Source organism: Comamonas jiangduensis (genome assembly GCF_030162955.1).
Lineage (GTDB): Bacteria > Pseudomonadota > Gammaproteobacteria > Burkholderiales > Burkholderiaceae_C > Comamonas > Comamonas jiangduensis.
The window spans coordinates 56,581-113,283 of record NZ_JARXOV010000011.1 but is presented as its reverse complement, the minus strand read 5'-3'; the positions used below and the strand labels follow the sequence as shown (position 1 = coordinate 113,283).

Below are 56,703 nucleotides of genomic sequence, written 5' to 3'. Positions count from 1 at the left end.
TTGAAACTCTTGGCTGCGGGGGGCGCAGGCCCCGTGGTCGCCGCTTGGGCCGCCCGTGATGCAAAAGCCTCGATGGTGCAAGCACCAGGAAAATTTGCGGCTTTGCCAGGGCATAAAACCAAAGTGGCAGGGGCTACGCTCAATGCCGAACTCACACCCTATACCCACGCAGCGGGTTACAACAATTTTTATGAATTTGGTTTGGACAAGAGTGATCCTGCACGCTATGCCAGTGCTATGACACTGCGGCCATGGCAAGTACAGGTAGAGGGTTTGGTACATAAGCCAGGAGTATGGGATCTGGATGATTTACTCAAGCTCAGCCTTATGGAAGAGCGCATTTACCGCCTGCGCTGTGTCGAGGCCTGGAGTATGGTGATTCCCTGGGTGGGATATTCGCTTTCGAAACTGATTGAGCGGGTGCAGCCCATGGGTAGTGCCAAATATGTAGAGTTTGTGACCCAAGCTGATCCTCAAACAATGCGGGGCCTGCGCAGTGGCGTTCTCGACTGGCCATACACCGAAGGGCTGCGTCTGGATGAAGCCATGCACCCACTGACGCTGTTGGCTTTTGGCATGTATGGTGAAGTGCTGCCTCACCAAAACGGCGCCCCAGTGCGGTTGGTGGTGCCATGGAAATATGGTTTTAAAAGTGCCAAAAGCTTGGTCAAAATCCGCTTTGTCGAGCACATGCCCGCTACCGCCTGGAACAAAGCAGCACGCCATGAATATGGCTTCTACTCGAATGTGAATCCTGATGTACCCCACCGCCGCTGGAGCCAAGCGCAAGAACGCGTGATTGGCCAAGGTGGCTTATTTGCACCTAAACGTCGAACTGAACTGTTCAACGGCTATGCAGAGCAGGTTGCACAGTTGTACACCGGCATGGACTTGCGCCGTAACTTCTAATGCTGCGCAACACGTTGAACCAAGCGCTGCTGCATACCAGCGCCAAGCCCCTCTTATGGCTATTGTGCTTGACCCCCTTGGCCAGTTTGGTGGGGCAACTGCTGCTGAATGCACTGGGCCCAAACCCAGCTGAAGCATTAATCCGCAGTACGGGTGACTGGGCATTGCGGGCGCTATGCGTAGCACTGGCAGTTACTCCCCTGCGCCTATTTTCTGGCCTTACTGGATTAGCCCGCATGCGTCGCTTGCTAGGCTTGTTTGCCTTTTTTTATGCGCTGTTACATGCGGTCAGCTACGCTGGGCTGGATATGGAGTGGAAATGGGCAAGCATCTGGGGCGACGTATTGCAGCGTCCCTTTGTTTTGGCGGGCTTGCTAGCGATGGTGGTGTTGCTGCTGCTAGCCCTGACATCACCCAAAGCAATGCTTAAAGCCATAGGCGCCGCACGCTGGCAGCGACTACACCGTACCGTGTATGTGGCAGCTTGGTTGGCAGTGCTTCACTTTTATTGGATGCGCTTAGGTAAAAATAATCTAACAGAGGTTTTTTATTATGGATTTATTTTATTTTTATTGCTACTCACCAGAATATATTTCTCCTGGAGCAAAAATTCTTTAGAGAAATTTTTCAAGCCAAATAAATATTATTAATTTAATCAATCCCATAAATAAATATGCAGACAAGGATTAATCACAGCGATATATAAAAACAGAATGATTAAAAATAAAATATCTGCCTATTTTAGATTTATATTGATGAATTAATTAGAACAGTCAGTGCCTCTATTGCGGCCAAGCACTCTATGCCTTCCAAGAAAACGGCCTCTATCAATTCATCATCACAGCTTAAGACAGTGCTTCTATCCGGGGCCAGTTCACCTCTGGCAAACTTTCAAACGCGGGTTTCGCGAAAAAGTAACCTTGGAAGTAGTACACCCCCATTGCTTGCAAAGTTAGAAACTCAGATTCAGTTTCAACGCCCTCTGCAATGACCTCAATCGACAGTGCCTTGCAGACGCCAAGGATGCCTTGCACGATCGCTTGACGCACAGGATTGCTCCCGATATCTCGCACCAGTTCCATGTCCAGCTTAATAATGTCAGGCTGAAACTCCGCCAGCAAATTGAGTCCAGAATATCCAGCGCCAAAATCATCAATCGCAGTTTTGAAACCCCTGCGGCGGTATTCCTGCATGATGCGTTTCAAGTGGTCTTTGTCCACCACACGTTCATTCTCTGTAATCTCGAAAATGAGTTGATGGGTGGGAAACTGGTGTTCGTTTGCTGCTTCCAAGGTTTTACGGATGCATGCCGCAGGCTCATACACCGCATTGGGCAGGAAGTTGATGCTCACGTGGCTCTTGATACCCAAACGTGCCGCCAAACTCACCGCCTGGACACGGCAGGCTTGATCAAACTGATAGCGGTTATCTTCCGTCACTTGGCTAAGAATTTGCAGAGCACCACTGCCATCTAGCCCTCGCACCAATGCCTCATAGGCAAAAATGGTGTTGGTACGCACATCCACAATCGGCTGGAAGGCCATGCTGAATGCCAATTCGAGTGGCGCACGATCATGGCATTTTTTGCAAGGCGGAATGGATGAGTCTTGAATGGGTGGAATCATATAAAAATGCCGTGTCGGGCAATATCAGCTTGGCCGAGTGTAACAATTGGTTCTAGCCAGACATTAATACGGGCCCACCTTTTTGCAAAGCACGTTGGTACGCTGGCCTAGCCTGCATACGTTGGCAGTAGGCTTGCAAATAGGGCGTGGCTTGCTCTCCTCCGCGCGCCAACAAAGCTTCTACAGCGAAGCTCATCTGGAAATCTGCCATCGTCAGGTGTTCGCCAGCAAACCATTGGTGCTGTTCAAGGTGCTTTTCTATGAACACCTGCGCAGTCTGCACGTTCGGCAACACCAACTTTTTCTGTACCTGAGAGCATAGTGCCCGAGCAATAGGCCTGACAAAAAAAGGCATTGGCTGGCGTGGAATGCTGTCAAACACCAGCTTCATGACCAACCAATTCATGAGTGAGCCTTCGGCATAGTGCATCCAAAAGCGGCACTGCCGAAAAGCCTGTGTGCTGTGCGATGGCTGTAAATGGGAGAGGTCTGAAGGGGCCTGTGCGCCATAAGTTTCGACCAGATACTCAATGATGGCGCCAGACTCTGCGATCACTAACTCGCCATCGGTAATTACAGGCGACTTACCCAGGGGATGAATTTCTTTCAACGCAGGCGGTGCCAACTTGGTTTGCGGATCACGCCGATACATTTTCAAGGTATAGGGCACTCCCAACTCTTCCAGTAGCCACAGTATGCGCTGTGAACGCGACATCTCTAAATGGTGCACTGTCAACGCCATAGCATCAGTCTTTCATGGTTTGCTGGAAGCTGTTGCAGACCCAGCGCGACGCAGCCAGGCCATGCAACGTCCGAGCAAAGGTAGCTTTTCGTACAGTTCTTCGGCTGTGTCCCAATAATCACGGTGTTCCAGCACCAGGCCTTGCGCATTCAACTGCAACAAGGTCCCTCCTCGGATGCACTGCGGCACGCCTTTGCGCCAACGACGCATGCGAAAGTGGAATTCCCAAGCCAAGAAGGCTTGCTGGCCTTGCACCAATTGCTCCGTCACGACAAAGCGAGGAGCATCCACGGTCGTGAACATGTGCGCAAAGACCTTCCGAATACTTTCCAGCCCACGCACATCATTGAAAGGGTCTTTGAAATGCGCGTGCGGGGCATAACAAGTGTGCAAGCTGTTGAGCCGCTCTGGGGTGAGCTGCTCATACAGCTGCACCAGCCGTTGCACACCAGCCTCGACCTCAGGAGAAATCACAGAGTGGTGCTGCATACGTCTCACAACCCTGTCATGCGGTGCACCAGCGCAAAGTACCAGCGATAGGGCAGCACCCGCAACAACTGCAACCAGGCTGTAAAGCGGCGTGGAAAATGAATTTGGAAGGCCCCACGCTGCCAGCCCTGGAGCATGGCTTGTGCTGCCTGCGCTGGTGTCAGCAGCGCAGGCATGTGGAAGTCATTCTGTGCAGTCAGCGGCGTGGCCACAAAACCCGGGTTGACCACACTCACTGCCACCCCCTTGGGGCGCAAATCCAGAAACAGTGTCTCCGCCAGATTGATCAAAGCGGCCTTGGTTGGCCCATAGGCCAAGCTCTGCGGCAGTCCACGCAAGCCAGCTACGCTGGCCACCAAACTGAGGTGGGGTGCGCGGCCATCGCGCGCTGCGCTCAGCATGGCGGGCACCACCGCAGCCACCACATGCAAAGCCCCGGTCTGGTTCACTTGCTGGTGGCGCAACAACTCATCCAAATCCATTGCATCGGCACGCATAGGCTTGTAGTAGCCTGCGCAATAGCACACCAAATCCAAGCTACCTTGTGCATTCAGTTGCTGCGCTGCGTGTTCCACGGCCTCGCGATCTGTCACATCCAGGGGCAGCGCCTGGCTACCTGGGTGCTGCGCCACAAACTCCATCAAAGGCGCCTGCTGCCTTGCAGAAATAATCACTTGCGCTCCCCGCGCATGCAGCGCTTCTGCCAGCGAGCGGCCAATGCCTGTGGAAGCGCCAATCAGCCAGACGCGCTGGCCTTGCCAATTGGTAATGCGAGGGTTGAGCGACATAGGCCTTCTCTTTAAACCTTGGTGAATGAAAGCAATACTTCGCCCAAGCGAATGCCAAACTTACTCATGGTGGCGCGATTGAGCATGACGTGGTCATCCATCAAAAACATCCAATCATCAAATTGCACTTCGTACACACTGCCGTCCACAGGCAAGCGCAAGGTGTAATTCCAGCGGAAGGCGTTGCCAGAGGTTTGCCCCTGCGCCTCACCCACCACATCATCGGCCCGCCCGGTGTAGCGGCCGTCAGCATGCTTGGTCAAACGCCATACGCGGCGTTCGGTGCTGCCATCCGCATAGCTAAAGTGCTCATCCAGCACGCCCTGGTTGCCTTCCCAGTGGCAGTCCATGACCACCGTAAAACGTCGGGCTACGGCACCATCACGCTTTTGAAAAATGCCGTGTGCCAACACACGGCCATTGAAATAGCGATCCAGCTCCAGGAGCGGTTTTTGCTGCACATAGTCACTCACCTGCGGGCCTGCACACCCTGCTAGCATTGCCACACTTGCCAGGCCTGCTATCAATAAAGTACGACGTTGGTTCATGATGGATACCTCCTGTCCGATGCCGGTAAAGACTCCCGGCGGATTAGCAACACATACAGCAACAGCGCAGCCAGTAATTTGAGCGCACAAGGCACCAGGGCATAGGCCCACGCCAGATGCTGCAACGCTTGTTCATCTTGACTGCCTGGTGCATAGCCAAGCCACTGCAGCAGCGGCAATACTGCACCCGCAGCCAGTGCCAGGTTGAGCTTGGTGGCCAGGCTCCACCAGCCCAAGTAAGCCCCATCGCGGCTACCCTGCGCACCTTGCCACTCAATCAACCGCGCTAACAAGGCGCCAGGCAAGGCCAGGTCCGCACCTAAAGCCACACCTGTCAGTGCACAAATTAGGGCAAAGGCTGGAATCTGCCCTGTACCCAAACCTGCAGTCCAGGCAAAGCAGACCACGGCCAGCAACATGCCCAACAACCAACTCCGGGCCAGCCCTAGATGGCGCACCACGCGCAGCCACAACGGCATAGAGGCCGCAGCGCATATGAAATACAGCACCAGAAAAACCGCCGTAGCTTCTTCACTGGCACGCAGCCGGTCTTGCGCAAAAAACAGCATGAGAGCGGCAGGGATAGCACTGGCAATACCGTTGCTCATGAACACGGCCAACAACCGTCTAAACGCAGATTGCGCCAAGGGTTGCCACACCGAGATCGCCGCTTGCGGCGAGCCATGCAAAGGAACAGGCTGTGGCGCACGCCACCACAGTGCCCACCCCAAGAACAAGGCCACGCCAAATACGGCCAGCATGGCCTTCGGCCCCCAAACAACCGACAAACCCGAAGCCGCAATGACGCCTGCCAGCCCCAGGCCCTCACGCCAAGCCACAATCCGACTGCGTAGCAAGTCATCGCCTCCCAGACGTACCCCCCAGGCTTGGTGAGTAATTACCAACAGACTGTGCGCCATACAGGTCAGCAGCAAGCCACTGACCAGCCACACCGCCAATCCGGCTTCCTCCGTCACTGCCGGAAAAAACAAACCCGTCATGCCCAGCCATTGAAACAGCGCCGCAGCGCCGCCCACCAGCCACACTGCGCGGGCCGTTCGGGCAAACAATGCGTCGCTGGCACGCCCCAGCCAAGGTTCGACCACGGCATCCACCAGTCGCACTGCCATCAGCAAAGCCCCCACGGTGGCGAGCGACAAGCCAAAACTGCGCGCATAGTGATTGGGGAGTACCACGTACAAAGGCAGTGCAGCAAAGGCCAGTGGGAAGCCCAGTAAGCCATAGGTCAAGCCAGAGCGCCAGGGCAGCGCATCTGACACGGATGCATCAGGGGTGCTCATGGCACCGCCCTACCAAGACCTGCCAGTAAGGCACTGCGCAAACCAGGCTCTGAAGTTTGTGGCGACAGCCAGATACCAAAAAAGTAGCGTGCCAGCTCAGGGTCATTGATCGTGCCCAGAGGTTGCCCCCCACGCCACAGCTGCATCCCTTGGCCAGGCAGGTACAAGCCCGTGAGCTTGTCGCCCGGCTGCACGTCAGGCAACCACTGCGCCAACTCTTGCGTCCAGCGGTGCGCTAATTCTTCACCCAACCTGCGCTGGCGTTGCATTTCTTGGACAGAGCGTTGCGCAATCGCTTTTCCAGTGAAAGCCCGGTGGTAAATCAGCTCCAGCGCCAAAGGGTGTTGGCCAAATGCTTGCGCATCGAATTCTGGGCCTACCCATAAGAGCGCATCGTAAATCCGCAAGCCCAAAAAGCGCATTTGCCCTTGTCCTGCCAGACGTGGCTGCAGCACCGCCTGCTGTACCGCAGCCGATGGGGTGGTCTCTGGCGTGGCGAGGGCCACTCCAGTGGGGGCAGCCCCCCAGACTGCACACGCCACACTCCATTGCAACAGCACACACTTCAATGAATAAATTCGGTGTTTAAGCATATGCAACCTGCCTTAAAAGCTATGGTTTTAGATGCAGCGTGACAGAGCCATCACGTCTGAACTGTCTGTAACTTGGTGATTCGCGCCGCAGCGGCGTTGCGCAGCGTTGCAGGGGCAAGTGCTGGTGCAGTGCCCTGCAAACGATGCGCTGGCAAGTGGCGTGATTCATAAGCACTGTCCCCCCCCGTTAAGCGAAATACGCGTACCGCGGCCCCCAACTGTGCGGCTTGGTGTCGCAAAGCTTGGGCTGCAGCAGCACTTTGCTCCACCATGGCAGCGTTTTGCTGCGTGGCTTGGTCCAGGTGCGCCACAGCGCCCCCCACTTGTGCAATACCTTGCGTCTGCTCGGCCGTGGCGCGACTGATTTCAGCAATCAGACCTGCCACCCGCTGTGCTTGGGCAACGATATCGGTCATGGTCGCGCCTGCATCATTGACCAGTTGCGTGCCCTGCTCCACCTTGGCCACGCTGGTTTCAATCAAGGCTTTAATTTGACGCGCGGCATCTGCGCTGCGCTGCGCCAAAGCGCGCACCTCGCCGGCCACGACGGCAAAGCCACGCCCCTCTTCACCGGCACGGGCGGCTTCCACCGCAGCATTCAGTGCCAAAATGTTCGTCTGGAAAGCGATCGAGTCAATGACGCCAATAATGTCTGCAATGCGGTAGCTGCTTGCGCTGATGTCTTCCATGGTGTGCACCACCTGCGTCACCACCTCGCCCCCCTTGTGCGCTGCGTCGCTGGCAGATGCAGCAAGCTGAGCGGCTTGGCGGGCTGTATCGGCATTGTTTTGGACCGATGAGGTCATCTCCTCCATCGAGGCAGAGGCCTGCTGCAAATTGCTCGCTTGCTCTTCGGTGCGCTGCAGCAAACCCGCATTGCCTGCTGCAATCTCATCGGCACCTTGGGTCACCGCATTTGAGGCATCACGCACCTTGTCCACCACCTGAGCCAGGCTGGTCTGCATCGCTCCAAGTGATGCGAGCACACTGTCTGACTGAGCACGCGCCACACCAGCCACAGGCTGCAAATCACCTTGGGCCACCTGGCGCGCCACCTGCGCCAAAGCGTTGGGTTCCGCGCCCAATTGGCGCACGATGCTGCGGGCCACGCCCCAGGCAACAGCGGCGCTCAAAATCAGTGCCAGCGTCAGGGCGGTAAACATCACACGCAAAAAGCCACTGGCTTCTTCCATGGCACTTTGGTTAGTGGCCTGAATGTGCTTTTCTTTGAAATCAATCAAACGGTTGATCGACGCCAGCCATTGCACATATTGCGGTTTGGCCTGGCTCCAGAGGGTGTCCACTGCCGCTGCATTGCCCTCACGCACTTGTTCAATGATGGTGTTGGTCGTGGTGACTGCTTGGCTTTCAGCCTTTTTTATGTCGGCATACAAGGGGTGAACTTCCGGGCTCACGCCGGGCAATTTCAGCAATGCCTCCAGTGACTGGGCCGACTGGGCATAAAAGTCTGCCAGCGCTGCGATGGTGGCAATTTCTTTGGCGCGCTCGGTGGGCGTTGGACTGAACACCAAATCGCGCACTGCGATCGAGCGGTCATGGGCGGACCCTCGAAAGTTGATCGCATTGCGCTGAACTTGGGAGTAGATGTCTGAATTAGCACGCAAAGCGCGCTCAATACGATCCACCTTCACCACAGCCACACCGGTAACCACCACCAGCAAGGCAACGATCAACCCAAAGCCTACATACAGGCGGGCTGCGACAGTCATTCGTGAAAAAAAATAAGGTTTCATAAAAAGGATCTGGGGCACACCATCGGTACAGCGCCAAACACAGCATCGTGTATGGCACTATTTTTTTCGTCATACCGCTCAAGGGAGCGATGTCAGTCTTTCACCAGCGTGTACTGCACTACGTCAATATTGCGCATACTGAAAGCAGCCTCGCAGTACGCCAAATAAAACTCCCAGGTGTGCAAAAAACGGGTATCAAAGCCTTGCATCAACACCTGACCTCGCTGCTGCACAAAGCGCTGATGCCAGCGTCGCAAGGTCTCGGCATAGTCTTGGCCAAATGCAAATTCTTCCTGAACACGCAGGCCTGCACGCGCAGCCTCTTCGCGAATACGCGAAGGACTGGGCAAACACCCCCCGGGAAAAATGTATTGCTGGATAAAGTCCGTGCCCTGGACATAGCGGTCAAACAGTCTGTCGTCGATCACAATGGCCTGAACACAGGCTTTGCCGCCCGGCTTGAGCAAGCGGTGCATATGGCGGAAGTAAGTGGGCCAGTACTCCTGCCCCACCGCCTCAATCATTTCGATGGAGCAAATGGCATCGAAAGAGGCGTCTTGGATATCGCGGTAGTCTTGCAAGCGCAAATCGACATGTTCTTGCACACCCGATTTCTCCATACGTTGCTGGCCATAGGCAAGCTGCTCGGTAGACAGCGTTACCCCCACCACATCGGCTTGAAACTCTTTCGCAGCTATCTCTGCCAGCGCACCCCAGCCGCAACCGATCTCCAGTACACGTTGGTGAGGTTGCACGCCTGCACTGCGCAATGCACGGCGTACTTTGGCGTGTTGGGCCTGCGTAAAGTCACCGTGCAGATTGCCCTCAAACCACGCCGAGGAGTAGTTCATGCTCGGGTCCAACCACAGCTGATAAAAGCTGTTGCCCAAGTCATAGTGCGCATGGATGTTTTTACGGCTGTTGGCCTTGGTATTGCGGCGCAGCACATGACGCAGACGGTACGCCAAACGCCCCCACCAAGAGCCATACACCAACGATTCCAGAGACTCGCGGTTGGCCAGCAGCAGGCGAAACAGATCCGCCAAATGGGGCGTCGTCCAGTCTTCATCGATATAGCTTTCTGCCAAGCCAATATCGCCAGAGCGCATCACGGCGTGAAACACATTCCAATTGCGCAAGCGCATGGCGGCTGAAGGCGAACTGTTCGAGCCATAACGCAGCTGGCGTCCATCAGGGAGTTCCAGCAGCAAACTGCCATGGCGTATACCTTGCAGCAGGCGCAGCCCTGTGCGCACAAAAGCAGGGAGGTCTGTAGGTAAGGCGGCAGTGGCGGATGTAGGTGCTGTGGGATGCATGGTCTTTAACGGAGCGTAGAAGATCGAGAAACCGACTGCAAAGGCGGTTGCGGCTTGCTGTAAAAAGGCACACGCTTGAGCCACAACCGCAGCGCATGCCAATGGATGCGCGCGGTGACCACGAGCGTCATCAACGGGTAGCGCCACAGCGCGTACCGACGTGCAGAAGCGTTCAGCGGCTGCAAGCGCCCCCCTACGCCTGTCAGCAACAGTGGCCCGTGCATATCGTCATAATCCACGCGCACGCTGACAGCGCCCAAGCCGTACTCGCCGGTGCGCTTGAATTCAAACCGGTAACCACCCTCAACGGGACAAAAAGGGGAAACGTGGAAGACCTTATGCGCAGTCACTTCCTGCCCATACTGGGGCCGATCCAGTACATAGGTGTGGCGCTCACCAAAGGTGTTGTTCACCTCGGCAACAATTGCACGCAAACTGCCGTTGCTGCGCTGGCAGTACCAAAAGCTAACCGGCTTGAAGCTATAGCCCCAAACACGTGGGTAGCACTGCAGCCAGATTTCACCATCCGCGTCGAAAATGCCTTGCGCATGTAGCACCTCTTCCAGCCATGCCAACGCACCGCCTTGCGCAGCACTGCGACCGTCTCCGTGGTCACTGTCCCGAAAACCCAGTATGCCCGGTCGATTGAATGCCAAAACACCAGCAGCTAGCGGCTGTCTTTGCAAGGTGCGCATAGGCAGCATCAGAAAAAAACTGGGATATACAAAACGATGCACGCGCGGGCGCAAACGTTTATGTCGGACGTAGCCAAATCCGATCAGCGGTACGTCACATGGTGACGCTGGTTTGACTTGGTTCATGCCGCCTGCCTCTCAAGCACAGAGAGTTGCGCACGCAACAAACCTTCCGCTGCTGCGTACCCAGACTTCAATCCGTCCTCATGGAAACCGTAACCAGTCCAAGCCCCACAGAACCATGTGCGCTGCTGACCTTGGAGTGAGGGAATCAGGGCTTGGGCCCGTATTGCTTCCAGATCAAAAACGGGGTGTGCATAGTCAATCTTTGCCAGCACCTTGGATGCATCAATTTCTCGCGCAGGGTTCAGCGACACCAGCACTGGCTGCGCAAAAGGCAAGGGTTGCAGTCTATTGAGCCAGTAGTGCAAACACACGCGAGATGACTCGCGTGACGCCGATGGTGAGCGCTCATAATTCCAGGCCGCCCAAGCTGCTTTGCGCTTTGGCATCACAGATGCATCCGTGTGTAAAACGGCCACATTCGGCTGGTATTGAATAGCACCTAAAACGCGCTGCTCTTGTGCAGTGGGCTTATCCAGCAACCGCAAAGCTTGGTCGCTATGCACAGCCAGTACAACCGCATCGAAATGCTCGGTTTGGTCAGCGATGTGGATCTCCACGCCATGTGCATGGCGAACAATACGCTCTACCGCAGCGTTCAACCGCACTTCGGGTAACTGGCGAGTGATCTGCTGCACATACTGCCTTGCACCTCCAGGGATCGTCCACCATTTGGGACGCTTGTTTACCTGTATCAAACCATGGTTGTGACAGAACCGAATCATGGTGGCCACTGGAAACTGCAGCATTTGATCTGTGGGGCAACTCCAGATGCAGCCCAGCATCGGCAAAAAATACCAGTCACGAAATTCGTTGTCGAACCTGTGTGTCTTCAAAAAATCAGCCAATGGCTGCGTCAATACAGCTTCTTCGTTGGCCTCAGCAATGCGAGTGCAAAGCTGGTTAAAGCGCAAAACCTCACGCAGCATGCGCCAAAAACGGGGTCTCAAAAGATTGCTGCGCTGCGCAAACACCGTTGCCAAGTTTGCGCCGCTCCATTCGAGTGCACCACCCAGCCAGCCAGCCCTTGGCACCTGAACAGAAAAAGACATATCTGTGCACACCGTCGGAACTTTTAAGCTCGCCAGCAGCGAAATCAGCGCAGGGTAGGTTCGCTCGTTGAAGACCAAAAAACCTGTATCGACACCATGCGTCACAGGCCTGCCCTGCGGATCTGGCAGGGTCACATCTACGGTGTTGGTGTGCCCCCCGAAATAAGGACCGGCTTCCAGCAAGGTCACATGCGCATGCTTGTTCAAACTAAAAGCTGCCGCCAAACCTGAGATACCAGAACCAATCACAGCTACTTTCATAAGTCACCTTGTGTTGTGCGAACGCTTTTTCAACAAAAAATCTGTATAACCTCCATGTAATGTAATAGACAAACACATATTTGTCTTAGACAATTTAAACTATTGTCCAACACTGATGTTGACTATTGCCCCTCGCGATACAGCGCCACTTCTACGCACAATGACATCATCTTTGCCAAACGAAATACATGGTGCTTTGCCTATCACCGCTGTTGAGCGCGAAACGGGCATCTCCAAAGACACACTACGAGCATGGGAAAAGCGCTATGGTTTTCCTCAACCTCTGCGGGATGCGGCCGATGATCGCCTGTACCCCCTCGATCAGGTGCAACGCCTCAAACTTATTCGCCGCTTGTTAGATGCGGGACACAGACCAGGCAAGGTAGCTCATCTCAGCAATGAATCAATTTGCGAACTATTGGACAAAATCCCTGATTTGTCCAAGACAAATAAAAAAGCACCAGCTCCTTCAGAAGAAATCAGAAGGCTGCTAAGTGCTATCGAATCTCACCACACCGCCCTACTTCGCGATGACTTGCAACGCACCCTGATGCGCAAAGGGTTGGGGACATTTGTGACAGAGGTGGTTGCACCGCTGACGACTGCAGTGGGGGAATCGTGGGCACAAGGCAGGTTTGAGGTGTTCGAAGAGCACCTGTACACAGAGGTAGTCACCAATATCTTACGCAGCAGCCTGGGCAATCTAAAACACTCCGAACTGAACAGAAGTCCCAAGGTGTTGCTCACCACGTTCCCTCAAGAGATGCATGGCCTAGGCCTGCTCATGGTGGAGGCGCTGCTCACATTGGAAGGCTGCGAGTGCATCTCTTTGGGGACCCAAACACCGATTACCGACATTGCCCGGGCTGCTCATGCCCACCAAGTGGACGTTGTCGCTCTCAGCTTTAGCAATGTGCACAGCCAAGTCAGCGTTCAGACCAGCCTGCGCGCACTGCGTAGCGAGTTGGATGCTGCCACAGGCATATGGGTTGGTGGGTCGTGTCAAACGCTGTACCAGAAACACTGGGAAGGCATTACCGCGATGCAAGCGCTGCACGGCATACCAGCGCTCGTGACCCAGTGGCGCGAGACACGATGAACACTTGATCTTCTGGCTCCAAACACCAATAGCTTTTCAACAAATTGCAATTCACGATGTCTGAACGGCCTGCTAATTCCCCAACCCGCGCCTTAGTCTGGCTGAGGCGTGACCTCCGCTGGGATGACAATGCGGCCCTGTTTCACGGATTGCGCCGTTTTGATCAGGTGTTCTGCGTGTTTGTCTTCGACACCGACATCCTTGATGCACTCTCCAATCGGTATGACCGGCGTGTTGAGTTCATTCACGCCAGTGTGCTGCAACTTCACGAAGAACTGCAGGCTCTGGGCGATCGCAGCGGGGTGCCCGGTGCAGGCCTGATCGTGCGTCACGGCTCGGCAACAAGCAGCATTGTCGAGCTGGCACAGACCTTAGGCGTGCAAGAAGTACTGGTCAATCGTGACTATGAACCTCAAGCAGTTGCACGCGATAAACAGGTGAAACAGCTCCTGCACAGCGCTGGGATCGGATTCAGTGACTACAAAGACCAAGTGCTGCTAGACCGCAGCGAGGTACTGACCCAGCAAGGCCATCCTTACAGCGTTTTCACACCCTACAAGCGCGCTTGGCTCCAAAAGCTGGACGACTTCCAGCGCAAGTCTTACCCCGTAACGCGCTACGCACACCACCTGGCTGCCTTACCCATCCCCACTGATATCCCCGCGCTGGAACAACTGGGCTTTATCGCCACCAATTTGCCATCATTGCCACTTCCTATAGGGCTGCGTGGCGCCCAGCAGCTACTCGCCAACTTTCTGCCCCGCATGACTGCCTACAAGGAGGCTCGTGACTTTCCGGGACGCAAAGGCGTGTCTTACCTTTCTGTGCATCTGCGTTTTGGGACCATCTCGATCCGCCAACTCGCTCAACTGGCACACAAGCAAGCAGAGCTGGGTGACGAAGGTGCGCAAACTTGGCTGTCTGAGCTGGCATGGCGTGACTTTTATTTCATGATTTTGTGCCACCACCCTCAGGTCGTCAGCCAATCGTTCCGCCCGGAATATGACCGCGTCCAGTGGGATGAAGCGCCCGAACTGTGGCAAGCGTGGTGCGAAGGTCGCACCGGCTATCCCCTTGTGGACGCCGCTATGCGTCAGTTACTACAGACCGGTTACATGCACAACCGGCTGCGTATGGTGGTTGCCAGTTTTCTCACCAAGGATCTGGGGATTGACTGGCGCCGGGGCGAACGCTTCTTTGCCGAGCACCTGAATGATTACGACCTGGCCGCCAACAACGGCGGCTGGCAGTGGGCGGCATCCACAGGGTGCGATGCACAGCCATGGTTCCGCATCTTTAATCCGGTCACACAGTCACAGCGCTTTGATCCAGAGGGCCACTTTATACGGCGATATGTCCCCGAACTGGCTGAGTTACCCACCAAGTACATCCACTTCCCTGCTGCCATGCCGCCCCTGCAATTGCAGGGCTTCGGTGTACGTCTAGGGCAGGATTACCCTCGCCCCGTTGTGAATCACACCACCGCACGTGAGCGCACCTTGATGCGCTTTCATTTTCTAAGTGCTAAAGAGGCTTGATGTGTAAAAACGAACCCATGGTCAGTGCCCCATCCTTATCGGCTATAGCGTGCCCACTTCGAACTTCATCATGACATTACACCCACCTGCTTTACCTTGGCTGTATCGACTCTCTGCAACACGTTGCCTCCTGATCATGCTCTTGGGTGTAGCGGCCCTGCTTGCAGGCTGCGCCAGCAGCACACCCCCCGCAGGCATGCAGGTCGTCAACGGATTCGATGTGAAGCGCTACCAGGGTCGCTGGTATGAGATTGCCAGGCTCGACCACTGGTTCGAGCGTGACATGACTGATGTATCTGCAACCTACCTTCCACAGTCAGATGGCAGCATACAAGTCATAAATCGTGGGCTGCGCGGCCCTTCTGGTCAGTGGAAAGAAGCGATTGGCAAAGCGCTGTTCACCGGCCCCTCAGATAAAGCATCACTGAAAGTGTCTTTCTTTGGCCCGTTTTACGGTGGGTACCACGTGGTAGCGCTAGACCCCAACTACCGTTGGGCATTGGTGGTAGGCGAAGACCGCAACTACGCTTGGATTTTGGCCCGCGAAAAATCCCTGCCGCGTGAGAGTTTGGACGCCATCGTGCAACGCGCTCAAGCCTTGGGCATTGATACCCAAGCTTTCATCTGGGTAACCCATACGAATACCGACCCTGCTCACCAGCCTTAATCTCCATGACCATCTCTACCAAGCCCACCAAAGACAACCCTATCGCCATCATCGGCGCTGGTATGGCTGGCCTGTCGTGCGCACATTTTTTGTCACTGGCTGGGCATAGCGTGCATGTGTTTGACAAAAGTCGCGGCCCTTCTGGACGCATGAGCACACGACGCAGTAACGACAACCTGGTTGACTGGCAATGTGATCACGGAGCTCAGTATTTCACTGCGAGGGATATTGATTTTCGCAAGCAAGTCGCTGAGTGGGAGCAAGAGTCAGTCGCAGCACCGTGGCAAGCTCGTATCGGTACACATGACGGACATGGTTTCAAGTTGCAAGCCCGCACGTTGGAACGCTTCGTCGGGACGCCCCGCATGACCTCGCCGGCCGCGCACATGGTGCGCAGCATGCAAAAGCTGCCTAACCCTGTTCGCTTTCAGTGGCAAACCACCATTCAACCGCTGCACATGTCTGTATGCGATGAACCTGGTTGGTCACTGCACAGTCCAGAAAATGGCACAGAACTACCGCGTTACCAGGCAGTGCTCATAGCAGTTCCCGCACCCCAAGCCGTGCCACTCGTTGCAACAGTTTCCTCGGAAGCAACTACGCTTTCGCAGAGTATCCGTATGCAAGCATGCTGGTCGTTAATGGTTCGCTGTCCTCAGCCTGTGCCTCTGCCCGTGGATGGTTGTTTTATTGAAAACAGCCCGCTACGCTGGATAGCGCGCGATAACAGCAAGCCTGGCCGCAACGGCCCTGAAACTTGGCTTTTACACGCCAGCCATAGCTGGAGCCAAGCACATGTAGATGACGAGTTGCAAACTGTCATAACAATGCTGCTAGAGGCATTTACACAATTGGGAGGGCCAACACCCACCAGCGTAAAAGCTACGGCTCACCGATGGCTGTATGCAGACAGCGTTTCTCCAGCGAATGGGGGGGGGTGGTGGGATCCCCAAGCAGGCCTAGGACTGTGCGGAGACTGGCTACAAAGTGGCACTGTGGAGGGCGCATGGCTCAGCGGCAGCAGACTCGCCCAACAGGTTCACTCGTCGCTACGCTCCACTACTGCGCAAGCCAACTGGATCTCACCATCCACCATCAGCTGAATCATCAAAAATGACCCTGCCGTTACTGCATCTGGTATTTCATGGCTGCCATGAGTAGATCTAGTCTTATCGCTAGGTTGGAGATTGCACCAAGTATGGCGAGCGTCCTGCCCCTGAATAGACTGCTGGCGTTACTTGATAAGGGGTGACACCCAGATCAGCGATGACCGCGCCAACTATTCCTCACTATCTGACCAAGGAGAAACCTATGCGAATCCTGCTGACTGGCGGAACTGGATTGATTGGACGGGCACTGTGTCAGTACTGGCAACGGCAAGGGCATGAACTGTGGGTTTGGAGCCGCGAACCCAACAAAGTGGCCCAACTTTGCAGCGGCGCACACGGCATTTCAAGTTTGCAAGAACTGCAGGGAACGCCGGTAGATGCAGTGATAAATCTTGCTGGAGCCCCTATTGCCGACCGCCCTTGGACGGCTGCTCGCAAGCAAGTTCTCTGGAGCAGCCGCATTGATCTGACGCGCACCCTCATTGACTGGATGAAGCAGCAGCCCCAGCCGCCCAGAGTACTTATATCGGGATCTGCCGTGGGCTGGTACGGCGATGGCGCTGAAGCTTTGCTTGATGAAAGCAGCCCTGCCGGAGCGGCAGATTTCGGCAGCCAGTTATGTATTGCTTGGGAGCAAGAAGCCGAGCGCGCCAATCTCTTCGGCGTTCGTGTAGTGTTGCTGCGCACAGCACCAGTGTTAGCCCCCCAAGGTGGCATGCTGGCGCGACTAATACCTCTTTTTAAGCTGGGGCTTGGCGGCAGATTGGGTGATGGCAAGCAATGGATGCCCTGGATACACCTTGAAGATCAGGTCAGCCTGATTGACTTTCTTCTCAACCATGAGGAGTGTCGTGGTCCATTCAATGCCTGCGCTCCGCAAGCAGTGCGCAACATCACTTTCACCCAGACACTTGCCCGCAGTTTGCACAGGCCTGCCTTGCTCCCGGCACCCGCTTGGGCGCTGCGTCTAGCGCTTGGAGAAATGTCCGTGCTATTACTCGGTGGACAACGCTTACAACCACAACGTGCGCAGACGGCAGGATTTACTTGGCGCTACGGCAATCTCCAAGAAGCACTCCATCAACTGCTATCTCATCAGTAATTCTTCTATTTTTATGGCTCTTGCTTGAAGGGACTGGCGGCCTGCAATTGCTCCACATAGCCATCTACGGCAGCGGTCTCCCTTCGCAAAAAATCAGCGATCGCAGGGGCGAAGCGCTGGTCTGCAATGTAGTGCGCAGAATAGGTGGTAACTGGCAACAAACCTCGCGCCATCTTGTGCTCCCCCTGTGCCCCACCTTCAAACACTTGCACATTATTGGCAATGCAATAGGCAATTGATTGCATGTAGCAAGTTTCAAAATGCAGCCCTTTGACAAACTCTTGGGCACCCCAATAACGCCCATATAAAGTGCTTCCCCCACGCACATTCAATGCACATGCCACCGGCACTCCTGCACGCTCGGCCAATATAAGTACAAGATTCAGTGCCTCTTCCTGATGTGCACGCTGGAAGAAGTCTTCCGACAAATACGGCTGGGAATGGTGCTCCACATAAGTTTGCACATAGCACGCATAAAAAAATGCCAAATGCTCTGGCAAAAGCTGTGGGCCTTCTAGCCAGCGATAGGTGATGCCAGCTGCAGCCACGTATTTGCTGTCTTGCCGCACTTTCTTACGCTTGTCCTGAGAAAGCTTGGTCAAAAAACTTTCTGTGCTGTCATAACCTTGATTTTTCCAATGGAACTGCACCCCTTCACGCACCATGAAGCCCGCTTGCTGCAAAGCAAAAAGGTCTTCTGCTTGGACAAACAACGCGTGTACCGACGAAGCTTGGGATCCCTCACACAGTTGACGCAACCCTTGCGCTAAAACTTGGCGTGCCTGCGGATTCGCAGCCAGTAGCCGCGGCCCCTGCACTGGAGTAAAAGGCGAAGCCACCAACAGCTTGGGGTAATAGTCCAAGCCATGCTGCGCGAATGCTTGGGCCCACCCCTGGTCAAAAACATACTCGCCCCGCGAATGGGTTTTGAAGAAACAAGGGGCTGCGCCTACTAGCTCACCCTGGTGATGCAGCAGCAGATAGCGTGGATACCACCCATGTCGTTCATGCACACAATTCGTCTCTTGCAACAGGCGCAAGTAGTGATAGCCCACAAAAGGGTTGCCTGCAGCCAAGTTTTGCCAGCGCTCGGGGGCAACTTCAGTGAGCGTATCAACGATAGAAAGTGTGTATGCAGTGGAATTCATGTGGCTCGGTCAAAAACGGCCTGCCCAAAGGCGCGTTGTTGAAAATGCCTCCACGGGCCAGTACAGCAAACTGGGAAATTAATAGGGAGAGCCGCAGTCTTTCAGTTGCAGTCAATCCACCAGCATATCCATGTGTGAGGCAAATTTTTGATCCAATTATTGCCCTAGATACCGCCTGCAAAAAAGCGAAAAAATCCTTGCACGCAAGGACTTTTTTCAACCGCTTGAAGCGCCGCTCACCGTTGTACCCAGGTAGTGTGCAAGCTCCAGCAAGTTCCTGTCTTGCCCCCGCTTTCCCACCACCATCAGCCCAACAGGCAACTCGCTGGCCGCACGCGGCAAAGGCAATGAAGCTGCAGGTACATCGTAAAAATTAAACACTGAAGGATTGCGCAGCACCAGCAAGTTCGTTCGGTTGAATGCATCAGCATCCTCCAAACTCTTAATCAAAGGAGCAACCACGGGCACCGTGGGCAAAATCAATAGGTCGAAATCTGCAATCGCGGCATCAAAAGCTTTTTGCAACTGCCCGCGTGCTTGCTGGACAGCGACGTAATGCGAGGCTGAAATGGTTTGACCGCGCGTGATGCGCGCTTTTACCAAGCCATCTAACTGCGCATCTTTGCCACTGGCAAACAGTGCCTGGTGAATCTGTGCTGCTTCGCACGCAATCAAAGTGCCAGCCTCCTGCAGCTGGAAAGGGGCGGCGATGAGTGCATCCAGATCCGCATCGATCAGTTTGACGCCACGATTTTCCAGTCTTTGGAGCGCTTGCTCAAATGCAAGCAGCACGGCTTCATCGGCCTGCGTAAAAAGCAAACCACGGGGTATGCCGATGCGCAAGCCCTCCAGCCTGCGCGCTTGCAAAGGCACCCATTTTTCACCGGCTAAAACACTGTCTGCCTTTGCACAGTCGAGCACATTGGCAGCCAGAGGCCCCACCGTGTCGAGCGAATAAGACAACGGGAATGCCCCTTCCCGCGTTACGCGCCCTTGCGTGGGTTTAAAACCGGTCACGCCATTCAGTGCAGATGGAATGCGCACAGAGCCCCCGGTATCAGAGCCAATCGCAATTTCACACATACCGCGCGCTACCGCGACCCCTGCGCCTGACGACGACCCACCAGGAATGCAATTGACATCCTTGGCATTTCCCGGCGTTCCGTAGTGTGGATTGATACCAATACCGGAAAACGCGAATTCCGTCATATTGGTCTTACCGATGATGACCGCCCCTGCGGCACGCAAGCGCTGTACAACGACCGCATCTTGCGCTGCCACTGGCGCATCGCGCATGACTTTGGAGCCTGCCGTGGTGGCTTCACCAGCCACGTCGAACAAATCTTTGATCGAAACGATTCGTCCATCCAGAGGGCTCAAAGAAATTCCGAGTGCTGCGCGGGCATCGGCCGCTACGGCCTCTGCGTGCGCCGACTCCGTATAGACCTTCGTAAAAATTCGAGCACCCTCGTCGCCAGCCGCTGCAATGTTTTGTAGCGCCGTTTGGGTACGCTGAACACAAGTTTGAGACATAGCAACAAACTCTATCACGCGACTTCGGTCAAGATTTCAACGGGATTGCGGTAACGCCAAAAACGCCCGCGTACCGGGTCATGCCACAGCATCCCAAAACTTGGACAGGGGCGAATGTATCAGCGTGGCCCCGAATCAAGCTATGGAGTGTGTACAGCGATGACATGGCTTCATCGCGGTGAAACTCCATCACCCCGTTTTCCTGAAGCCAAGAGCGCGCAATCGGTGCACGAGTTCGTGCCCACAAGACTTCTCGCATGCCTGAATACGCAAAACTCACATCGGCAAAGATAGATAAACCGTCTATCGTCGGCGGTTATCCGATGAACACTGCCACTTGGCTGGCAAAAACAGCGAGTGATTGATGATGGAACTGCGCCAACTGCGCTACTTTGTGCGTGTAGTAGAACTGGGCTCCATGAGCCGCGCCGCCATGGAACTGAATATGGTGCAGTCTGCGTTGAGCCAGCAAATCAGCCGACTGGAAGGTGAGCTCAGCACCCGGTTGCTGCAACGCAGCAGCAAAGGCACCACCCCTACCGAAGCCGGGTTGGCCTTTTTCCACGAGGCGCAACTCACGCTGCGGCACGCCGAGCAGGCCATCCATGCGGCACAACTGGCACGGCTGTCGGGGGCCGTAAGCATCGGGCTGTCACCCACGATTGCCTCGGTGTTGGGGCTGCCGCTGATGCAGGCCATGCGCCAGCGCTACCCTGAGGTGCGCTTGCACATGGTGTCGGCGCTGTCGGGCCACCTGACCAGCCTGCTGAATGCGCGCCAGCTGGATCTGGCCATTCTGTTCGATGCACAGAGCGCCCGCCGCTGGAGCGTACAGCCATTGCTGGAAGAAAAGCTCTACCTGATCCAGTCCAAGCGCCGCCCGGTGTGCCCGCACACGGCCACCACCACCATGGCGCAGATGGGCGGCGTGCCACTGATACTGCCCTCAGGCAGCCACGGGTTGCGCAACGCCATCGTCACCGCGTTTGCGCATGCGGGCCTGCCCTTGAACATGGCGCTGGAAATTGACGGCCTGCCACTGCTGATGGAAGCCGTGATGGCAGGCATGGGCGCCACGGTACAGCCCTGGTCGGCCGTCAAGCTGCACCACGCTACGCAGGGCGAATTTCTGTGGTCGGAAATCGTGGACGGCCAGGTGCGCCGCCCGGCCATGCTGTGCGGCCTGTCGGAGGATGAGCTGTCGCCTGCTGCACTGGCCGCCCGCGTGGTGCTGCGCGACTGCGCCGAACAATTGGTGACCAGCGGCACCTGGGCCGGCGCCACCCTGAGCCATCACAAAAACTGATACCCCCATTCCCTGCCCCCCCTGCCCAGTGCTGGGCGCGCTCCCTACAGTCGATCTTCCCTACGAGTGAGACTGCAAGGAGAGAGATTCATGGACACCGATGTTCTGGTCATCGGTGGTGGCAACGCCGCCCTGTGCGCCGCGCTGATGGCGCGTGAAGCAGGTGCCCGCGTGCTGCTGCTGGAGTCCGCACCGCGCGCATGGCGCGGCGGCAACTCCGCCCACACCCGCAACCTGCGCTGCATGCACGATGCACCGCAGGATGTGCTGGTGGAGGCCTACCCCGAAGAGGAATACTGGCAAGACCTGCTGAAGGTGACAGGGGGCATCACCAACGAGCACCTGGCGCGCATGGTGATCCGCGCCTCCTCCACCTGCCGCCACTGGATGCGCCAGCACGGCGTGCACTTTCAGCCCCCGCTGTCGGGCGCGCTGCATGTGGCCCGCACCAATGCCTTCTTCATGGGCGGCGGCAAGGCACTGGTCAACGCCTACTACCGCAGTGCCGAGGCGCTGGGTGTGGAGATTCGCTACGAGTCGCCCGTGGATCGCATCGACATCGACCACGGCATCTTCAAGGCAGCCTATGTGAACGGCCAGCGCATCACCGCCCGCAGCTGCGTGCTGGCCGCCGGCGGTTTTGAGTCCAACCGCGAATGGCTGCGCGAGGCCTGGGGCCAAAACGAGCGCGGCGAATGGCCGGCCGACAATTTCATCATCCGTGGCACGGCCTTTAACAAAGGCGTGCTGCTCAAGCATCTGCTGGACGACCACCAGGTCGACGGAATTGGCGACCCCACACAAGCCCACATGGTGGCCATTGATGCGCGTGCGCCGCTGTATGACGGCGGTATCTGCACGCGCATTGACTGCGTCTCGCTGGGTGTGGTGGTCAACCGCGAGGCCGTGCGCTTTTATGACGAAGGCGAAGACTTCTGGCCCAAGCGCTACGCCATCTGGGGCCGCTTGGTGGCCCAGCAGCCTGGCCAAATTGCCTATTCGATCATCGACAGCAAGGCGATCGGCCGCTTTATGCCGCCTGTGTTCCCGGGTGTGAAGGCCGACAGCCTGCCCGAGCTGGCACAAAAGCTGGGCTTGGATGTAGACACCTTCATGCAAACCATGACCGCCTACAACAGCGCGTGCAAGGTGGGCAATTTTGACCACACCGCGCTGGATGACTGCCACACCGAAGGCGTCACCCCCGCCAAAACCCACTGGGCACGCCCCATTGATACCGGCCCGCTCTACGCCTATGCCGTGCGCCCCGGCGTGACCTTTACCTATTTGGGTTTAAAGGTCGACGACACCGCCGCTGTGCGCTTTGCCGATCAGCCTAGCCGCAACCTGTTTGTGGCGGGCGAGATGATGGCTGGCAACGTACTGGGCAAGGGCTACACCGCAGGCGTAGGCATGTCGATTGGCACGGCCTTTGGCCGCATTGCCGGGCGCAATGCCGCACTGGCTGCAGCCGGAAAAGACGCCGAGCGCGGCGCTGTGAAAGACGAGGTGTAAGCCACCATGAGCATGCAATCTTTTGAAAAGCTGGGCCAAGAAGCCCGAGCGCTGGCATCTGGCACCAGCAGCAAAGTCATTCCCATCGTCCCCGTCAGCAATATGACGCAGGCCGAAGGTGAAGTGGCGCGCGTGATGCAAATTTGCAATGCCTGCCGCTACTGCGAAGGTTTTTGCGCCGTGTTCCCGGCCATGACGCGCCGCTTGGAATTTCTCAAGGCCGATGTGAACTATCTGGCCAACCTGTGCCACAACTGCGGCGCTTGCTTGCACGCTTGCCAATACGCGCCACCGCATGAGTTTGGTATCAATATCCCCAAGGCCATGGCCGAGGTGCGTGGCCAAACTTATGTGGACTACGCATGGCCGCCTGCTTTGGGCAAGCTGTACCAGCGCAATGGCCTGACGCTGTCGCTGGCGTTGGTTGCCGCACTGAGCTTGTTCTTGGTGCTGGGCGCAGTGCTGCAAGGCGGCGGCTTGGGCGCGCTGTGGGGCGCTGACTTGGGTGCCAACTTCTACAGCCTGTTCCCGCACAACATGCTGGTGAGCATGTTTGCCCCCGTGTTTTTGTTTGTGGTGTTTGCGCTGTTCATGGGCGTGCGCCGCTTCTGGAAAGACATCAAGCCCGCCACCAGCGGTGCCGATGTCAGCGGCGCTGCAGCCACTGAAGCCACGGGCGATGTGCTGCGCCTGAAGTATTTGGACGGCGGTCACGGTGATGGCTGCCACAACGAAGACGACGCCTACACCTTAAAGCGCCGTCGCGCCCACCACCTGACGTTCTACGGCTTCTTGCTGTGCTTTGCGGCAACTTCTGTGGCGACGCTGTACCACTACGTCTTTGGCTTGGAAGCACCTTATGACTTGCCTAGCCTGCCCAAGATTTTGGGGGGTGTAGGCGGTGTGATGCTGTCGCTGGGCACAGCCCGCCTGTGGATGCTCAACCGCAGCCGCCACCCCTTGCATGGCGACGCCAAGCAAAAACCCATGGACCTGGGCTTTATCGCCTTGCTGTTCTTGGTCGCTACCAGCGGTTTGGCGCTGTGGCTGGGCCGCGGCACACCCGCACTGGCTTTGCTGCTGTGCCTGCACTTGGGCGCAGTGATGGCCTTGTTTGTGACCTTGCCCTATGGCAAGTTTGCACACGGCATCTTCCGCACTGCAGCTTTGCTGCGCCACAACACTGAAAAGCGCCAGCCCAACCCTATCGGGCTGGGTGCTGACTGATTTCTTCCTGCGCATATCCATACCAACAAGGAGACCTTCGATGAAAAAGCGTACTTTGATACAGGCTGCAGTGATGGCCACAGCCGCCTTGGCTTTGGGCAGTCCTGCTGCGGCGCAGGATTTCCCGCCCAAGAAACCCGTCACCATGGTGGTGGGCTTTGCCGCAGGTGGCGCGGCCGACGCCGCCGCGCGCCTGATTGCCAAGAAGCTGGGCGAGAACATCGGCCAGTCCGTGGTGGTGGAGAACAAGGGTGGGGCGGGCGGCAACATCGCCCACGGCCAGGTGGCAAATGCTGCCAGCGACGGATCGGTCATCCTGTTCGGCTCGGTCGGCCCGCTGACCATTGCCCCGCACCTGATGAAGCTGACCTACGACCCGTTCAAGGATCTGGCACCGCTGTCTGGCGGCGTCAACTTCCCGAACGTGCTGGTGGTGCACAAGGGTGCGGGGGTGAAGAACCTGAAGGAGTTTGTGGCGCTGGCCAAGAAGTCGCCCGGCAAGGTGGACTATGCCTCCACAGGCGCAGGTTCGGCCTCGCACCTGGCGGGCGAGCTGTTCAACCAGCGCGCCGGCGTGGAAATGGTGCACGTGCCCTACAAGGGCGGCGCGCCGGCCCTGCAGGACTTGCTGGGAGAGCGCGTGACCAGCTACTTCGCTGCCCCGCCCACCGCCATGCCACATGTGCAGACTGGCAAGCTGATCCCCCTGGCCACCACTGGCCTGACACGCCCGGCCTACATGCCGGATATTCCCACCGTGGCCGAAGCGGGTTACCCCGGTTTTGAAGCCCTGAACTGGTACGCGTTTGTCGCGCCCAGCAAAACCCCCACGGCCATTCTGGACCGTTGGAACGTGGAAATCGTCAAGGCACTGAACGATGAGGGCGTGAAAAAGGCCCTGAACGACCATGGCCTGACCCCCCAGCCCACCACGCGGCAGGAATTGGCGGCATTCATGAAAAAAGAATATGAGCAGTGGGGCCGCGTCGTACAAGAGCGCAAGCTCTCTGCCAACTGAGGCCGCACAGCACCAACTTCCTTCTTGACAGCCACCTTCGGGTGGCTTTTTTTGCGCCCGCGCAGGCCCTGCAGCCGCACCGCCAGAAACCCGGCGCGGGCGCTTTTTTGCTAAGCCAGCGACAATATTGCCCCACCCTGCTACCCAGCCGGGCTTTTGTTGTGCGACCCCGCGTGCCGCTCCGCCGATCTGCTAAATCTTCATGACTGCTCCTGACACCCGCGTGCTGTCGCTCATCCCGCCGATGACGCAGCTCAACACGCCCTACCCTTCTGCGCCTTATCTGACAGGCTTTCTGCGCTCGCGCGGGGTGGATGCGGTGCAGGAAGACCTGGCTCTGGCCCTGGTGCTCAAGCTGCTGTCGCGCGACGGCCTGGCGCAGATCATCGACCTGGTGCAGGCGCAGTACGACGCCGACCCGGGCCGTTTGTTCAGCCCCGCCGTGCAAAGCTTCATGGGCCAGCGCGACCAGTACCTGGCCACGGTGAACCGTGTGATCGCCTTCCTGCAGGGCAAGGACAGCACGCTGAGCCACCGCATCGTCAGCCGCGCCTGGCTGCCCGAGGGCCCGCGCTTCGATGCGCTGGAGCACTACATGGACGATGGCTCGGGCGACCCCGTGGGCTGGGCCTTTGGCGCCCTGGGCCAGCAGGACCGCGCCAAGCACTACGCCACGCTGTACCTGAACGATCTGGCCGACGTGATCCGCGACGCGGCCGACCCGCGCTTTGAATTTGTGCGCTATGCCGAGTCGCTGTCGGGCAACCAGCCCACCTTCGACCCGCTGGCAGAGGCCCTGGCCGCCGCCCCCACCCTGGTCGATGAGACGCTGGCCGAGCTGACGCGCAAGGCCGTCTGGCGCCACCGCCCCACAGTAGTGCTGCTGTCCACGCCCTTCCCGGGTTCGGTCTATGCGGCCTTCCGCATTGCCCAGACCATCAAGGCCGAGTTTCCGCACATCACGCTGGTGCTGGGCGGCGGCTTTGTGAATACCGAATTGCGCACGCTGGCCGAGCCGCGCGTGTTCGACTACTTCGACTTCATCACGCTGGATGCAGGCGAGCGCCCCTTGCTGGCGCTGCTGGAGCACCTGCGTGGCGAGCGCGGCCGCTCACGCCTGGTGCGCACCTTTGTGCGCAACGACGAAGGTGCGGTGCAGTACATCAACATGATGGAAGCCGACATCGCCTTTGCCGAGGTGGGCACCCCCACCTGGGATGGCCTGCCCATCCACGACTACCTGTCGCTGCTGGACATGCTCAACCCCATGCACCGCATGTGGAGCGACGGCCGCTGGAACAAGCTGACGATTGCCCACGGCTGCTACTGGAAGAAGTGCAGCTTTTGCGACGTGAGCCTGGACTACATCGGCCGCTACGAAGGCGCCAGCGCCACCGAGCTGGCCAACCGCATCGACGCCATCGTGGCCGAGACCTGCCAGACCGGCTTTCACTTTGTGGACGAGGCCGCGCCGCCCAAGGCGCTCAAGGCCCTGTCCCAGGAACTGATCGCGCGCGGCACCGACATCAGCTGGTGGGGCAACATCCGCTTCGAAAAAACCTTCACCCCCGAGCTGGCCCAGCTGATGGCCGACAGCGGCTGCATTGCGGTGTCGGGCGGGCTGGAAGTGGCCTCGGACCGCCTGCTCAACCTGATGAAAAAAGGCGTCAGCGTAGAACAGGTGGCGCGCGTGACCAAGGCGCTGACCGATGCCGGCATTTTGGTGCACGCCTACCTGATGTACGGTTTTCCCACGCAGACGGTGCAAGACACGGTGGATGCGCTGGAGTACGTGCGCCAACTGTTTGAAAACGGCTGTATCCAAAGCGGCTTCTTTCACCGCTTTGCCTGCACCGTGCACTCGCCCGTGGGCCAGAACCCTGCGGAGTACGGCGTCATCCTGCCCGATCTGCCCAAGGCCACGTTTGCGCGCAACGACATTCCCTTCATCGACCCCACCGGCGTAGACCACGACGCCCTGGGCGTGGGGCTGAAGAAAGCCATCTACAACTTCATGCACGGCATTGGTGTGGAAGAAGACGTGCGCAACTGGTTTGACTTCAAAGTGCCCAAGCCCACCGTGCCGCGCAACAAGATCGCCAAGGCGCTGGCCGCCAAGGGCTGGTAAACAGTATTAAAAACAAGAGCTGCTTGCGCTTGAAAAACAAGCTTTTCAGATATTTATCTACCTGAAGTGCTTGTAAAACAAGCGCCAGCAGCTATTAAAAAAACAAAGCCCGCAGTCTGCGGGCTTTGTTTTTGGAGCCGGCCGCAGCGCAAGCACACAGCTGCGCGGTGGCCGACAAGGGCCGATGCTTAGCCCTTGCGGCGGCGTGCCAGCAGCCAGCCCACCAAGGCCAGCAGCACCACCACGCCCACAGCCATGCCCGCGCGGGCCAGGGTCAGCAAGGTGGTGTTGGCACCTGCGGTGGCAGGGTCACGCAGCTGGGCCACTTGCTGCTTGGTCACCTTGGCTTCGGGGTTGCCGTAGCTGGTCAGCAGGTAGTTGCTCAATTCGGTCACTTGCTGGTCGCTCAACTCATGGGCAAAGCCGGGCATGACGGAGTCCGTGCCCACCCGGTGAATGCCGTGTAGCACCACATTCACCAAGTTGTTGCTGTTGGCATGGCCCAGCGAGGTGTTGTGAAACAGCGCGGGCAGCCCGTCGCCATCACTGCCCTGGCCTTGCACCTGGTGGCAGCTGGCGCAGTAGCCGTCGTAGATTTGCGCGCCGGTCATGGCGTCGTAATCCTGGGGCAAGTCCACGCCGCGGATGCTGTGCAGCGCATCCACAGGCTGACCGAACTGGTCCGCGCCTTGCTTGACACGGCCATCACCCACTGCGGGCACCGACTTGATGTAGACCGCAATCGCCTTCAAGTCTTCGGGTGTCAGGTGCTTGAGGCTGTGGTCAACCGCTTCGGCCATGGGACCGGCCGCTGGGCCTTTGCCCGACACGGGCTGGCCGCTCATGTACTGCACCAGCTCTTGCACCGTCCAGTTGCCAATCCCGCTTTGCGCATCCGAGGTGATGTTGGGCGCATACCAGCCGCCCACTTCACCACCGCTCAGACTGCGCTTGCTGTCTTCAGCCATCAGCGTTGTGCGTGGCGTGTGGCAGGTGGTGCAGTGCGCCAGCCCTTGGGACAGGTAGGCGCCACGGTTCCACTCCGGCGTTTGCGAGGCATCGGCCTGGTACGGCGTGGCGTCGTGGAACAGCGCGTTCCACACACCCAGCGAGGCGCGAATGTTGAAGGGAAATGGCAGCGCCGTGGTGTGCGCCGGCGCTGCATCCACGGCCTCGACGCCATGCATGAAGTAGGCGTACATGGCGGCGATGTCTTCGTCCGAAGTTTTGGCGTACTCGGTGTAGGGCATGGCGGGGTACAGGTTGGCCCCGTCTGCACGTTTGCCGTGGCGCAATGCGTCGCTGAATTGCTCCAGCGTGTAGTTGCCAATCCCGTGCACCTTGGAAGGCGTGATGTTGGTCGAGTAAATCGGCCCCAAGGGGCTGGCCAGCGCCAAACCGCCCGCCATGGGCTTGCCCCCCGGCGCCGTGTGGCAGGCCACGCAGTCACCCGCAGTGGCCAGGTAACGGCCGCGCTCAATGTGCTCGCTATCGGCAGCGAAAACCGAGGTGGATGCCAGCATCGCGGCAGCCAACCCAACAGATTGCATGAATGTTGTGCTCATGGTGTCAGTCCTCCCGCTTTAAACCGCTGGCGTCCACAGGGGCTGCAAAGGCTTAAAGCCAGCCAAGGTGTTGCTGCGCGGCAGCATGGCGGGGCCGCCGTTTGCGGCAATCAGGTGCGCACCGGTGCGCAGCGCCACGGCAATGCCGTTGAGGGTGGAGTTGCAGGTGGATGAGGTGGGCAGCACGCCGGTCGAGGCGAAATACAGGTTCTCGTGGTCCCACGCACGGCCAAACTCGTCACACACCGAAATTTTGCGGTCGGTGCCCATGCTGAGCGTGCCGCAGATGTGTTGGTTGTTGGCAAAGTTGTCGTCCTTGGTGTAGCGCAGGTTGCTGCCCCCCATCAGCTCGGCAATCTTGGCAAAGTCTTTTTGGGCGCGCTTGTGGCCCCGGAAGGTGTAGTCATCAATGCTGTAGTGCGCGCGCGGCTTGGGCAGGCCCACGCTGTCTTTTTCGTCCGCCAGGTCAATGCGGCGCTCTGGGTCGGGCAGCACTTCCAGCACGCTTTTCACGTTCATTTCGCGGGCTGCGGAGTGACGCAGCTTTTCAGCGAATTCCTTGCCGTAAATACCGGCCTTGAGCAAACCGGTGGTGGCACCATCGACGCGCGAGATGTTGGTGAAGTCCAAGCGATAAGGCGAATACTCGCTGCGGAAAGCACCATCGCGCATGGCATTGATCGACACCGGGCTTTGCGGGCCACGGCCCAGCCACACGTCCTCATCGGCATCAAAAGTCAGCGAGGTGCTGGGGTGGTCCATCAGGTGGCGGCCCACCATGTCGTTGTCGTTGGCAACGCCGTTTTTGAACTTGTCGCTCTTGGACAGCAGCAGCAGGCGCGGCGACTCAATGCCATTGGAGGCCACGATAAACGTCTTGCCCGTGACGCGGTGCACGTTCTTGTCGGGGTCGTAGTAGTTGGCAGCGACGATGCGGCCCTGTGCATCGTGTTCCAGCTGGAACACATTGGCACGGGTTTGCAGCTTCACGCCAGCGGCCAGCGCCTGCTGCACGGCAATGCCGCCGTGGTATTGCGCATCAATCGGGCAAATGGGCTGGCAGCTGTTGTTGCCGCAGCATGGCGGGCGGCCATCAAAATTGCGGCTGTTGCGGGCCACGGTGTTGCCCACCACCTCGAACGTGCCGGCCAAGCGCTCTTGCGCACGCTTCATGGCGTACGGCATGGCCACTTCCCCCATGGGGAAGGGTTTGCTGCGCGGCGAGCCCGTGTGGGTCGAGCCGCCCACGCCCATGATTTCTTCGGCTTCTTGGTAGTAGGGCTCCAGGTCGTCGTAGTCAAACGGCCAGTCCACGCCTACGCCGTACAGGCTTTTGATCTTGAAGTCACCCGGCACATTGCGCCAGGCGTGCGCCGCCCAGTGCCAGCTGGTGCCGCCCGCCATGCGGATGTATTCGGCCTTGTAGGGGTAAGGGCCAGCCTGCACTAGGTAGTTGTTGTCTTGCGGCTGGTAGATGGGGTGGGGTGCGGTGTCCAGCGATGGGTAGGGCGACATCCAGTCGCTGCGGCGGGGCGAGTTGCGAAAACGCCCCACGATTTCGCCACGCGTGACATGGGCGCCCGCTTCGAGCATCAGTACCGAAGCGCCGGTTTTGGCCAACTTGGCCGCCAGCATGGCGCCGATGATGCCGGCGCCGACGATGACGTAGTCGGCAGAGAGTTTGTGAGAATCAGCCATGGGGATGGTGCTTCCTAAGCAGTTTTTTTATGTGATGGGGTTCAAGACGCTTGTGTGCTTGTGTGCTGGTTGGCAGCCGTGCGCAAGGCCGCGCTCAGGCCGGCACGGGAATACGCTGCAGGTTGAACGTGGTGGGGTTGGCCGTCCAGCTGCCGTAGACGCCGTACGCATAGGTCGGCGGCTTGAGCTTGTCGCTCACCGTTTGCGCATTCAGGGCAAATTCATAGGCCACCACACGGGTGCGGGTGCCACTGCCTGCAATGCCCAAATACCAAACTTGCATCACCTGGGCGGGCACGGCTGCCAGCTCGGGCTTTTCAGCCTTCAAGCGGGCGTGCAACTGCTCCAGGGCGACGTTCTGGCTTTGAATCCAGCTCCACAGGGCGTCTGCCTGTGCGTTGAATTGACCATCCAAGGCCTGCAGCGCGGCTTGCATGCGTGCGCCCAGCTTGGCACTGAGGTCATTGCGGGCAGTCAGGTAGTGCGACAGCGCCATAAAGCTGCTGCTTGCGGCCGTGGCCGGTGCCGTGGCTGCCCAGGTCAGCGGGCTCAGCTGCACCACGCTTGCCGCCAGCGCACCACCCAGAAGGTGGCGGCGCTGCAGCCCGAACGATGGAAATTGAGGGGTAGATGTCATGGTGGGACGTGGTTAGAGATAGACATGCACAACACCAACCATTGGCGCGCTCCGCCGCTGTCCAACGCCTAGGAAAGCACGGTGAGCTGCACTTCCATTCAGCGCCATCCCAGTGCGCGATCTGGACTACAAGCACCATAAAAAAGAGCGGTGTGCCGGGGCTATCAGCCCGTCGACACACCGCCTGAGGGTGCTCGGTGAGACGCAAATGGCAGCACCGGCCGTTGCGACAGCCAGCTGCAATGTTTGCACTTGCTCTCACTGTAAGTCTTATAGAAGATAAGAAAAATAGGCCCAGCAGGAATGCTCTTTTACCTGCGCCGTAATAATTGCGCCCTTTGTGACGCCCACTGCTGAGGTATTTGTGCTCGACCGTTTACACGCCATGAAGGTGTTTTTAGCCGTAGTGGATGAAGGTGGCTTTACGGCCGCGGCACGGCATTTGTCGATGACCGTGCCGCATGTCACCCGCCATATCGCGGCGCTGGAAACGCAACTGGGCACGCGGCTGCTGCAGCGCACCACGCGCAGCGTCAGCCTGACCGATTCGGGCGAGCGCTACGCCGCACGCGTGCGTGAAATTCTGGAGTCGGTCGAAGCCGCCGTCGCAGAGGCGCAAAGCACCACCAGCGCCTTGCAAGGCGTGCTGCGCATTGTGGCGGCCCCCGCGCTGACCGATGCGCTGATTGCCCCACTGGCTGCAGCGTTCAATCAGCAGTACCCCGGCATTGCCCTGGATGTGTACGTTGACCCGCAGCCCGTGCCCGACCTCAACCGCTACGACCTGGGTTTTTTGCAGGTGCCCGAAGGCTTTGACGCCGCCATCGTCGCGCGCACCCTCTCCACCTCTGAAGCCATTTTGTGCGCCTCCCCCAGCTATATCGCACGGCACGGAGCGCCCTCCACACCGCAAGCGCTGGCCGAGCACCTGTGTGTGCTGCGCCGCACACCCCATCTGCATCGCAACAGTTTTGCCCTGTGGCGCAGCCAGCAATCCACGCTGGAGGCGCCGGTGCACGAGATTGAGATCAGGCCCTCCATCACCCTCAACCCCACGGCCAGCATCTTGCAAACCGTGCTCGATGGTGCGGGCATTGCCACCTTCACCTACGACGCAGCGCGCCCCTTTTTAGAGCAAGGCATGCTGGAACAGGTGCTGCCCGGCTGGATCACCGCCCGCATGCGCGTGCTGGCGGGGCTGCCCAGCCGCAAGCACTTGCCACAGCGCACCCAGGCATTTCTGGACTTTGTGTTTGCCGCGCACAAGGCCGGAAAAATTGACCGCTGCTAACCAGCGCAGATGCAGTCCACACAAAAAACATAGCTGCCAGCGCTGAATTGATAGGTCATTCACCTACCAATGCGTGTGAAAACCCTGTATTTCAGGCGCTAACAGCTATCAAAAAAGTGTTTCACCGCAAAAAAAGAGCCCGCTACCAAGCAGGCTCTTGGGCATGCCAAGCCGTATTTTTTAAGGTGCCGCAGGTGCGGGAGCAGGTGCCAGCGCTGCAGGTGCAGCGCCCCCATCCACCGCGACGGAGGCTGTATAGCCGTAGTGCATGCGCTCGGGCAGCACGCGGTTGACCCAGCCCCAACGCCACGCCAAAGCAGCCAGCACGACCAGCGCCAGCACGCCCACCACCCAGCGGGCTGTATGGCTTGCCGCAAATGGGTCATGCAGCATGTGCTTGGCATTGGCGGGCACCTTGGCCGTTTGCGACAGCGAGTTGCCCAGTTGCATATTGATCTTCATGCGGCCATTGATGGCCCAGCCGCTGGCATCCAAGATGGGGCCGAGGCTGCGCTCGCGCAGCTTCAGCCAGGCAATCAACATGCTAGGGCCAGAGATGGCCAAAATCAGGCCCATCAAACCCACGGGAATCCAAGGCCCCAGTTCCACAAACTTGCTAAAGATTCCCACCAGCACCGTGCTGATAGAGCCCAGCGCCACCCCGATGGCGGCCACGGTGCCGACATCCGTCTTCTTGGCCGGTGCAGCGGCTGCGGCAGCGGTGCCCGCCGGAGCCGTCACCAAGGCTGCGGCCTTGGCATTCAAACCCTCAGTCACGCTGGCGTCTTTGGCGGCGGCGCGCTTGGCCACCTGCTCTTCAATCATGCGCACAAACTTTTTGTACGGCGAGAAGAAGGCCTGACCAATGCTGGTGGGGTTTTCAATCAGCTTGGTGATGGTGGCATCCCAGTCCTTGCCCTCACGGTCGTAGAACACACCGTTGCGGCCCACAAACAAAAAGTCCACATCGCCCGCCGTGAAGGCGGCCACGATGTGGCGCTTGTCGCCACCACGCTTGCATTCGCAGTAAGCCAGATACACCTTGGCCATGCCAGCCAGCGTGGCGTGGGCTGCGGGGTTGGCCACATCCACCGTCAACTCACAGCTGCGGCCATCCAGGTACAACGTGCCGGCCTGAAAGGCAGCACCTTGGCGGCTGTAGAACTGTGAGAACGAGACAAAGTTGTTGAGCAGCGCCAGCAAATCGCGCTGCAAGCGAATGAGCTTTTCCAGCGCCACGGCGTGCTCGCTGTGCTGCTTTTCGTCTTCATCGTGCTGGATCATGTCTTGCAACTGCTGCTGCATGCCGCTGGCCAGCAAGGCTTGCGCTTCTTGCAGCCCCATCTCGCCCAGGGGCGACGCCGGGAAGGAGGCCAGCCATGCCTGGCAAGGCTGCAACTGCGCTTTCAGCTGCTCCCACTGCGCGGCGCTCAGGCTGTCCAGTTCGCCCAGCAAGGGGCGCACCGCGTGTTGTTGCAGCGCGGCCATGGCGGCTGCCCATGCTGGGTTCACGCCACTGCCCAAAGGCAGCACACCATCGGCCACCACGGTCGCCAAGGGCAAAGCCGCGATGGCTGCGTCTTCTTTGCTGAGCACTTGCGTGCCCAGCGCGGCGTAGCCTTCGACGCTGGGGCTGATGGGCGCCAGCGCCTTGGCATCGAAAGCGGCCAAGCGCGTGCGGGCAAAAAAGTCTTCCACCTTCACCTGCACCGCATTCAGCGCTTGCACCGCCGCCACGGCCTGCGCTTCCGTCGGTAAGCTGCAGGTGTTGCTGCTGGCCAAGGTGTGCCAGTCAGCCAGCGACTGGACGTCGGTGAAAAAGTTGTCCAGCTGCGCGCGGCCCAGGCCGGGCTGCCCATCACAGCCCTGGGCGCTGCCATAGGCCTCCATGATGCGCGACACCAAGGCAGACAGCGCAGGCTGATCGCTCAAAGTGGCAGGGTTCAAAATGCCATCGCCATTGAAGGGCATGGCATTGAGTGAGGCCAGACGCCCCTGCACGTCCGCCAGCGATACACAGGCCGCGCCCTCTTGGCCGCTCAGCGCCAAAATGCGCCGCGCTTCATCGGCCAAGGCCTGGCCTTGCTCGGTACTTTCGTTGATGCTGGCCAGCTGCAGCACATCCGAGCCCGAGGTCAGCACATCCGGGTCATTGACCATGGATACCGCCCACTCGCAAGCCTGCACCAGCTCTGGGGCACGAATGCGGCCATCGGCGTCTTGGTCAATCAAGTCCAGCGTGACACTGTCAAACTCAATACCCCGGGTGGGACAGGCCAGGGCCACCCACAGCTTTTGGTCCAGTTGGCCAATGTTGGCGATATCGGCACCGGTGCGAATCTGAACCTGATCCACCCCTCCCGCACGGAAAAACTGCCACTGATGTTGTTGCATGAATGTGTTGTGAGAGCCTGTTAGTGGGCATGCAAGAGCGAACCGCCCGCACCCCATGAAAGCCGCCTAGTGTAAAAGCGCCCCCAGGCACCAATCGGCGAAAACACCGCGCCCAAGCGTGTATGAGAAGTTACACACATTCTTTGACAATCTGCGGGGCATGCCAAAATGCGCCGCATGCCTGCGACGCCCTCACGCTCTAACGCTTTCACACCGCCGCCCAGCTCTGGGGAAACCGGCATCATGCCCGACCTGTACCGCCTCAGCGTTGGCCCGCTCAACGCCGCGTACTACCAGCAGCAGTTCAGTCGTTTTGAAACTTTGGGCAAAGCCGTTCCCTCCTGGAACCATGGCGCCGCTTTCTTTACCCTGGCATGGCTGGTGCTGCGCAAGCTGTGGCGCCCGGCAGGCATCTATGCCGGCGTAGTGCTCGCGCTGGTACTGCTGTGGGCTTTCGTTCTGCACGCGCGCGTGCCCGTGGCGATGGAAGCTGCTGGCTGTTTATTCACCCTGGGGCTGCTGTGCGTGGTGCCGGGTTTTTTGGCCAATGGCTGGTACTACCAGCAAGTGCGCAGCCAAACCCTGTCGACCTTGACTGCGGCCAGCTCCATTGCCCAAGCACGCGCCAAGCTGGGGCATGGCGCCCCCAACAAAGCGCGCCTGTACCGGGTCACCGCCGTGCAAGCGGTGGTCAGTGTGGCATTGGCTGCACTGGTCTACAGCCAGTGGGGCCACGCGAGCCGTGGTGCGCTCTCTACCCCTGCACCATCCGGCCCGCCTGATTTGGTGATCCCCCAGGTATCCAGTCTGTACAGCCCTGCACCCAGCGCACCCTGGATGGAGCCCGTGCTGCCGCAGGCTGTGGCAACACCGGTGTCGACCTCCCTGGCTGACAAGGCCGCCTTGCCAGAAACCTTGCCCGCCCTGCCGTCAGCTACTTTGCCCGAAGCACGCACCGCTGCGTCCCCAGAACCTGAGACACTGGCAGCACCGCTGGCCGCTGCCACCACTGCTGCCGCAGCGACTTCAGCCGCAGCCAGCGCGCCGCCCATTCCTGCAACGGTGCCTGCACCGTCTTCGGCGGCCCCCACACCTGCTGCAACCCGCAAAACTGCGCCCAAGCAGCCTGCGCCCCCTGCAGCCCCATTGCCCGCGCAAAAACCCACTACCAAAGCGGCCGCTTCCAGCAAAACCAAAGCAGCAGAGCCCGCGCCTGCACCACCTGGCCGTCTGATTCCTGGCAAGTACTACCTCAACGCAGGCGTGTATGCCCAAAGTGCGAATGTGGATCGCGCGGCCAAACAGCTGCAAGCGCTCAAGCTCAATCCCTTGCGCCAAACCATCAGCAGCAGCAAAGGTGATCTCACCCGCTTGCGCATCGGGCCTTTTGACACGCGCAAACAGGCAGAGCAAGCGGCGGCTAAAGCCAAAAAACTGCGCATGGATACCACCGTGTTCCAGCAACCCAAGCAGTAACCACGAAACAATCCGTCACACACCCAACATCACGGTGACTTGTGCGGCTGGTAAGGTGGCCGCTTGTTACATATAAGGAGTAATTACGCATGCGCCCTTCCCTGCAAATGCTGGCCCTGGTGGCGACCTCTGCCGTGATCGCCGGCTGCGCCATGCCACCACCTGCTGGTTCTGGCTCATCACAGGCAGGCGGTCCCCCCCAAGCCCCGCGCCCCCAGCAGCGCTGTGACACCAACGATGCGCAATGGGCCGTCGGCAAAACCAATACCGAGCACAATGTGAACGAAGCACGCAAGCGTGCGGCGGCCTACATGGTGCGCGTGCTGCGCCCCGGTCAAGTCACCACCCGCGAGTTCAATGCGGAGCGTTTGAACCTGGAAGTGGACGCCACCGGCCGCATCATTGCCGCACGTTGTGGTTAATTTTTGTAGCTGCCTGCGCTTGATAAATCTGCACTTCAGACTGTTCTCGTTGTGAAAGCAAGAAAGCACCCACGCAGGGTGCTTTCTTTTTTGCATCTACGCGGGGCCCCACAAGGCACAGCCGCTGCGTTTTACGCGTCTCCCAGAAAGAGTTCTTGCAGATCGCTGAGGAAGTCAAACCCGCGTTCGGTCGGCACGATGCGACCGGCCTCCTCCACCACCAAGCCTTTGCGCTGCGCTGCGTCCAAAGCCGGGCGAATGGTGCTGATGGGCAGACCTGTGCGGTCCAAGTAGTCCTGCAGCGCAAACCCGCCACGCAGGCGCAGCGCATTAAGCATGTATTCAAACGGCAGGTCTTTGCGGCGCACATCGTCATCGCTGGCCAAGGCACGGCCCGCCAGGGCCGCTTCCATATAGCGCTGCGGGTCACGCAGCTTCGTCTGCCGCACAATGCGGTGCGCAAAACTGAGCTTGCCATGCGCGCCTGCGCCAATGCCCAGGTAGTCGCCAAACTGCCAGTAGTTGGTGTTGTGAAAGCACTGGTGGCCTGGGCGCGCATAGGCCGAGATTTCATAGCGCTGCATGCCGGCCGCGCCTGTCATCGCGGTGATGCGGTCCAGCATCTCATACGCCGTGTCATCCTCGGGCACCACGGGCGGAAACTTGGCGAAGTAGGTGTTGGGCTCAATCGTGAGGTGGTAGATGGAGATGTGCGGCGGCTGAAAAGCCAGTGCCGTCTCCAAATCCTTGACCACATCCGCCTCGGTCTGCCCAGGCAGGGCATACATGATGTCCAGGTTGAAGGTCTCGAACGATTCGGCCGCCTCCTGCACCGCCGCCCGCGCCTGCGCGCCGTTGTGCACGCGGCCCAAGGCACCCAAGAACCGGTCATCAAAACTTTGCACGCCAATCGACAAGCGCGTGATGCCTGCATGGCGAAAGGCCTTGAAGCGGTCTTTTTCAAACGTGCCGGGGTTGGCCTCCATGGTGATTTCGCAGTCCGGCTCCATGCGCAGGCGCGCACGCAGACCGGAAATCAGGCGGTCAATGCTCTGCGGGCTGAACAGGCTGGGCGTGCCGCCACCAATGAACACGCTGTGCACGGTACGCCCCCAGATCAGCGGCAGGCTGGCCTCCAGATCGGCCATCAGCGCATCGATATAGCGCTGCTCCGGCACGCCACCTTCATGGTTGCCGCGCTGTTCGTGCGAGTTGAAGTCGCAGTACGGGCACTTTTTCAGGCACCAAGGTAGGTGGATGTACAGCGACAGCGGTGGCAGCGCTGGCAGCCCCAAGGTGCCCGCGCGCATGTAATGCTGCACGTCTTTGGGGGCTTGACCCACTTGCGGCAGCGCGCCTGCAGGAACAATGGCAATACTCATGGGCGTCAGGCCAGCCAGCTGCTTTGGAGCAACTCCATCATGGCGCGCGTGCTGCGGCCGCGGTGGCTGTGGTCGTTCTTGAATTCGGGCGCCATCTCGGCAAAAGTTTTGCCCAGTTCCGGAATGATGAGCACGGGGTCAAAACCAAAGCCGTTGCTGCCGCGGCGCTCAGTGGCAATTTCCACATTCACACGGCCCACTGCAATCAATGGCTCAGGGTCTTGGGGGTTGCGCACGCCCACCAACGTGCTCACCATGGCCGCCTTGCGGTTGGCATGGGGCGCCAGGTTTTCCAGCAGGCAGGTGACGTTGTTGGCATCACTTTTCTCGTAACCGTAGCGGGTGCAGTAGTACGCGGTGTCCACGCCAGGCTGGCCACCAAATGCATCCACACACAGGCCAGCGTCATCGGCAATCGCAGGCAGGCCGGTTTTTTCCGCCGCAAAGCGGGCTTTGCTCAAGGCGTTTTCGACAAACGTGCCATATGGCTCGGGCGCTTCCCCCTCAAACAAATCCCCTTGGCAAATCAACTCCACACCCAGCGGCGCAAACATGGACTGCAATTCGGCCAGCTTGCCGCGGTTGTTGGAGGCGAGAACAATTTTCATAAGTCAAATCAAGCACTAACGCTTATACAGCATGCGCTAACAGCTATTTATTTTGATGAATACACCACAGGCCAATGGCTGTGCGTGCCAGCAATAAGCGCTAAGTGTGCGCCAAAGTGCAAGCCCATACGGGCTGCTGCAGTGCCTGAAAACTAGCTTTTGCTCGCGGCGGAGCGGCGGATGGCGGCATTGATCTCGGCAATATTGCGCTCTATTTCCTCTTCATCCAGCGCATCATCCAGCGACTCCAGATCATGCGAAGACTGGATGGTCGAGGCGAACAACTCACTCACAGATGCCGCGTGGGTGCTCACGTCGTACTGGCTGGGCACGTGCTCGGGCATCTCCCACTCCAGCGCCAGTGCCGTCACGTTATCGCTGCTAGCCCCTGCTATTTGCAACGCAGAATCCACCAGCGCAGGAATGGCTTCATTGACTGGCTGGGCGCACAGCCCATGCAACAAAGCGGGTTCTTTCAAGGCGCCCCACAGCCCATCGGAGCACAAAAGCAAGCGATCGCCGCTGTGCAAGATATGAGGCCCGCTCACATCCACAATCGGCTTGCTTGTCGCGCCCACGCAGGTAAAGAGCACATTGCGATTGAGCAGCTTGTGCGCCAGACGAATGGGGGTAGAGGCGTTGCGCTCCATCTCCAGATAAGAGTGATCGCGCGTACGTGCCAGCAACTGTCCTTGGCGCACCCAGTACAGGCGCGAATCCCCACAGTGCAACCAGGTGGCCGCCCCGTTTTGAATGACCAAGGCCACCACCGTGGTGCGCGGGGAGTCTGGCATGCGCTGCAATTTGGCATAACGCTGAATATGCTGGTGCGCGTGCAGCACCGCCCGATGCAGAAAATCTGTAGGGTCTGCCAAAGCAGGCTGTGCTTCGCGCTGAAACTGCGCAGCGATGCTTTGCAGCGCCAGTTGCGCAGCAACCTCTCCCTCCGCATGCCCGCCCATGCCATCGGCCAGCAGAAACAGTGCGGCCTCCCGGGTATAGCAATAGCCCATGCGGTCTTCATTGACAGCACGGCCCCCACGGCGACTCAGTTGAAAAATAGAAAATTTCATGGCGTTTTCACGCGCACCGAAGTCTCACCGGGTGTCTGCGTTTTTCGCCCTTCTCCAATCAATGCATCCAGCTGCAGGCGGACTTTTTCCGACATGCTCAGCGGCGTATAGCGTCGCTCGGGCTCATGGCTCAGCGCTTTGTGAAAGGCAAACACCGACTGCGGGCGCGCCATGGGGTCGAGCTCCATCGACCACTGCACCAACTCCAACAAATTGTCGGAGTACACGCCGCGCAAGCGGGCCAACGCCACCATCAAACGGTCTTTGTCGCGACGGCAGGGTACATCTGCCGGTGGTTGCCCCGTCATACAGGCAAACATGCAGGCCCCCACGGCATAAATGTCCGTCCACGGCCCCATGCTGCCGTTGCGCTTGTACATCTCGGGCGCTGCAAAACCGGGGGTGTACATCGGGCGAATGAAGTTGCCCTCTTTATTCAACACCTCACGGGCCGCGCCAAAATCAATCATGACGGCCCGGTCTTCGTCCGTGATAAAAATGTTGGCCGGCTTGATATCCAGGTGCAGCATCTTGTGCTGGTGCACGATGCGCAAGCCCCGCAACACTTCATCAAACAAAGCGCGAATGGTGGATTCGCGCAGCACCTTGGCGCGTTTTTGGCTGCGGGCTAAAACGATGTATTCCTGCAGCGAGGCGCCGCGCAGAAAATTCATCACCATGTAAACGGTCTCGTTTTCCCGAAAGAAATTGAGCACACTCACCACCGATGCATGGGAGATTTGCGTCAGTGCACGGCCTTCTTCAAAAAAACTTTTGAGGCCTAGGCGATACAGCGAGACCTTCTCTTGCGCCACCTTGGGCACCAGTTCACCCGGTGCCCTCGTGGCCAGTGCAGCGGGCAAGTATTCTTTGATGGCCACTTCCTGACCTTGTGCATCTTTGGCCAGATAAACCACACCAAAACCGCCCGATGCCAGCTTTCGCACAATGCGGTAGTCACCTATGAGGGTATCAGGAGGCAGGGGAGCTGGCTTGATCCTGGAAGACATTTTGTTCAGGTAAACCTCAAGGTCGAAGCGGAAACTGGATAATCACCAAATTGCAAGTAACCAAAGAAAAGTCCAATGCCAGTTTACAGCATGACCGGATACGCCAGCGTGCAGCACGCACCGGCGTCGACTGAGGACAACGCCTCTGCACAGAACGTGCGTTTAGGGCTTGAAATCCGCGCAGTTAACAGCCGTTTTTTGGACCTTACTTTCCGCCTGCCCGATGAATTGCGCAGCCAAGAGCCTGCGTTGCGCTCCCTGCTCACCCAGCGCCTCAAGCGCGGCAAGGTGGAAGTGCGCGCGGCAATTGATGTAGACGCCTGCGCATCTTTACCCCAGCCCACGCCTGCTTTGCTGCAACGCATGCAGTCGATCCAAGACTTGGTACAAGCTTGGCTGCCCACCGCCAAGGGCCTTTCCGTGTCGGATGCATTGCGCCTGGCCGGCAGCGGCAATGCGGTGCAGGTAGATTGGCAAGAAGTTGTGCCCGCCCTGGCAGAGTCTGCCGTCACTGCACTGATTGATGCCCGCGCCCGCGAAGGCAAGCGCTTGGCAGACATGCTGAAAGACCGCTTATCCCAACTGCGCGATCTGGCTGCGCAAGCGGGTCCTTTGGTGCCGCAACTGGTGGAGCAGCAACGCCAGCGCTTTTTGGAACGCTGGCAAGAAGCCATGGGCCTGACCGAAGGCCAGGTCACACCGGAAGCCGCCCGAGAACGTGCACTGTCCGAAGCCACCGCCTTTGCCATCCGCATTGACGTGGCGGAAGAAATCACCCGCTTGAGTTCACACCTCGACGAAGTCGAGCGCCTGCTGAAAAAGGGGGGCGAAATCGGCAAGCGCTTGGACTTCCTGATCCAGGAAATGCACCGCGAAGCCAATACGCTGGGCTCGAAATCTGCCGCCTTGGATCTGACACGCATCAGCGTGGACATGAAGGTGCTGATCGAGCAAATGCGCGAGCAAGTCCAAAACATCGAATAATCACCGTTAAAACCACAGGGCGCGCAAGCGCCCTTTTTGCAAGGTCGCCCCAAGCACCCGAGTTTTCTTATGGAACAACCTGGAAATCTTTTTGTTGTCGCGGCTCCCAGCGGAGCCGGTAAATCTAGCCTGGTCAAGGCACTACGCTCGTTCGACGCACGCGTGTACCCATCGGTGTCACACACCACGCGTGCGCCCCGGGGGCAGGAAAAACATGGCCGCGAATACTTCTTCGCTTCCGAGCAAGAGTTCGACGCCATGGTTGCCAACAATGCCTTCGTTGAATGGGCCAACGTGCATGGCAAACGCTATGGCACCTCCAAAAAAGGCATCCAAGACCGTCTGGCCAATGGCGAAGACGTGCTGCTGGAGATAGACTACCAAGGTGCCCTGCAGGTGCGCGAGTCCTTCCCCCAGGCAGTACTGATCTTCATCCTGCCGCCCAGCTGGGAAGAGTTGCGCTCGCGCCTGGAAAACCGTGGCGAAGATGCACCGGAGGTGATCGAGTTGCGCATGAAAAACGCCGAAGAAGAAATGGCGCAGGTCGGAGAATTCGACTTCGTTATAATCAACGAGTTATTTGAGAGCGCACTGTTTGACCTGAAGGCAATCATTCATGCCCAGCGTCTGAAAATCGCATCGCAGCGCCGCTTGCGCTCCGATGTATTTGAATCGCTCAACCTTTCCTGAATTCCCCCGGAGTACCCACATGGCACGCATTACTGTTGAAGATTGCCTGGAGCAAATCCCTAACCGCTTCCAGCTGGTGTTGGCGGCCACTTACCGCGCACGCATGCTGAGCCAAGGCCATACCCCCAAGGTGGAATGCCAAAACAAGCCTGCCGTCACTGCCCTGCGCGAAATCGCTGAAGGCAAAGTGGGCCTCGAAATGCTGAAAAAAGTGCCCGGTTAAACCTGAGCACATGCGAGAACTTGCTCTAACTGGGCAACAATAGAAGCACCGTATCGCGGTGCTTTTTTTTTACTATGTCCATAGCAGCTTTCCCGCGATACATTTAGGGTATGAACGCGGCCTTTAATTCAAAAACAGAAGACTCCCCCCGAACATCCCCAGACGTGAGCTTAGAAGCACGTCTGGAAGCTGCGGCTCGCGTTTCTGCCGCGCACTTTGAGCGCATGCTGGACTACTTGTCCTATCTGCCTGCCTCAGACATCGAACTGGTGCGCCAAGCTTGGCACTACGCCGACAAGGCGCACACCAACCAATGGCGCAGCAGCGGTGACCCCTATATCACCCATCCCATTGCTGTCACCACGATTTGCGCGCACTGGAAGCTGGATGCCCCTGCGCTGATGGCCGCCCTGCTGCATGACGCCATGGAAGACTGCGGCATCACCAAGCAAGATTTGGCCGACCGCTTCGGTCCTGTGGTGGCAGATTTGGTCGATGGTCTGACCAAACTGGACAAGCTGCACTTCAACACCCGCGAAGAAAGCCAAGCCGAATCATTTCGCAAAATGCTCCTGGCCATGGCCAAGGATGTGCGCGTCATCCTGATCAAACTGGCTGACCGTACCCACAACATGCGCACCATGGGCGACATGCCGCGCAGCAAATGGGGCCGGATTGCCAGCGAAACACTGGAAATTTATGCGCCGATTGCCCACCGCCTAGGTCTGAACCAGACTTACCGCGAACTGCAAGACCTGTCTTTCCACTACCAAAACCCTTGGCGTTACGCCACGCTTGAGAAAGCCATCACCAAATCCCGGGCGCGCCGCCACGACTTGGTACTGCGGGTGCAAAACGAAATTGCCGCCGAGTTTGACCGCGTCAACATGTCGGTACGCTTGGCAGGCCGTGAGAGCACGCTGTATTCGCTCTACCAGAAGATGCTGCGCCACCACCTGACCTTTGCGCAGGTGACCGACATTTACGGCTTTCGCATCATCGTACCCACGGTGACCGACTGCTACACGGCACTGGGCATCCTGCACCAGATGTACAAGCCTGTACCGGGCAAGTTCAAGGACCATATCGCGATTGCCAAGTCCAATGGCTATCAGTCGCTGCACACCATGCTGGTCGGTCCTTCGGGCGTGAATATTGAATTCCAGATCCGTACCGAGCCCATGCACATCGTGGCAGAAGCCGGCATTGCCGCGCATTGGCTGTACAAGTCACAGGGCAAGCAAGAATCACTCAATACCAAGTGGCTGCAGTCGCTGCTCGATATCCAAACCGAGACCAACGACGCAACCGAGTTCTGGGACAACGTCAAGGTGGATCTGTTTCCCGACTCCATCTACGTGTTCACACCCAAGAGCAAGATCATGGCCATGCCGCGGGGCGCCACGGTGGTGGACTTTGCCTATGCCATTCACAGCAACATCGGCCACCATACTGTCTCGGCGCTGATCAATGGCGAGCCCGCATCGCTGCGCACCGAACTCAAAAGTGGCGACGTGGTGCAAATCATCACGGACGACAATGCCACACCCAACCCCGTGTGGCTGGGCTTTGTCAAAACAGGACGCGCGCGCTCCAAGATTCGCAATTACCTGAAAACGGCAGCGCACAGCGAATCCATGGTACTGGGCGAAACCTTGCTCACCCAAGCGCTGCGCGAAGAAGGCATCGCTGCCATCCCTGCCAATGACGAGGCCAACCAGCCCTTGTGGAATGCGGTGCTGCTCAAGGCCAACAGCCCCAGCCGCGAAGACCTGCTCACCGACATCGGCATGGGCCGCCAGGCCGCCGGCTGGGTGGCCCGCCACTTCATGGCACTGCTGGCTAGCCAAGGCCAGCGCCCAGATGCCGTGCTGCTGAGCCAAGAACGGTTTGCCAGCAGCAGCCAGCGCAGCCGCAGCACGGTCGCACTGGATGGCAATAGCAACGCTTCCGTGCGCTATGCCGCTTGCTGCCGCCCTGTGCCGGGCGATGCCGTCGTGGCCTACCTGGGCCGTGGCGATGGCCTGCATGTTCACAATGCACAGTGCATCAACGCCAAACGCCTGCAGGCGACCGACAGCGAACGCTTGGTGCCCGTGGAATGGGCTGAAGACAGCAGCCAAAAACTCTATGACAGCGGCCTGAGCGTCACCATCCACAACCAAAAAGGTGTGCTGGCCCGCGTGGCCACGGAACTCAGCGATGCGAATGTAGATATTCGCCGCCTGGAGATGGACGACGAAGCCGCCATGCAAACCACCGAGCTGCGCTTTATCGTCTCGGTGCACAACCAGCAGCAAGTAGACGCCGCGCTACGCAGTTTGCGCCGCATACCCACGGTGGTGCGTGCCTCACGCATTCTGCCTTTGGAATAAAGGCCGTAAAGCATCCAACGCGGCTTAAAGGCCGCGTTTTTTTATGCCTGCGTAGCGTGGATCTGTGGATTGAGGAGTCTGGTAACGAGCGTGCTACTGCATGGGCAACACATCAGCGCACCATGTTTGTCAGTGGACGGGGCAAATCCATCTGCTTGTATTCATGTGCCGCTGCCAGTACTGCTGACATCCAGCGTGCTGGCGTACCCGCTGGATGATTACCGTTTGTAGGTGGCGGAGGCGGCACAAACTCACCCGTATACCCAGTCTTAGCAGTGAGAGCCAGACGCACTGAGGCCACCTGCACCTGTACTTAGCTCTGCAGATTGAACGCCATCAGCCATCACGCAATGCCAGGAGATGGCACATGCCTTGCCAGCATTTTCAGTGCCTTTTCAAATCGATGCGCTACAACGCGTGGGGCGCTTCGGGTATGAACCGCAGCAAAGCGGAGCGGCCTGAGGCGGGCCTGCGCTGTGATGTAACCCGCTTGAAAAAATTCTGAACGCAAGGGCCCAGTGCTTTTCTCCATCCAGACCTCTATCCAATTCATGGCACTCTTTGGCGGGATGTATAGCCAACCAATTACCTACGTCCTGGCAATCTTGCTATCTGTGACTGCAATCCATACGCTTGTATTAAAAAATGAGCTGCTTGCGCTTATCAAACAATGACTTTAAATAGTTTTCTATTCGAAATCTTTGTTCTACAAGCGCCAGCAGCTCATTAATTCATAGCTCACATTTCACAGTGTGCAGGCTCCGGGTACACCACATCCAGCACCTCCAACATGCGCACGCCTGCAGGTGTGGGCAAGGCTACTTCATCCCCAACTTTGGATTTCAGCAGGGCTCGCGCTACGGGGGCAATCCAGCTCACCTGCTGCTTGCTGCTGTCGGCCTCATCAATCCCCATGATGGTGATGGTGCGCTCCACAGCCTCGTCATCGGCATACGTTACCGTGGCACCAAAAAACACCTGTTCGCTGCCGTGGTGCACCGAGGGATCCACCACCTCGGCAATTTCCAGCCGCTTGGTCAGAAAGCGAATACGGCGATCAATTTCACGCAGCCGCTTTTTGCCATACAGGTAGTCGCCATTTTCCGAGCGGTCACCATTGCTGGCCGCCCAGTGCACCACCTCGACGATTTTGGGACGCTCGTTGTCGATCAACTCCAGCAACTCATTTTTAAGCGCCAGATAGCCTTGCGGCGTCATATAGTTTTTGCTGCCCTTGGGAATGGCGGGCAAGCTGGGCAGATCGTCGTCATCGTCTTGCCCATCGGTTTCCTTGGTGAAAGCCTTGTTCATAGGCTGCAATCTTCACACAAAAGCGGCGCTGCAAATCTTTGCAGCACACAAACCAAAAAGTCCTGATACCTTGCGATATCAGGACTTCTAATTGGTGCGGCTGGCAGGAATCGAACCCACGACCCCTTGGTTCGTAGCCAAGTACTCTATCCAGCTGAGCTACAGCCGCTAAGCTACCGATTATAGAGTAAGTAATTACCCTTAATTCCCCAACGATGAAAAATTCTTTTCATCGCAAAAATATGCATCCATGACATCCAGAAAGACAAAAGCCTCAGAGATTTGCATCTCTGAGGCTTGAATCTGGTGCGGCTGGCAGGAATCGAACCCACGACCCCTTGGTTCGTAGCCAAGTACTCTATCCAGCTGAGCTACAGCCGCTAAGCCATCAACAACCGAAGCTGCTGACTGTATCCAATTGCTTGGATGCCCACCTTGCCGTTGACGAATCAAAAAACAAGGCTTTCATAAAAAGAGAAAAGCCCTAGAACTTACGTTCTAGGGCTTCAATCTGGTGCGGCTGGCAGGAATCGAACCCACGACCCCTTGGTTCGTAGCCAAGTACTCTATCCAGCTGAGCTACAGCCGCATTGGCGGAGAGGGTGGGATTCGAACCCACGGTACGTTATTCACGTACGCCTGATTTCGAGTCAGGTACATTCGACCACTCTGCCACCTCTCCGCAGTGTCGAAGCTGCTATTGTAGCAGTGTTTTTGACCGCCTCCGGAAAACCCGGAGTTTTTTAGGCCTGCAGACGCTCCAGACCACCCATGTAGGAGCGCAGCACCTCGGGGATGATCACCGAGCCATCGGCCTGCTGGTAGTTCTCCAGCACGGCGACCAGGCAGCGGCCCACGGCCAGGCCAGAGCCATTGAGCGTGTGCACCAGCTCGTTCTTGCCCTTGGCGTTCTTGAAGCGGGCCTGCATGCGGCGGGCCTGGAAGGCTTCACAGTTGGAGACCGAACTGATTTCGCGGTACTTGCCCTGGCCGGGCAGCCACACTTCCAGGTCATAGGTCTTGGTGGCACCAAAACCCATGTCGCCGGTGCACAGGCTCATGACGCGGTAGGGCAGGCCCAGCTTCTGCAGGATGGCTTCGGCGTGGCCGGTCATCTCTTCCAGCACTTCGTAGCTCTTTTCGGGGTGCACGATCTGCACCATCTCCACCTTGTCAAACTGGTGCTGGCGGATCATGCCGCGCGTGTCGCGGCCGTAGCTGCCGGCTTCCGAACGGAAGCACGGCGTGTGGGCCGTCAGCTTGATGGGCAACTCCGACTCTTGCACAACCACATCGCGCAGGAAGTTGGTCAGGGGTACTTCCGAAGTGGGGATCAGGTACAGCGCCTGGTTGTCCGGCACGGGTTCGCCCTCTTGGCCGCCCTTCTTGGCGGCGAACAGGTCGCCTTCAAACTTGGGCAACTGGCCGGTGCCACGCAGAGAATCGGCGTTCACGGCATAGGGCACGTAGCACTCGGTGTAGCCGTGCTCGCCGGTCTGCACGTCCAGCATGAACTGCGCCAGCGCGCGGTGCAGGCGGGCAATGCCGCCCTTCATGACGGTAAAGCGCGAACCCGACAGCTTCACGCCCATGTCGAAGTCCAGGCCCAGGGGCGTGCCCACGTCCACGTGGTCCTTGACTTCGAAGTCAAAGGTCTTGGGGGTGCCCCAAGTGCGCACGACCACGTTGTCGTCTTCGCTGGCACCCACGGGCACGCTCTCGTGCGGCAGGTTGGGCACGGCCTGGAGCATGGTTTCCAGCTCGGTCTTGATCTGCTCCAGGCGCGCGTCGGACTGCTCGAGTTCAGTCTTGGAGGCGGCCACCTGGGCCTTGGCGGCTTCGGCGCCGTCCTTATCGCCCTTGCCCATCAGCATGCCGATCTGCTTGGACAGCTGATTGCGCTGGGCTTGCAGCTCCTCCGTGCGGGTTTGCAAGGTCTTGCGCTCGGACTCCAGGGCCTGGAAGGCTTCCACATTCAGGAAGGCTTGGGGCTTTTTGCGGGTTTCCAGGCGCGCGATGGCGGAGTCGAGGTCTTTACGAAGAAGGAGGATGTCTAGCATGGTCGCAATTTTAAGGGGGCGGGCCAACACAGGCGCTGGCACCGCAATCTATCCGCCATTGTGCGGCAGTTGGTGTTCAGTTGCAGGCTTTGCTGCCGATAGATAGAAAGCTGCCCCCAAAAACACCAGGATTTTTTCTGCGCTTTGCGCGCACAGACCAAGGAGACTCGCGCATGTTCTATGTCTTTGGCATCAACGGCCCCATGTACCAAGGAGGCGCTGATCGCCTGAGCCACATCACCGCCGTGCGCGGCGTACCACGCCCCAGCGGCCTGCGCGCTGGGGCTTCCGGGGTGGAGGGGCAAGAAGCCCAAATCCGCAATCCGGCCCCTCCACTGTCTGCACGTGCGCAGGGTGCCGTCTCGGCCTATCTGGGCACCGAGCAAGGCCCCAAGGAGGAGCGCCGCCAGCTCTACGTGGTGCGCGATGTGATGACGCGCGGTGCGGTCACCCTCACCCCTGAGCTGCGGGTGGAGCAAGCCTGGCAGCTGCTGGCTACCAAAAAAATTGCCCAAGCCCCGGTGCTGGATGCCCAAGGGATTGTGGTGGGGCTGCTGCTGCGTGCGGACATGGCACCGCTGGCGCTGCTACCCGAGCCCGGCGCGGTGCGCGAGGCAATTGCCCTGGCCAAGCGCCCGGTCAGCGAGGTGATGATTACGCCGGTGCCTACGGTGGCGGAAGACACCGATTTGCGCCGCGTCACCCATGTGCTGCTGGAGACCGGCTTGCCCGGTCTGCCCGTGACCGATGACTTGGGGCACCTGAGTGGCTTTATCAGCCGCACCGATATCTTGCGCGCCGTGGCCAGCGACCCACCGCTGGATTTGTGGAGCTGAGCTGCCCCACCCTGCTACGCAGCACCTATGCTTTAAATAACGCTTTCAATAAAAAAAGAGCGCCTAGCGCTGGCATTTCAAGCACTTCAGATATAAAACATGCTGAGGTACTTAGATACCAAGCGCTAGGCGCTCTTTGTTTTGATGATTACAGATTGGCTTTAAGCGCCGGTTTCGGGTGCCTTGCGCACTTCAATCTCCAGGCCCGTGGCGGGGTCGATCATCTTCAAGCCCTTGGGCAGCGGAAACTTCATGGTTTCCTCCACGCCATCCATCTTGCGCACGGAGACCGCGCCCAGCGCCTTGATGCGGGCGATGACGCCGTTGACCAGCACCTCGGGGGCCGAGGCCCCGGCCGTCAAGCCCACGCGGCTGGCCGATTCGAACCACGCCTGCTGCAGCTCGTCCGCATTGTCCACCATGTAGGCGGGCGTGCCCAGGCGCTGCGCCAGCTCACGCAGGCGATTGCTGTTGGAGCTGGTGGGGCTGCCCACCACGATCACCACGTCCACCTGCGGCGCCAGCACCTTGACGGCATCCTGGCGGTTCTGTGTGGCGTAGCAGATGTCCTGCTGCTTGGGCTCGCGCACATGCGGAAAGCGCGCCTTGATGGCGGCCTTGATGCCGGCAGCGTCGTCCACGCTCAGCGTGGTCTGCGTCACCACGGCCAGCAGCTCGGTCTGCCTGGGCTGGACCTTGGCCACATCGGCTTCGTCTTCCACCAGGTGGATGCCTTCGGACAGCTGGCCCATGGTGCCTTCCACCTCGGGGTGGCCCTTATGGCCGATCATGAGGAACTCATAGCCCTCCTTGGCCAGCTTGGCGACCTCGACGTGCACCTTGGTCACCAGCGGACAGGTCGCATCGAAGATGCTGAAGCCGCGCGCCTGCGCCTCTTCCTGCACCGCCTTGCTCACGCCGTGGGCGCTGAACACCAGGGTGGCGCCCGGGGGCACGTCCGACAGCTCTTCGATGAAGATCGCGCCCTTGTCCTTCAGATCGTTGACCACGAAGGTGTTGTGCACGATTTCGTGGCGCACATAGATCGGGCGGCCAAACTTCTGCAGCGCCCGCTCGACGATCTCGATGGCGCGGTCCACACCGGCGCAAAAGCCCCGGGGCTCGGCCAGCAGGATTTCTTTGGCGTCGACCACCTCAGAGCACCCCGATGATCTGCACTTCGAAGGTCACGGGCTGGCCCGCCAGCGGGTGGCTGAAGTCAAACAGCACGGCGCCGTCTTCGCGCACCTGCACCACCGAGCCGGCGTAGCTGCCCAGCCCGTCGGGCGTGGGGAACTGCACCACGTCACCCGCGGCGTACTGCTCGTGCGGATCGCCCAACTCGTTCAGCAGCTTGCGCGCCACCCACTGCAGCATGTCGGGATTGCGCTCGCCAAAGGCCACGCCGGCGGGCAGCTCGAACGTGGTGTGCGTGCCTTCGGGCAGACCGATCAGTTGCTCCTCGATGGCCGGCGACAGCTCGCCCGTGCCCAGCGACAGCGTGCCGGGCTTTTCCAGGAAGGTGTTGATCACATCACCGGCCGGGCCGGCCAGACGGTAGTGCAACGTCAGGAAGGAGCCCGCTTGTACGGAGGGCACAGAAGTCGTGGTCATAGGCGCGGAATTGGTCATGGAAGTCCCGATAAACTGGCCCACATTGTAGGAAACCGGGCATGCCCCTGTGCCCTTGGCGTCTGTTTATCCGCGTTCAGCACCAAGACCATGGCTTTCAAAGACCTCCCGAACGACCTTCTGCCCCGCGAAAAAATTCTGGCGCGTGGCCCCAACGCCTTGTCCGACGCGGAATTGCTGGCCATTTTGCTGCGCACAGGTCTGGCGGGGTGCGGCGTGCTGCAGCTGGCGCAAGCCATGCTTGATGGGTATGGCGGTCTGGCGGGCCTGCTCAATGCCAGCGCCCAAGACCTTGGTCGCACCAAGGGACTGGGCCCCGCCAAGCGCGCAGAAATGCTGGCAGTGATGGAATTGGCCAAGCGCGCCACCGCCCAGCAACTGCGGGCTCGCGAAGTCTTCTCCAGCCCACAAGCTGTGAAACACTACCTGCAATTGCACCTGGGCCACCGCCCGCATGAGATATTTGCAGTGCTGTTTCTCGACAGCCAAAACCGTTTGATTGCCATGGAAGAAATGTTCAGAGGAAGCTTGAGCCAGACCTCGGTTTACCCCCGAGAAGTCGCACTGCGCGCACTGCACCACCATGCAGCGGCGGTCATCCTCACGCACAACCACCCCAGTGGCAGCGTACAGCCCAGCACGGCCGATCACGCCTTAACGCGCAACCTCAAAAGTGCGCTGGGCTTGCTGGATGTGCAAGTGCTCGATCACATCATCGTGACCCAAGGCGCCAGCCACTCGATGGCCGAAGAAGGGCAGCTGGGATGAGCCAAGCTTTCCGCCACCAAGGCTTGCATGCCTTGGGGGGCGTTGCCAAAGAGCTCAAGCTGCAACGCGAACGCCAAGAAGCCGCAGACCTAGCCCGCAAAGCCGCTGCAGCGGCCGCCGAGCGTGAGCGCAACCTGTTCACGCACTTTGTGGGCGCCGTCACGCCGCTGCCGCGCACGGATCGCATTGCGTTGGAGCAAGTGCCCCCCACGCCCCGCCGCCTGCAGCATGAGCTGGATGAGGAGCGGGTGCTGCGCGAGGCCATGAGTGATGAGTTTGACGTGAGCACCCTGCTGGATGTGGATGACCAGCTCAGCTTCCGGCGCCCCGGCATTGGCCTGGATGTGACGCACAAGCTGCGCGGCGGGCACTGGAGCATCCAGCGTCAGCTGGATCTGCACGGCCTGCGCTCCGATGAAGCACGTGAGGCGCTGGGCCAATTCATTCGCCTGTCGCACCGCACCGGCTTGCGCTGCGTGCGCGTAGTGCATGGCAAAGGGCTGGGTTCACCGGGGCGAACCCCCGTTCTCAAAGCCAAGGTACAGCGCTGGCTGGTGCAGAAAAAAGAAGTGCTGGCCTTTGTGCAAGCGCGCCCCGCCGATGGTGGGGCTGGCGCCTTGGTCGTGCTGCTGCAGCCGGGCAAACGCAAGCTGTACTGAGGGCGCCATTTTTTAATGCCCACGACACCTTCCCACCCACATCTTCCAAACACGGAGTCCCTGTTTGCCATGAGTTTGCTGAATCGACGCCACGCCGTGCTGGCATTGGGTGCTTTTGCCGCCAATCCTGTGCTTCACAGCCAAGCTGCAAACACCACCTGGCCCAGCAAACCTGTGCGCATCATCAATCCTTTCCCGGTGGGCGGAGGCCCCGATGGCACGGCACGCATCGTGGGCGAAAAACTGGCACGCATGTGGAATCAAGCTGTCGTGATTGAAAACCGCCCCGGAGGCAACGGTTTTATTGCGATTGACGCCTTCAAACGTGGGGCGCAAGACGGCACCGACATGGTGCTGCTGGACAACGTGCACCTTGCGGCTTACCCGCATCTGTTTCGCAAACTGCCGTACGACCCTGTGCGTGATTTTCTGGTGCTGGCCCCGCTGTTTCGCACCTTCTTTTTTGTCTGCGTGCCCAACCACAGCCCCTACCGCAGCATGGCTGACTTGATTGCAGACGCCCAAGCGCGCCCCGGCCAGCTCAACTATGGCTCTTGGTCGATTGGCAATGCCGTGCACCTGGGTTCCTTGCAGTTGGCAGCGCTGACCCACACCCGCATGGAGCACATTGTTTTCAAGGAAACCGGCCAGCTCTACCAAAGTGTGGCCAATGGAGAGCTGGACTTTGCACTGGGCTCTTCTGGCACCGCAGGCCCACTGGCACGCGCTGGCAAGCTACGATTTTTGGCGGTGATGGCACCACAGCGCTTGCAAGGCTTTGAAGACATTCCTACCGTGGCTGAGTCCGGAGGCCCCGCCCAAGCGATTGTGACGGGGTGGAATGCACTGGCAGTTTCACCCCACACACCATCCTCGACCGTCACACAACTGCGGCGGGATCTCACCACCACCCTGCGTGAGCCCGACATACAGCCCAAGTTTCAAACTTTTGGCTATGAGCATTACTTCCCTACGCCCGCAGAATTTCAGCAGTTCATCCGCGCTGAAAGCCGGCGCTTTGGCTCCGTCATTGCCGCTGCTGACATTCAGCTCTGAAACGCACCTCGCGCTCGCGCAGCGTCAGGCTCACTAAAAATAAAGGGCAAGCACAAGAATGTGCTTGCCCCCAATCCATGTGCTTTCTACTTCATCCAGCAGCGATCAGCTGTGCATCCTGAACCTCAGAAGACGGGCGCATGAACCCAGTGCCCGAAGGGCTGTGTTTTTCGTCGTTATTCCAATATTTAAGGCTGCTTTGTCGACACCTCAGAGGCGGCAGTCTGTGCAGCATCCGCCTCAGCAGCCTTGGTCTGCGCTGCGGCCTGCCTTTGCTGCAGGTAGCGCTGGTACTCGGGGCTTTGTGCCGCATCGCTGTAGCCGGACGGATGGGGCACAAAGGTCATGCCTGACGCATGCCACTGCTGCAAATCTTCCAGCACCTGTTCACGGGTCAGTCCTTGCGTTGCAGTGTTTGCAGCAGCGTCATTGTGGGCTTGGGCCACAGCACTCACACCCAAGGCCAGCGCTGCACAGGCCAAAGTTCGGTAATATATGGACATGGTTAACTCCTTCTCTGTCACCAGCAGGCACCGGATAGACCGATACCGGCCGCACTTCATGGGGAAGGAGTGTCCACCTTAGCGGCCGGGAATGTCTGTGCGTTTTCTCACTTTTGCCAGGCAAAATCCCGTTTCAGCAAAGCCTGTCGACTGCGATTACTGGGCCTCGGCCAACGCGATCAAACCATCCACATTGATCAGCGCAATATTGCGCCCCTGTCTTTGCAGCAGCCCGAGCCGTACCAAGCGAGACATTTCACGCGCTACTTCTTCGCGGCTGGTTCCTAAGTACGCAGCCAAACTGGCCTGCGTAGGGCTGGGGGCCAGCACCACTTGGTTGTTACGTATGCCTTGGCGTTGCGCCAGGGCTAGCAAGCGCATATGCAAGCGGCTGCGCACATTGAGTGTGCCCATCTCCACGACGCGATTGACCAGTTGCCACAGCAAATTGGTCACGTTGTTCACAATGCCCAAAACCGCGCTGACATCGGTCACCAGCCACTCTTGGGTAGATACCTTGTCCATCACCACCAGCAAGGTCGGCTCTGCCGCCACCAGAGACATCCCTGGCGGAATGGATGCGCACAGCAAAATATTGCCAAACATTTGCCCCGGCAGCAGCTCTCCCAGCAACAGCTCTTTGCCCTGCACATTCGTGCACAACACCTGCAGCTGCCCCGACAAGATGACATGCACACGTGCATCGCAAAAAGGCTCTTTCACCTCTTGCCCTTTGTCCAGTGAGCTCCAGCGCATCTGCTGCGCCAACCACGTCAAACGCTCAGTATCCAGATGTGCAAAAGCAGGCACTGCACGCAACAACTGCCAAGACGCGGGCTGTGAAGAGGTGGACATGGCTTAAGACTTTGCAGCGCTGCGCTGCTTTTAGGAGTTGGCTGCGCAAGCGCGCAAAGGCAAACCCCGCATCGGGCGGCCATAAATGCGCTCCACGCGGGCCTCCAGGGGCGGGTGGGCATCCAGCCAGTGCTCCAGCTTACTGCTGTCTGGGGTTTCAGCCAGCAGCATGTGCTGCACCAGCGGGTGGTTCGGCCCAGCATGGCTGCGCGCATCACCACGCCAGCCGCCCCGAAACTGTGCAGCGGCCTGGCGCTGCGTCATCACTTTGCGCAGCACGCCGCCCAATGCATCACGGCTGCGCGTCCATTGCACCGCGCGCGCATCGGCCAGGTATTCACGCTGGCGCGAGACTGCTGCTTTGAGCAAACGCCCACTGCACCACCCAACAAAGCCTGCCGCCATGACCACAGTACCAAACCACCAGGCCAGGCCACCGCGCTCGCGCACCGTGTCACCAAAGTTGTAAACCAGCTCCAAGCCGCTGACCATGCCCGCCAATTGCATATTCAACAGGGTGTCGCCTTCTTTGAGGTGCGACAGCTCATGCGCCACCAGCCCCTGCATTTCATCGCGCGTGAGATAGTCCAGTGCCCCTTGGGTCACCGCCACAATCGCGTCGTCCTGCGTCCACCCGGCAGCGAAAGCATTGATGGCATCGGTGCGCGCCAAGACCACCACTTGTGGGGGCTGCATCTGGGCAGCGACGCACATTTCTTGAACAATGTTGCACAGTTGCTGCTCTGCCTGCCCCTGCGTGGGGCGCGCCTGCCGGGCACCAATGCGCTGCGCCAATTTCTGGCCCCCTTGGCTCAGCTCTTCGCGGGTAAGCCACCAACCACCCAAAATCAGCAACAAGGTCACACCCACATTGGTCAAGACAAAACCTTTGGGATAGTCCATGCCGGCGTGCGAAAACAGCAGCCACCACGCCAACGTCAAGCCGCCATGCACCGCGGCCAGCGACACCAGCACACACCCCGCAAAAAGCAGCAGCAACCAGCGCGTGGTGCGACGCGCATCGGCTTGCCAATCCCAAAAACGCATGGATTACAACCGTTTCTTGGGCTGTACTTAAAACCGCACCTGGGGTGCAGTACGCTCTTGCGCGCTGGTGGTGGACTCCAGCATGCCCATGTGAGCAAATCCCAGCAACCTTGCCACGATCAGGTCCGGGAACTGGCTGGCTCGGTCATTGAACGCCAGCACTTGGTCGTTAAAGGCTTGGCGGGCAAAACCAATGCGGTTTTCGGTGCTCGCAATTTCTTCGCTCAGGCTTTGCATTTGCGCATCTGCCTTGAGGTCCGGGTACGCCTCTACCGTCATCATCAACCGCCCCAAATCACCACCCAGGGCCTGCTCTGCCGCAGAAAAAGCGGCCAAGGCTTTGCCATCGCGGACATGGCTGCGCAAGGCATCGCTGGCAGCCACCGCCTGATTGCGGGCGCGCGTTACAGCCTCCAAGGTGCTGGCCTCATGCTGCATATAGCCGCGCGCAACTTCGACCAGGTTGGGAATCAAGTCATAGCGGCGCTTGAGTTGTACATCAATCTGTGCAAACGCGTTTTCCACCTGATTTTTTTGGGTGCGCAGGCGGTTGTAGACCCCC

The 56,703-nt window shown here is 58.7% G+C and carries 52 protein-coding genes and 4 tRNA genes (2 of these 56 cut by a window edge); 23 read left to right on the top strand and 33 right to left on the bottom strand.

Going from position 1 to position 56,703, the window contains the following annotated elements:
- On the top strand, positions 1-909 hold the 3' portion of the coding sequence (gene msrP, locus QEP12_RS10450) for a protein-methionine-sulfoxide reductase catalytic subunit MsrP (protein WP_284214190.1). It extends 90 nt beyond the left edge of the window; 909 of the gene's 999 nt are visible here — the last part of the coding sequence; the start codon falls outside the window, past its left edge; the stop codon is at positions 907-909.
- The gene (gene msrQ, locus QEP12_RS10445) at positions 909-1,559 is read left to right on the top strand and encodes a protein-methionine-sulfoxide reductase heme-binding subunit MsrQ (RefSeq protein ID WP_284214188.1); all 651 of its coding nucleotides are present in this window, start codon (positions 909-911) and stop codon (positions 1,557-1,559) included. The genes msrP and msrQ overlap by 1 nt, the downstream gene beginning before the upstream one ends.
- Positions 1,560-1,754: 195 nt before the next feature.
- On the opposite strand, the gene QEP12_RS10440 is transcribed toward msrQ, so the two are convergent.
- The 11 genes from QEP12_RS10440 to QEP12_RS10390 all read right to left on the bottom strand — a co-directional run bounded on the left by QEP12_RS10440 (position 1,755) and on the right by QEP12_RS10390 (position 12,196).
- Positions 1,755-2,534: an EAL domain-containing protein gene (locus tag QEP12_RS10440; RefSeq protein ID WP_284214187.1), complete on the bottom strand. Its 780-nt coding sequence runs from the start codon at positions 2,532-2,534 to the stop codon at positions 1,755-1,757.
- A 52-nt stretch (positions 2,535-2,586) separates the two neighbouring features.
- Positions 2,587-3,276, bottom strand: a complete 690-nt coding sequence (locus QEP12_RS10435) for a glutathione S-transferase family protein (protein WP_284214185.1) — start codon at positions 3,274-3,276, stop codon at positions 2,587-2,589.
- Between the two features lie 12 nt (positions 3,277-3,288).
- Positions 3,289-3,765, bottom strand: a complete 477-nt coding sequence (locus QEP12_RS10430; protein ID WP_284214183.1) for a nuclear transport factor 2 family protein — start codon at positions 3,763-3,765, stop codon at positions 3,289-3,291.
- Between the two features lie 5 nt (positions 3,766-3,770).
- Positions 3,771-4,553 (bottom strand): SDR family NAD(P)-dependent oxidoreductase, encoded by a 783-nt coding sequence (locus tag QEP12_RS10425; RefSeq protein WP_284214182.1) that lies wholly within the window; start codon positions 4,551-4,553, stop codon positions 3,771-3,773.
- A gap of 11 nt (positions 4,554-4,564) precedes the next feature.
- A complete protein-coding gene (locus QEP12_RS10420) occupies positions 4,565-5,101 on the bottom strand; it encodes a DUF3833 domain-containing protein (protein WP_174863727.1) in 537 nt (178 codons plus the stop codon).
- Positions 5,098-6,402, bottom strand: a complete 1,305-nt coding sequence (locus QEP12_RS10415; RefSeq protein WP_174863729.1) for an MFS transporter — start codon at positions 6,400-6,402, stop codon at positions 5,098-5,100. Before QEP12_RS10415 ends, QEP12_RS10420 begins: the two co-directional genes overlap by 4 nt.
- Complete coding sequence (locus QEP12_RS10410; RefSeq protein WP_174863731.1) at positions 6,399-6,995, bottom strand: chalcone isomerase family protein; 597 nt, start codon at positions 6,993-6,995, stop codon at positions 6,399-6,401. The genes QEP12_RS10415 and QEP12_RS10410 overlap by 4 nt, the downstream gene beginning before the upstream one ends.
- Positions 6,996-7,045: 50 nt before the next feature.
- The gene (locus QEP12_RS10405; protein ID WP_284214181.1) at positions 7,046-8,725 is read right to left on the bottom strand and encodes a methyl-accepting chemotaxis protein; all 1,680 of its coding nucleotides are present in this window, start codon (positions 8,723-8,725) and stop codon (positions 7,046-7,048) included.
- Positions 8,726-8,841: 116 nt separating this feature from the next.
- On the bottom strand, positions 8,842-10,065 hold the full coding sequence (locus QEP12_RS10400; protein ID WP_284214180.1) for an SAM-dependent methyltransferase: 1,224 nt from the start codon (positions 10,063-10,065) through the stop codon (positions 8,842-8,844).
- A gap of 5 nt (positions 10,066-10,070) precedes the next feature.
- Positions 10,071-10,886, bottom strand: a complete 816-nt coding sequence (locus tag QEP12_RS10395; protein WP_174863828.1) for a DUF1365 domain-containing protein — start codon at positions 10,884-10,886, stop codon at positions 10,071-10,073.
- Positions 10,883-12,196, bottom strand: a complete 1,314-nt coding sequence (locus tag QEP12_RS10390; protein ID WP_284214178.1) for an NAD(P)/FAD-dependent oxidoreductase — start codon at positions 12,194-12,196, stop codon at positions 10,883-10,885. Before QEP12_RS10390 ends, QEP12_RS10395 begins: the two co-directional genes overlap by 4 nt.
- 160 nt (positions 12,197-12,356) lie before the next feature.
- Here QEP12_RS10390 and QEP12_RS10385 point away from each other — a divergent pair, with 160 nt between their 5' ends.
- The 5 genes from QEP12_RS10385 to QEP12_RS10365 all read left to right on the top strand — a co-directional run bounded on the left by QEP12_RS10385 (position 12,357) and on the right by QEP12_RS10365 (position 17,711).
- On the top strand, positions 12,357-13,295 hold the full coding sequence (locus QEP12_RS10385; protein ID WP_284214176.1) for a MerR family transcriptional regulator: 939 nt from the start codon (positions 12,357-12,359) through the stop codon (positions 13,293-13,295).
- A gap of 56 nt (positions 13,296-13,351) precedes the next feature.
- Complete coding sequence (locus QEP12_RS10380; protein WP_284214175.1) at positions 13,352-14,833, top strand: cryptochrome/photolyase family protein; 1,482 nt, start codon at positions 13,352-13,354, stop codon at positions 14,831-14,833.
- A 136-nt stretch (positions 14,834-14,969) separates the two neighbouring features.
- Positions 14,970-15,500: a lipocalin family protein gene (locus QEP12_RS10375; RefSeq protein WP_284214174.1), complete on the top strand. Its 531-nt coding sequence runs from the start codon at positions 14,970-14,972 to the stop codon at positions 15,498-15,500.
- 5 nt (positions 15,501-15,505) lie between these two features.
- The gene (locus tag QEP12_RS10370; protein ID WP_284214173.1) at positions 15,506-16,603 is read left to right on the top strand and encodes an NAD(P)/FAD-dependent oxidoreductase; all 1,098 of its coding nucleotides are present in this window, start codon (positions 15,506-15,508) and stop codon (positions 16,601-16,603) included.
- A gap of 208 nt (positions 16,604-16,811) precedes the next feature.
- Positions 16,812-17,711, top strand: a complete 900-nt coding sequence (locus QEP12_RS10365) for a TIGR01777 family oxidoreductase (RefSeq protein ID WP_284214172.1) — start codon at positions 16,812-16,814, stop codon at positions 17,709-17,711.
- Between the two features lie 11 nt (positions 17,712-17,722).
- On the opposite strand, the gene QEP12_RS10360 is transcribed toward QEP12_RS10365, so the two are convergent.
- Positions 17,723-18,859 carry a GNAT family N-acetyltransferase gene (locus QEP12_RS10360; protein WP_284214171.1) on the bottom strand — a complete coding sequence of 379 codons (1,137 nt, stop codon included), beginning with the start codon at positions 18,857-18,859 and terminating at the stop codon, positions 17,723-17,725.
- 216 nt (positions 18,860-19,075) lie between these two features.
- On the bottom strand, positions 19,076-20,392 hold the full coding sequence (locus tag QEP12_RS10355) for an amidase (RefSeq protein WP_284214170.1): 1,317 nt from the start codon (positions 20,390-20,392) through the stop codon (positions 19,076-19,078).
- A 367-nt stretch (positions 20,393-20,759) separates the two neighbouring features.
- Here QEP12_RS10355 and QEP12_RS10350 point away from each other — a divergent pair, with 367 nt between their 5' ends.
- From QEP12_RS10350 to QEP12_RS10330, 5 genes are all read left to right on the top strand, one after another.
- Positions 20,760-21,698 carry a LysR family transcriptional regulator gene (locus QEP12_RS10350; protein WP_284214169.1) on the top strand — a complete coding sequence of 313 codons (939 nt, stop codon included), beginning with the start codon at positions 20,760-20,762 and terminating at the stop codon, positions 21,696-21,698.
- Positions 21,699-21,788: 90 nt separating this feature from the next.
- Entirely contained in the window at positions 21,789-23,213 is a 1,425-nt protein-coding gene (tcuA, locus tag QEP12_RS10345; protein ID WP_284214168.1) for an FAD-dependent tricarballylate dehydrogenase TcuA, read from the top strand.
- Between the two features lie 6 nt (positions 23,214-23,219).
- Positions 23,220-24,440: a tricarballylate utilization 4Fe-4S protein TcuB gene (tcuB, locus tag QEP12_RS10340; RefSeq protein WP_431308079.1), complete on the top strand. Its 1,221-nt coding sequence runs from the start codon at positions 23,220-23,222 to the stop codon at positions 24,438-24,440.
- Between the two features lie 40 nt (positions 24,441-24,480).
- Positions 24,481-25,458, top strand: a complete 978-nt coding sequence (locus QEP12_RS10335; RefSeq protein WP_284214167.1) for a Bug family tripartite tricarboxylate transporter substrate binding protein — start codon at positions 24,481-24,483, stop codon at positions 25,456-25,458.
- Between the two features lie 202 nt (positions 25,459-25,660).
- Positions 25,661-27,586 carry a B12-binding domain-containing radical SAM protein gene (locus QEP12_RS10330; RefSeq protein ID WP_284214166.1) on the top strand — a complete coding sequence of 642 codons (1,926 nt, stop codon included), beginning with the start codon at positions 25,661-25,663 and terminating at the stop codon, positions 27,584-27,586.
- A gap of 188 nt (positions 27,587-27,774) precedes the next feature.
- On the opposite strand, the gene QEP12_RS10325 is transcribed toward QEP12_RS10330, so the two are convergent.
- From QEP12_RS10325 to QEP12_RS10315, 3 genes are all read right to left on the bottom strand, one after another.
- Positions 27,775-29,151, bottom strand: a complete 1,377-nt coding sequence (locus tag QEP12_RS10325) for a cytochrome c (protein ID WP_284214165.1) — start codon at positions 29,149-29,151, stop codon at positions 27,775-27,777.
- An 18-nt stretch (positions 29,152-29,169) separates the two neighbouring features.
- Positions 29,170-30,849, bottom strand: a complete 1,680-nt coding sequence (locus QEP12_RS10320; protein ID WP_284214164.1) for a GMC family oxidoreductase — start codon at positions 30,847-30,849, stop codon at positions 29,170-29,172.
- Between the two features lie 94 nt (positions 30,850-30,943).
- Positions 30,944-31,486, bottom strand: a complete 543-nt coding sequence (locus QEP12_RS10315; protein WP_174862832.1) for a sugar dehydrogenase complex small subunit — start codon at positions 31,484-31,486, stop codon at positions 30,944-30,946.
- A gap of 385 nt (positions 31,487-31,871) precedes the next feature.
- Between QEP12_RS10315 and QEP12_RS10310 the strand changes: the two genes are divergently transcribed.
- The gene (locus QEP12_RS10310; protein ID WP_284214163.1) at positions 31,872-32,777 is read left to right on the top strand and encodes a LysR family transcriptional regulator; all 906 of its coding nucleotides are present in this window, start codon (positions 31,872-31,874) and stop codon (positions 32,775-32,777) included.
- 180 nt (positions 32,778-32,957) lie between these two features.
- Here QEP12_RS10310 and QEP12_RS10305 read toward each other — a convergent pair whose 3' ends face one another.
- Complete coding sequence (locus QEP12_RS10305; RefSeq protein ID WP_284214162.1) at positions 32,958-35,171, bottom strand: hypothetical protein; 2,214 nt, start codon at positions 35,169-35,171, stop codon at positions 32,958-32,960.
- Positions 35,172-35,348: 177 nt separating this feature from the next.
- Here QEP12_RS10305 and QEP12_RS10300 point away from each other — a divergent pair, with 177 nt between their 5' ends.
- Both QEP12_RS10300 and QEP12_RS10295 read left to right on the top strand, forming a co-directional pair.
- Positions 35,349-36,647, top strand: coding sequence for an SPOR domain-containing protein (locus QEP12_RS10300; RefSeq protein ID WP_284214161.1), 1,299 nt, complete (start codon positions 35,349-35,351; stop codon positions 36,645-36,647).
- Positions 36,648-36,736: 89 nt separating this feature from the next.
- Positions 36,737-37,069 (top strand): I78 family peptidase inhibitor, encoded by a 333-nt coding sequence (locus QEP12_RS10295; RefSeq protein WP_174862836.1) that lies wholly within the window; start codon positions 36,737-36,739, stop codon positions 37,067-37,069.
- 131 nt (positions 37,070-37,200) lie between these two features.
- On the opposite strand, the gene hemW is transcribed toward QEP12_RS10295, so the two are convergent.
- From hemW to QEP12_RS10275, 4 genes are all read right to left on the bottom strand, one after another.
- Positions 37,201-38,451: a radical SAM family heme chaperone HemW gene (gene hemW / locus QEP12_RS10290; protein WP_284214160.1), complete on the bottom strand. Its 1,251-nt coding sequence runs from the start codon at positions 38,449-38,451 to the stop codon at positions 37,201-37,203.
- A gap of 5 nt (positions 38,452-38,456) precedes the next feature.
- Positions 38,457-39,059 carry an RdgB/HAM1 family non-canonical purine NTP pyrophosphatase gene (rdgB, locus tag QEP12_RS10285; RefSeq protein WP_174862837.1) on the bottom strand — a complete coding sequence of 201 codons (603 nt, stop codon included), beginning with the start codon at positions 39,057-39,059 and terminating at the stop codon, positions 38,457-38,459.
- A gap of 152 nt (positions 39,060-39,211) precedes the next feature.
- Positions 39,212-40,132 (bottom strand): PP2C family protein-serine/threonine phosphatase, encoded by a 921-nt coding sequence (locus QEP12_RS10280; RefSeq protein ID WP_284214159.1) that lies wholly within the window; start codon positions 40,130-40,132, stop codon positions 39,212-39,214.
- Positions 40,129-41,142 (bottom strand): serine/threonine protein kinase, encoded by a 1,014-nt coding sequence (locus tag QEP12_RS10275; RefSeq protein ID WP_284214158.1) that lies wholly within the window; start codon positions 41,140-41,142, stop codon positions 40,129-40,131. The genes QEP12_RS10280 and QEP12_RS10275 overlap by 4 nt, the downstream gene beginning before the upstream one ends.
- 90 nt (positions 41,143-41,232) lie before the next feature.
- Here QEP12_RS10275 and QEP12_RS10270 point away from each other — a divergent pair, with 90 nt between their 5' ends.
- The 4 genes from QEP12_RS10270 (at position 41,233) to QEP12_RS10255 (ending at position 45,414) form a co-directional block, all read left to right on the top strand.
- Positions 41,233-42,126, top strand: a complete 894-nt coding sequence (locus QEP12_RS10270) for a YicC/YloC family endoribonuclease (protein ID WP_284214201.1) — start codon at positions 41,233-41,235, stop codon at positions 42,124-42,126.
- 69 nt (positions 42,127-42,195) lie between these two features.
- A complete protein-coding gene (gene gmk / locus QEP12_RS10265; protein ID WP_219162601.1) occupies positions 42,196-42,816 on the top strand; it encodes a guanylate kinase in 621 nt (206 codons plus the stop codon).
- Positions 42,817-42,835: 19 nt separating this feature from the next.
- Entirely contained in the window at positions 42,836-43,039 is a 204-nt protein-coding gene (gene rpoZ / locus QEP12_RS10260; RefSeq protein ID WP_219162602.1) for a DNA-directed RNA polymerase subunit omega, read from the top strand.
- A gap of 110 nt (positions 43,040-43,149) precedes the next feature.
- Positions 43,150-45,414 carry a RelA/SpoT family protein gene (locus tag QEP12_RS10255; RefSeq protein ID WP_423109617.1) on the top strand — a complete coding sequence of 755 codons (2,265 nt, stop codon included), beginning with the start codon at positions 43,150-43,152 and terminating at the stop codon, positions 45,412-45,414.
- Positions 45,415-46,152: 738 nt separating this feature from the next.
- Here the strand turns inward: QEP12_RS10255 and greB are convergent.
- The 6 genes from greB to serS form a co-directional block, all read right to left on the bottom strand.
- On the bottom strand, positions 46,153-46,725 hold the full coding sequence (greB, locus tag QEP12_RS10250) for a transcription elongation factor GreB (RefSeq protein ID WP_284214157.1): 573 nt from the start codon (positions 46,723-46,725) through the stop codon (positions 46,153-46,155).
- 92 nt (positions 46,726-46,817) lie between these two features.
- Positions 46,818-46,894 (bottom strand) — tRNA-Arg (locus QEP12_RS10245).
- A gap of 135 nt (positions 46,895-47,029) precedes the next feature.
- A tRNA-Arg gene (locus QEP12_RS10240) sits at positions 47,030-47,106 on the bottom strand.
- A 131-nt stretch (positions 47,107-47,237) separates the two neighbouring features.
- Positions 47,238-47,314: transfer RNA gene (locus tag QEP12_RS10235), tRNA-Arg, on the bottom strand.
- A 2-nt stretch (positions 47,315-47,316) separates the two neighbouring features.
- Positions 47,317-47,407 (bottom strand) — tRNA-Ser (locus tag QEP12_RS10230).
- Positions 47,408-47,468: 61 nt separating this feature from the next.
- A complete protein-coding gene (serS, locus tag QEP12_RS10225; protein WP_284214156.1) occupies positions 47,469-48,785 on the bottom strand; it encodes a serine--tRNA ligase in 1,317 nt (438 codons plus the stop codon).
- A 173-nt stretch (positions 48,786-48,958) separates the two neighbouring features.
- Between serS and QEP12_RS10220 the strand changes: the two genes are divergently transcribed.
- Positions 48,959-49,621, top strand: coding sequence for a CBS domain-containing protein (locus QEP12_RS10220; RefSeq protein WP_284214155.1), 663 nt, complete (start codon positions 48,959-48,961; stop codon positions 49,619-49,621).
- 161 nt (positions 49,622-49,782) lie between these two features.
- On the opposite strand, the gene ispH is transcribed toward QEP12_RS10220, so the two are convergent.
- The gene (gene ispH, locus QEP12_RS10215) at positions 49,783-50,775 is read right to left on the bottom strand and encodes a 4-hydroxy-3-methylbut-2-enyl diphosphate reductase (RefSeq protein ID WP_042417257.1); all 993 of its coding nucleotides are present in this window, start codon (positions 50,773-50,775) and stop codon (positions 49,783-49,785) included.
- Position 50,776: 1 nt separating this feature from the next.
- Positions 50,777-51,253: an FKBP-type peptidyl-prolyl cis-trans isomerase gene (locus tag QEP12_RS10210; RefSeq protein ID WP_174862934.1), complete on the bottom strand. Its 477-nt coding sequence runs from the start codon at positions 51,251-51,253 to the stop codon at positions 50,777-50,779.
- 90 nt (positions 51,254-51,343) lie between these two features.
- Between QEP12_RS10210 and radC the strand changes: the two genes are divergently transcribed.
- The 3 genes from radC (at position 51,344) to QEP12_RS10195 (ending at position 53,736) form a co-directional block, all read left to right on the top strand.
- Positions 51,344-52,021 carry a RadC family protein gene (gene radC, locus QEP12_RS10205; RefSeq protein WP_174862933.1) on the top strand — a complete coding sequence of 226 codons (678 nt, stop codon included), beginning with the start codon at positions 51,344-51,346 and terminating at the stop codon, positions 52,019-52,021.
- Positions 52,018-52,680 (top strand): Smr/MutS family protein, encoded by a 663-nt coding sequence (locus QEP12_RS10200; RefSeq protein ID WP_174862932.1) that lies wholly within the window; start codon positions 52,018-52,020, stop codon positions 52,678-52,680. Before radC ends, QEP12_RS10200 begins: the two co-directional genes overlap by 4 nt.
- A gap of 69 nt (positions 52,681-52,749) precedes the next feature.
- Positions 52,750-53,736, top strand: coding sequence for a Bug family tripartite tricarboxylate transporter substrate binding protein (locus tag QEP12_RS10195; protein ID WP_174862931.1), 987 nt, complete (start codon positions 52,750-52,752; stop codon positions 53,734-53,736).
- 188 nt (positions 53,737-53,924) lie between these two features.
- Here the strand turns inward: QEP12_RS10195 and QEP12_RS10190 are convergent, their stop codons facing one another.
- The 4 genes from QEP12_RS10190 to QEP12_RS10175 form a co-directional block, all read right to left on the bottom strand.
- The gene (locus QEP12_RS10190; RefSeq protein WP_284214154.1) at positions 53,925-54,239 is read right to left on the bottom strand and encodes a DUF4148 domain-containing protein; all 315 of its coding nucleotides are present in this window, start codon (positions 54,237-54,239) and stop codon (positions 53,925-53,927) included.
- 156 nt (positions 54,240-54,395) lie between these two features.
- Positions 54,396-55,094, bottom strand: a complete 699-nt coding sequence (locus QEP12_RS10185; protein WP_174862929.1) for a Crp/Fnr family transcriptional regulator — start codon at positions 55,092-55,094, stop codon at positions 54,396-54,398.
- A gap of 30 nt (positions 55,095-55,124) precedes the next feature.
- Positions 55,125-56,141, bottom strand: a complete 1,017-nt coding sequence (locus tag QEP12_RS10180) for a M48 family metalloprotease (protein WP_284214153.1) — start codon at positions 56,139-56,141, stop codon at positions 55,125-55,127.
- A 27-nt stretch (positions 56,142-56,168) separates the two neighbouring features.
- A protein-coding gene (locus tag QEP12_RS10175) for a LemA family protein (protein ID WP_284214152.1) crosses the window boundary here: on the bottom strand, positions 56,169-56,703 show its 3' portion. 53 nt of this gene lie beyond the right edge of the window; the window shows 535 of its 588 coding nt (coding positions 54-588); the start codon falls outside the window, past its right edge; its stop codon occupies positions 56,169-56,171.

Bases quoted from the DNA above. Each gene is read 5' to 3' on its own strand.
- msrQ (WP_284214188.1), top strand. From the start codon at position 909: ATGCTGCGCAACACGTTGAACCAAGCGCTGCTGCATACCAGCGCCAAG.
- QEP12_RS10440 (WP_284214187.1), bottom strand. From the start codon at position 2,534: ATGATTCCACCCATTCAAGACTCATCCATTCCGCCTTGCAAAAAATGC.
- QEP12_RS10435 (WP_284214185.1), bottom strand. From the start codon at position 3,276: ATGGCGTTGACAGTGCACCATTTAGAGATGTCGCGTTCACAGCGCATA.
- QEP12_RS10430 (WP_284214183.1), bottom strand. From the start codon at position 3,765: ATGCAGCACCACTCTGTGATTTCTCCTGAGGTCGAGGCTGGTGTGCAA.
- QEP12_RS10425 (WP_284214182.1), bottom strand. From the start codon at position 4,553: ATGTCGCTCAACCCTCGCATTACCAATTGGCAAGGCCAGCGCGTCTGG.
- QEP12_RS10420 (WP_174863727.1), bottom strand. From the start codon at position 5,101: ATGAACCAACGTCGTACTTTATTGATAGCAGGCCTGGCAAGTGTGGCA.
- QEP12_RS10415 (WP_174863729.1), bottom strand. From the start codon at position 6,402: ATGAGCACCCCTGATGCATCCGTGTCAGATGCGCTGCCCTGGCGCTCT.
- QEP12_RS10410 (WP_174863731.1), bottom strand. From the start codon at position 6,995: ATGCTTAAACACCGAATTTATTCATTGAAGTGTGTGCTGTTGCAATGG.
- QEP12_RS10405 (WP_284214181.1), bottom strand. From the start codon at position 8,725: ATGACTGTCGCAGCCCGCCTGTATGTAGGCTTTGGGTTGATCGTTGCC.
- QEP12_RS10400 (WP_284214180.1), bottom strand. From the start codon at position 10,065: ATGCATCCCACAGCACCTACATCCGCCACTGCCGCCTTACCTACAGAC.
- QEP12_RS10395 (WP_174863828.1), bottom strand. From the start codon at position 10,886: ATGAACCAAGTCAAACCAGCGTCACCATGTGACGTACCGCTGATCGGA.
- QEP12_RS10390 (WP_284214178.1), bottom strand. From the start codon at position 12,196: ATGAAAGTAGCTGTGATTGGTTCTGGTATCTCAGGTTTGGCGGCAGCT.
- QEP12_RS10385 (WP_284214176.1), top strand. From the start codon at position 12,357: ATGACATCATCTTTGCCAAACGAAATACATGGTGCTTTGCCTATCACC.
- QEP12_RS10380 (WP_284214175.1), top strand. From the start codon at position 13,352: ATGTCTGAACGGCCTGCTAATTCCCCAACCCGCGCCTTAGTCTGGCTG.
- QEP12_RS10375 (WP_284214174.1), top strand. From the start codon at position 14,970: ATGCTCTTGGGTGTAGCGGCCCTGCTTGCAGGCTGCGCCAGCAGCACA.
- QEP12_RS10370 (WP_284214173.1), top strand. From the start codon at position 15,506: ATGACCATCTCTACCAAGCCCACCAAAGACAACCCTATCGCCATCATC.
- QEP12_RS10365 (WP_284214172.1), top strand. From the start codon at position 16,812: ATGCGAATCCTGCTGACTGGCGGAACTGGATTGATTGGACGGGCACTG.
- QEP12_RS10360 (WP_284214171.1), bottom strand. From the start codon at position 18,859: ATGAATTCCACTGCATACACACTTTCTATCGTTGATACGCTCACTGAA.
- QEP12_RS10355 (WP_284214170.1), bottom strand. From the start codon at position 20,392: ATGTCTCAAACTTGTGTTCAGCGTACCCAAACGGCGCTACAAAACATT.
- QEP12_RS10350 (WP_284214169.1), top strand. From the start codon at position 20,760: ATGGAACTGCGCCAACTGCGCTACTTTGTGCGTGTAGTAGAACTGGGC.
- tcuA (WP_284214168.1), top strand. From the start codon at position 21,789: ATGGACACCGATGTTCTGGTCATCGGTGGTGGCAACGCCGCCCTGTGC.
- tcuB (WP_431308079.1), top strand. From the start codon at position 23,220: ATGAGCATGCAATCTTTTGAAAAGCTGGGCCAAGAAGCCCGAGCGCTG.
- QEP12_RS10335 (WP_284214167.1), top strand. From the start codon at position 24,481: ATGAAAAAGCGTACTTTGATACAGGCTGCAGTGATGGCCACAGCCGCC.
- QEP12_RS10330 (WP_284214166.1), top strand. From the start codon at position 25,661: ATGACTGCTCCTGACACCCGCGTGCTGTCGCTCATCCCGCCGATGACG.
- QEP12_RS10325 (WP_284214165.1), bottom strand. From the start codon at position 29,151: ATGAGCACAACATTCATGCAATCTGTTGGGTTGGCTGCCGCGATGCTG.
- QEP12_RS10320 (WP_284214164.1), bottom strand. From the start codon at position 30,849: ATGGCTGATTCTCACAAACTCTCTGCCGACTACGTCATCGTCGGCGCC.
- QEP12_RS10315 (WP_174862832.1), bottom strand. From the start codon at position 31,486: ATGACATCTACCCCTCAATTTCCATCGTTCGGGCTGCAGCGCCGCCAC.
- QEP12_RS10310 (WP_284214163.1), top strand. From the start codon at position 31,872: ATGAAGGTGTTTTTAGCCGTAGTGGATGAAGGTGGCTTTACGGCCGCG.
- QEP12_RS10305 (WP_284214162.1), bottom strand. From the start codon at position 35,171: ATGCAACAACATCAGTGGCAGTTTTTCCGTGCGGGAGGGGTGGATCAG.
- QEP12_RS10300 (WP_284214161.1), top strand. From the start codon at position 35,349: ATGCCTGCGACGCCCTCACGCTCTAACGCTTTCACACCGCCGCCCAGC.
- QEP12_RS10295 (WP_174862836.1), top strand. From the start codon at position 36,737: ATGCGCCCTTCCCTGCAAATGCTGGCCCTGGTGGCGACCTCTGCCGTG.
- hemW (WP_284214160.1), bottom strand. From the start codon at position 38,451: ATGAGTATTGCCATTGTTCCTGCAGGCGCGCTGCCGCAAGTGGGTCAA.
- rdgB (WP_174862837.1), bottom strand. From the start codon at position 39,059: ATGAAAATTGTTCTCGCCTCCAACAACCGCGGCAAGCTGGCCGAATTG.
- QEP12_RS10280 (WP_284214159.1), bottom strand. From the start codon at position 40,132: ATGAAATTTTCTATTTTTCAACTGAGTCGCCGTGGGGGCCGTGCTGTC.
- QEP12_RS10275 (WP_284214158.1), bottom strand. From the start codon at position 41,142: ATGTCTTCCAGGATCAAGCCAGCTCCCCTGCCTCCTGATACCCTCATA.
- QEP12_RS10270 (WP_284214201.1), top strand. From the start codon at position 41,233: ATGACCGGATACGCCAGCGTGCAGCACGCACCGGCGTCGACTGAGGAC.
- gmk (WP_219162601.1), top strand. From the start codon at position 42,196: ATGGAACAACCTGGAAATCTTTTTGTTGTCGCGGCTCCCAGCGGAGCC.
- rpoZ (WP_219162602.1), top strand. From the start codon at position 42,836: ATGGCACGCATTACTGTTGAAGATTGCCTGGAGCAAATCCCTAACCGC.
- QEP12_RS10255 (WP_423109617.1), top strand. From the start codon at position 43,150: ATGAACGCGGCCTTTAATTCAAAAACAGAAGACTCCCCCCGAACATCC.
- greB (WP_284214157.1), bottom strand. From the start codon at position 46,725: ATGAACAAGGCTTTCACCAAGGAAACCGATGGGCAAGACGATGACGAC.
- serS (WP_284214156.1), bottom strand. From the start codon at position 48,785: ATGCTAGACATCCTCCTTCTTCGTAAAGACCTCGACTCCGCCATCGCG.
- QEP12_RS10220 (WP_284214155.1), top strand. From the start codon at position 48,959: ATGTTCTATGTCTTTGGCATCAACGGCCCCATGTACCAAGGAGGCGCT.
- QEP12_RS10210 (WP_174862934.1), bottom strand. From the start codon at position 51,253: ATGACCAATTCCGCGCCTATGACCACGACTTCTGTGCCCTCCGTACAA.
- radC (WP_174862933.1), top strand. From the start codon at position 51,344: ATGGCTTTCAAAGACCTCCCGAACGACCTTCTGCCCCGCGAAAAAATT.
- QEP12_RS10200 (WP_174862932.1), top strand. From the start codon at position 52,018: ATGAGCCAAGCTTTCCGCCACCAAGGCTTGCATGCCTTGGGGGGCGTT.
- QEP12_RS10195 (WP_174862931.1), top strand. From the start codon at position 52,750: ATGAGTTTGCTGAATCGACGCCACGCCGTGCTGGCATTGGGTGCTTTT.
- QEP12_RS10190 (WP_284214154.1), bottom strand. From the start codon at position 54,239: ATGTCCATATATTACCGAACTTTGGCCTGTGCAGCGCTGGCCTTGGGT.
- QEP12_RS10185 (WP_174862929.1), bottom strand. From the start codon at position 55,094: ATGTCCACCTCTTCACAGCCCGCGTCTTGGCAGTTGTTGCGTGCAGTG.
- QEP12_RS10180 (WP_284214153.1), bottom strand. From the start codon at position 56,141: ATGCGTTTTTGGGATTGGCAAGCCGATGCGCGTCGCACCACGCGCTGG.